The organism is Salinimicrobium profundisediminis (genome assembly GCF_026241755.1).
GTDB classification, from domain to species: Bacteria; Bacteroidota; Bacteroidia; order Flavobacteriales; family Flavobacteriaceae; genus Salinimicrobium; species Salinimicrobium profundisediminis.
In genome coordinates this window covers 57,672-103,849 of sequence record NZ_JAPJDA010000017.1, presented here as the reverse complement: position 1 = coordinate 103,849, position 46,178 = coordinate 57,672, and the positions used below count along the sequence as shown (strand labels likewise).

The following is a 46,178-nucleotide window of genomic DNA, read 5'->3' as shown; positions in this document are numbered from 1 at the left end:
TTTTATATAATTGCATGATCTTTCAAAGTGGCACTGTTTGAACCGAAATAGGTGGCACGGTCACTCCGAAATAGCCAGTATTAAACAGAATTATCTTTCTGTAGGATTTAAAGCGGACTTGACTTCAAAGATGTAGATGGGAATGGAGTTTGACCGCTTCCCGATTTTTCTCGGGAAAGGGCGGACAAGTGGAATGGAAATCGGAAGCTTTGGAGTTGGGTTCAAGACCTTTGTAATGAAGCGCTTTTCCCGGAATGTAGCTTTTCGCGAAATGCAGGGGAATGTGCTAAATGGATAATGACTCGATTAATTCACTTCAATTAGAATTACGCCATAAATCAAATATGTCTACCGAAATTTATCCTTGGGATTTTAACAAACCATCTGTAACATTTCTCCATTTGTCAGGAAAATAAGGTGTATGAAAATAGAAATGTGCCAAATCTTTCAGAAAAGCATATCCTGCTTTATCAGTACGATATTCATAGATAAATTCATCTTTTCTTTTCTTTATCTTTTCCTTAAACTCTTCAAAAGGCAATTCGTCTATTAAATTTTTTGTAAGTCTTGTATCCACTTGATATCCATCTCGCAGAGGTTTCGAAAATAACTGTTCTTCGAGGTCGTTTTCTTTATCCTCAATGAGGTTTTCAGACACTGAATTTTTGCTGTGATGAGGAATAAAAAGTCCCAAAGTGATATCGTGTTTTTTGACGAAAATTCTCAATTGGTTATATTCTTCCTCCAAACCAAAAAGAGCAATATACTCTAATAAAACTGCCAACAAAGGCGAGGTGGAATCCGAATAATAAACTGGTTTAGTTCCTGTAACCGTATATTTAATAACATTTTGAATACTATTGTTGGCATCCGGTAGCATTCCAGATTTATCCTTTCTATATTTTATTGTAGCAAGTATACTTTTAAGATATGCTTTCGCTGCATCAACATCATCTGTCTGTATAAAAAGTTCTATGGTATTGACGATGACCAATGAGTGAATATCCAGCAAAGGTCGCTTAGAAACCGAGTTGTGCTGAACAACATTGTAAACTCCAGTTCTAGCATCTAGTAAGTCGTAGTCTGGGAAACAAGCTTTCTCCATATTTATTAGAATCAACAAATAAGCCAAGTAGTCGAAAGTTCTTTGGGTATAACCCACCTGTTCAGACATACCACCATTTTCTGCGTAAAGTCCATCTTTTGTTTGTACTATGGAAAGAGTCCTATCAAAATACTGTTGCAATACTTCATAGAAAAACAGCATTACCTGATTAAAGTGCTTGAGCACCTTTTTATTATTTTCCAGGTTATTCTTCAAAACCCAGTACCAATATCGTAATACCAAATGAGTAAGGTAGCGTTTTGCAATGTCAAGGTTGTTATATTCTTTAGACTCCGTGTAAATTATGAATGAAATTAGTTTTAAGGATTCAAAAAGTAATTGCCATTTTCTTGGAATTTTAGTTTTATAGCCTTTCCATTCAATCTTTTCAAATAATGAATCGATAAGTTTTATAAAGTCTCGTGAAACCCCATCGGATGTATCCAAATTAACCAAAACTCTATTGAAAAGTTTTGTGGTGGAAGAATCAGTAAGTAGGTATGCCCCGAAAAGGTTTTCAGAGAACATAGCGGTTAAACGTGCAATATCCCAACGTTCAAAAACCGTGTTATCTACAGGTTTACTTATTTTGACCAAAAAGTTTTCGAAGGTTTTTTGCAGGCCGCCTTCAATAACCCCATTGTGCACAATTACAACTTTTAAGGGTAGTTCTTGGAATTTTGGGTACGCCGATACAAATGGCGTATAAGTTGCTTCGGTAATTGATTCCTGTATTCCATCTTTACCGTAAAAGTTCCTCGTAGTGATATTTCTGTCCGCTCCACCCTTTAGTTCAAAATAGAATCGCTTTTTAACTTTATCTTCGTCAATCCCAACAGCCACAATGTCTTTGCCATATTCTTGCAAACCCAAATATTCGGTCGGTTTAGACAAAATCTCAAATCCCATACTTTCCAATAAAAGAGGGAAAATACGATTTAGCTCGTCTTTCTCTGTTAAAGATTCCAGATAGTCCTTAACCACTAGTTGCTTAATATTCATCTCTTATCGTAGGTATTTAAAATATACTCTTGCAGGTCGGGATTTTTGAACAATCTGGCGTCAAGTATAAAACTGGATTCTACTTTCCCTAATGGCATCACTTTATCTTCAAGTTCTTGCTTCCAACTGTTGCCCCTAACTATTATTGTACTCCTCCCCACAGCCGCAAGAATACCATTGGGATTCTCATTAATATCTTGCATCATTTTGGCTCTATTCTCGTGTTCTAGACTATAATACAAATCCATTAAATCCCGTTCATTTTCATAGGGGTTTAGGTCATTTATAGATTTCTTTTTTGATACAATAGATTCATAATTTTTATAGGCTTCCCTTAACGGTCGTACAAATGCTTTATCTTCTTTAGATTCATCTAATAGGTTTTCTATGTCGTCCAGTAAAGACCTATGGTAGGCATCATATATCAGTTCAGAGAGTTTTATCTGAAGAAACTTTACAACTTCCGGATAAGGCGAACGTCTTAATGGAAGAACTATTGGAAGTAATTTGTCAAAAGTATGTGGAAACAAGGTAATAGCTTCAATCGCCTTTGCCTGCTCCTGTTTTGTGTCCAATTTCAGCAAATCTATTGGAAGTGCCCCAAAACTTCCAGTCATTATAATTTCTACCGGAAGCAAACCAAACTTGTCCTCAGGCTTAAAAAGTTCAAGGATATGTTTTTCTGTTTCTTGTATATTATTACTCCAAAAATGGAAAATGGAACTTTCAAATCGGTTGATGGAACCTCTTTGCCATCCAGCTAGGTAAAACATTTTCATTAGGTGAAATAAATGCTCGGGATGCTCATAGTTATAGAAAAAGCTTTCTATAACGGAAATATCCTGCGTATTTTCAAAATAAATGTGGAGCAATTTGTATTTCTCAGCCTCAAAAGACTTAAGATTATAGATTATTCTGTGAAAGGCAATTTTAACAAGTTCCTTATTTTCTTTTTGAAGATAGGTGGTAATTAAATTAAAACAACCCTTCCGCAGTTCTTCACTTACTTTTGGATTGTCGATTAAACCGCAAATAACTTGAGTTTTACTACCAATAGATTCTGGTAAATAATCATTATGGACTAATTCGAATATCGAATTATTTTGCTCGTCTGAAAGGTTTTGTAACGAATTTAAAACGTGATAGCCCTGTTGCGGATGCTTGTTTTGTAGCTCAAATGCCTTTTCAAATACCCCTTCAAATCCATTATTGTGAAGTCCTATTAAAAGGCTAGCTATGAAAAATGTATCATTGGGTTGTTCTGACCTGATGGCAATAGAATAAATATTTTTTGCTAAATCAAAATTGTTGAACGGTAGCTTACGGGCAAATTCATCCACGTAATATCGGTCGTCAAAAGCAAGTGTTCGCTGACATATCTCCCAAATATCTTTTGCTGAATATTTTGAATATGGAAGGAATCTATAAAGGTGCTGTTCAAATAAGAAGAGTTCCTTCTCTCTTTCTCCTTTAGGCTTCAATTTGTCTAAAAAATATCCTTTGACATCAAATCCATCTGAATGCAGTCTATGTAAAATATAACCTTGTAATCCCTTAATCAAACTGCCGTAACCATTGATTACATTTTTGGCAATTCCATTTTCCTCTTTTAATTTTTCCTGAAAATCTTCTACAAAACCAAAAGCTCCCACAATATTCTTAGGCATTTCTCTTTCAAGTTTAACTTCAGCTTCTTTAAGTAGGGCTTCGTTAAATTCAATAGAATTTGGGTTGAGCTTAATAAATTCAGGATTTGATTCCATTTGTAGGACGATTTCTTTTTTCAACAGTAGGCCACAATTAGCTGTTTCCACTTTAGGAAATTCTATTTTTTTTGTGTTTATACACTTTTGGATTAAAGTGTTAATCTGTCTATCAATCTTGACCATCGGATTAAATGTTTACTTAAAAAAGTTCAATCATCTCAAACTCTGAATATAAGCCCGTAAAAGTTGATTTTCATTTTAGCTTAATGATACCAAATGAAATCATTTTTAATGAGTTCATTAAATATACTTAAATGTTGTACCTATGTTGTACCTGAGCATAAAAAAAGCCGAGATTTTCATCTCAGCTCTTTTTCGTACCGAAGGCGGGAATCGAACCCGCACGCCTTATCAGCAATGGATTTTGAATCCATCGTGTCTACCAATTCCACCACTTCGGCCTAACATTTTACGCTCTTTTAAGTTTGGATTTTGAATCCAGCGCGTCTACCAATTCCGCCACCAAGGCTTCATTCTAATTTATATTACTTCTAAGCTTCCTTAGCTTTTCTTTTCCTATGCCAGATTTCCAGTACTTTTCCCGAATTCTGGCCTCTGTTCGAGAACTGCAAATTTCGGAAAAAATTAGCTTAAATGGTCTAAATTTTCTCGTTGTCCTTTCTTTTCCAGAATTATGTTGTTCAAATCTTCTGTTTAAATCTGAAGTCAAACCTACATAAATATAATTCTCTTTAAGACTAGAGAGAGCATAAACATAAAACATTTAAAGAACTTTTCCAGCGCGCCTGCCTGCCGGCAGGTCTACCAATTCCGCCACCAAGGCAAACGGGAGGCAAAAGTAATAATTTTTGGTTTAAGCAAATAGATTTCTGGTAAAAAAGTTGCAGGCAAAAAACTGTATTGGTGAAAATTGAACAGTCAGGTACTCTAAAATGCCATTTTGGGAGCAGGTTTTTTGGTTTTTCAGAAAGAATGCGAGGGAACAACCGCGAAAATATGCTCTTAAAATTGTGACCAGGAATTTTTTTGAAAATAATACGCAACCTTTTAGAAATTGAAGGTCATAAGGGTAAATAACAATTAAAAACACAAAACATGAAAAAATTTCTTTTCTTATTCATTGCAGCTTTATCGTTAACCGCTTGTGAAATTGATGACGACGGTCCCGGAACTGTACAGGTTATTGCTGAAGTAGTTGACACCACGCTTCCCGAGTCTTTTGAAGAAGGCAAACTCTATGATTTCAAGATAACCTATCTACTTCCGGATGCCTGCCATACAGGAATTGGTGTTCAGGCAATGAGAGAAGGGAGCGGAGAAGTTGAAAGAAGGAAAATTTACGTGGCAGGTGTAGCCTCGCGCCCTGCAAATCAAACTACCTGTAACCTCGAAGATGATGATCTTGAGGTAGAAGGTTCCTTTTCCATGAGAATTGAAGGTGATGAACCTTATACTTTTTATCTTTGGACAGGGGTTGATGTAGACGGTAAAAGCGTATATAATGAGGTAGTTGTGCCTGTTGGCGAAGAAGAGCCTACCACTCCCGAGGAATAAATTTGAGCATTAAAGAACCAACATAAATCTCCTGTGGGTCTAAAGGAACTAGTTCGGCTTTGTAAACAACAGGATAGAAAGGCGCAGGAGGAGCTTTACCGTACATACTCGGAACAGCTCTTCGTGCTTTGCCTTAAATATTCCGGGAATTACGAGCAGGCAAAAGACCTGCTGCAGGATTGCTTTGTGAAAATTTTTCAAAAAATTGACCAGTTTAGCGGAAGAGGCAGTTTTGAAGGCTGGATGACGCGACTGGTCATTAACACCGCCATCAAAAAGAGCAAAAAGAACGGGTTTCACCTTAGTATTACAGGCGAAATTTTTGAAGAAGTTGAAGAAGATCTTGATGACCAAAACCTGTCACTGGATTTCCTGATCAAAATAATCCAGGAACTGCCCGAAGCATACCGGCTCGTCTTTAACCTTTATGTAATGGAAGAATATTCTCACAAGGAGATCGCTAAAATGTTGGGGATTTCTGAAGGGACTTCAAAATCCAACCTCGCGCGTGCCCGCTACAAATTGAGAGAGCGTATTAAGCGCCACAACCGGATGAATTTCCTTAAATCAATATGAAAATGGAAAAGGACATCGACAAAATTTACCGGCGTCGCTTTGAGGGGGCAAAAATGCCTCCGCCCCAAGATTCCTGGGGAAATATTCTATCACAGCTCCCGCCAAAAAAGGCAAAAAAAAGGCTGCTTCCTATTTGGGTACAGCTTGGCGGAGTGGCAGCCGCGGTAGCACTCCTTTTTACGCTTTATTCAAAAAGTTCCTTTTTTACTGAAAAAGAAAAAGGCGTGCAGGTTGTTTTTGAGTCCGGGGAATTAAATTTTGAGTCTGAAGATGCTTCAGTAAAATTTCAGGAGGTGATGAAGGAATCTCAAATCCTTTTACAGGCCTTGATCTTACAGCATGAGCTTCAGCAGAAACAACAAATTGCTGCTGAAGTAAAACCTGAAGTTAAGGCTGAATCACACAAAAATACTTCAGGGAACCACGCAATTGTCAGTATAGGGTTGCAGGTTACAGATGAGGCCGGTGTAGCTGAAGTTTTAGAAAATAAAGAAGTTCTTGAGGAGAAAACTTCCGAAGAAATCCCGGGTTCGGGCGCTTCAAAAGAACTTGCTGCGGCGTTGAGCCTGTCTAAAGAGGAAGAGCCTGAAATACCTTCCCAAAATGACAATTTTCAGCAGAAATTTAAACTGAGTACAAGGGTGGCGCCTGTGTATTTTAATAACTTCGGAAACGGGAACGTTGTGAACAAAGGCTTTTCAGAAAAAGAAGCTTCGGGGGAAGTGACCTTTTCTTACGGGGTGAGTGTGGCTTACGCGGTTTCTGAAAATATCAACATTAGGGGCGGGATTAACAAGGTGAGCCTTGAGTACAATACCCGGCAGGTTTCTTTCAATGAGGTTGCCAAAATTTCATCTTATGGCACGAAAATGATGAATGCTGCTACACTTGCTTCACCTTCATACGGCACGCTGCATCAAAAAATGGGCTTTTTGGAGGTTCCTCTTGAGCTTGAGTATTTAGTGCTTGATGACCAGTTTTCACTGGGAATTATAGGCGGCGCAAGTGTGCTTTTTCTTGAAGAAAATGACCTTTTACTGGCACTTCCGGGCGAAGAGGCCGATCTTGGAGGGGCAAACCGAATGAATAAACTTAGCTATACCACAAATTTAGGCCTGGGATTGGGTTATAACCTGTCTAAGCAGCTGCAACTGAGCGTAGAGCCTGTAGTTAAATTTCAAATGAACACGTTTAAAGACAGTGGCGGGCAAAAACCTTACTTTTTAGGTTTGTATTCCGGTTTCAATTATAGATTCTAATCGGGCTTAATAGATTTCTGCTCAAAAACTTCCCTTCAAAAATGCCATTTTTGAAGGGAAGTTTTTTTTCAACCTTTCCCTCTCTAAAACCTTCTTCAATATTTCTCAAAAAGTAAATTTGCTGGTTCTCACCCACGAATTAATTTCTAAATTTGCAAGGCAACAACAAACAACACAACATGCCTGAAGTTTCTACCGCAGTAAAAATCTTTTCCTGTAATCAAAGCCGTGATTTGGCTGAAAAAATAGCCGAATCCTATGGCTCTAAATTGGGGAATGTTATCACTTCCACTTACAGTGATGGCGAATTTCAACCTTCTTTTGAAGAATCTGTAAGAGGATCGAGAGTTTTTATTATCGGGTCTACCCACCCGGGGTCTGATCACCTTATGGAGCTTTTACTTATGCTAGATGCTGCCAAAAGAGCATCTGCAAGGCATATTACAGCAGTTATCCCTTATTACGGCTGGGCCAGGCAGGATAGAAAAGATAAGCCGCGGGTGCCTATTGCGGCAAAACTTATTGCCAAAATGCTCGAAACTGCCGGAGCTACCCGAATTATCACCATGGATCTTCATGCCGATCAAATTCAGGGATTCTTTGAAAAACCTGTAGATCATCTGTTTGCATCTACCGTGTTTTTGCCTTACCTGCGTAGCCTTAACCTTGACAACCTTACTATTGCCTCACCCGATATGGGAGGCTCCAAGAGAGCTTATGCCTATTCCAAAACCATGGAGAGCGATGTAGTGATTTGTTACAAACAAAGGGTAAAGGCCAATGTTATTTCTCACATGGAATTGATTGGGAATGTTGAAGGGCGTAATGTGGTACTCGTAGATGATATGGTAGATACCGCAGGCACATTGAGCAAAGCAGCCGATTTAATGATGGAAAGAGGGGCGCTTAGTGTAAGAGCTATTTGTACACATCCTGTACTTTCTGGAGAAGCCTATGAACGCATTGAGAATTCGAAACTGATGGAACTCATTGTTACTGATTCAATCCCGCTAAAGAAAAAAAGCGATAAGATTCGCGTGGTTACCTGTGCCGATTTGTTTGCAGATGTAATGAATCGTGTACACAACAACAGGTCTATTAGTTCAAAATTCATTATGTAAACGGAAGTTAGATTTTAGAAGGTAGAAGTACGAGCAGCTTTTCTAAGATTTTAAATTCCTGACTCTTAATATTCAACTTTTGCTGCCAGGAATCTTTCGCTATAAATAATTAGGGCCTAAGCTTTTATTAGCTGAAAAAAAAGATTTACTTTTGCAGCCTAAAATTTTTAACAATGAAATCAATTACGATCAACGGATCTAAAAGAGAAAGCGTAGGCAAGAAAGCTACAAAAGCCTTACGTAATGCTGGACAGGTTCCTTGCGTATTATACGGGGGAGACGAGCCATTACATTTTTCAGCAGAAGAGATTGCCTTTAAAGACCTGGTTTACACCCCAGATGTTCACACTGTAGAGATTAAGCTAAAGGGAGGTGAGGTATTTAATGCTGTATTGCAGGATATCCAGTTTCACCCTGTAACCGATGCAATTTTGCATATCGATTTCTACCAGATCTTTGAAGACAAAGAAATTACTATGGAAATTCCTGTACATACTACAGGTGTTGCCCGTGGTGTGAAAAATGGTGGGGTATTGAGATTTAACCTTCGCCGCATGAGAGTAAAAGGTCTTCCAGGAAATCTTCCAGATTTTATCGAAGCCGATATTACTTCACTTAAAATTGGTAACAAATTGTATGTTACTGCTTTACAAAGTGATGAGTTCAAAATCATGCACCCAGATAACACAGTAGTTTGCCAGGTTAGAACTTCTCGAAATGTCATCGCAGATACCGATGATGAAGAAGAAGAAACTGCAGCAGATGAAGTGCCTGCAACCGAAGTTAACGAAACTGAATAAGCTTCAGGTTTTCTTATCAAAATATAAAGCATCCCAGTTCGGGATGCTTTTTTTATTTTTACCAAAAAGTCACGCATGCTATCTTTTTTTGGAAGATTGTTAGCTAAAACACCTAAAGAAGAAATTTCTCCTATGAAAAAATTTCTCATTGTGGGTCTGGGAAATATTGGCCCCAAGTACCACAATACCCGCCATAACATTGGGTTTAAGATACTCGATTTTTTGGCAGAAAAAGAAGGACTTACTTTTGAATCCCAGAAACTGGGGGATGTGGCTACCTATAAATTTAAGGGCCGCACCTTTATACTGCTTAAGCCTTCAACCTTTATGAACCTTAGCGGGAAAGCTGTAAATTACTGGTTGCAGAAAGAAAAGGTGCCCTTAGAGCACTTAATGGTAATTACAGATGATCTCAACCTTACTTTTGGCACTATAAGGGTAAAGACCAAGGGCAGCGATGGCGGCCACAATGGTTTGAAAGATATCCAGGCCCAATTGGGAACAACAAATTACAATCGCTTTCGCTTCGGAATAAGCGATGCATTTTCTCATGGCAGGCAGGTAGATTACGTGCTGGGGGAATGGGATGAAGAAGAAAATAAAAAGTTGCCCGAGAGACTTGAAAAATCAGCTGAAGTGATAAGATCCTTCGGTACGGCGGGCATAAATAATACAATGAATACCTTTAACGGGAAATAGCAGTAGTCTTGAAAGAACACAAAGGAGCACATGCTTTCAACAGCAACCATCATACGGTAGTCACTATAGGTACTTTTGACGGGGTGCATATTGGGCATCAAAAAATTATTCAAAGGCTGGTAAATACAGCAAAGGCCGGCAATCTTGAATCGGCTATCCTCACTTTTTTTCCGCATCCCAGGATGGTACTTCAAAAAGATGCCGATATAAAGCTTATCAATACTATTGAAGAGCGTAAGAATATCCTGGAGCAAAGCGGGATCGACCATCTTATTGTCCATCCGTTCACGCAGCAGTTTTCCAGACTTTCGGCCCGGGAATTTGTGAGAGACGTGCTCGTAAATAAACTCAAAGCCAAAAAGGTGATTATTGGGTATGACCACAGGTTTGGACGCAACAGGACAGCAGATATTAATGACCTGAGAGCCTTTGGGGAAGAATATGACTTTGAGGTAGAAGAAATATCAAAGCAGGATGTTGAAGATGTAGCTGTAAGTTCTACTAAAATAAGGAATGCATTACGGGAAGGTAGGGTAGAGAAGGCCAATCGTTACCTAAGTTATCCATTTTCCCTAGCAGGAACTGTGGTGAGAGGGAAAGGCCTTGGAAAAGAATTTTCTTTTCCTACTGCCAATCTTGAAGTTAAAGAAGACTACAAGCTTATCCCTAAAAATGGGGTTTATGTAGTAAGATCTGTGATTGATGGAGAAATGGTGTACGGGATGATGAGCATTGGCACCAATCCTACTGTAGGCGGTACCGAAAAAACCATTGAAACTAACTTTTTCAACTTTGATAAAGACCTGTATGGGCAACAGCTTTCTATAGAAATGCTTATGCGCATTAGGGATGAAAAGAAATTTGAGTCGGTAGAGGCATTAAAACGGGCCATGAAACAGGACGAAGCTATAAGCTATCAATTTATACGTGATAATTATGCTCAATAAATGGCTTTTTACCCGCATAGATAATTCTGCACTTATTGTTTTTAGGATACTCTTTGGGGTATTGCTTACTATAGAGGCTTTTGGTGCAATCTTTACTGGTTGGGTAAAAAGGGTGTTTATTGAACCCGCTTTCACTTTTAATTTTATAGGTTTCGAATTTCTGCAGCCTTTGCCGGGTAATGGCATGCTCTGGTACTACGCTGTTATGGGCTTGTTTGGCATCTTCGTGATGCTGGGTTTTAAATATCGGTTTAGCATTTTTATGTACACGATAATGTGGGCCGCTGTTTACCTGATGCAGAAATCTTCCTATAACAATCACTACTACCTTTTAATGTTGCTGTGCTTTCTCATGATCCTTCTCCCGGCGCACAGGTACGCCTCGGTTGATGCCTGGAAGAACCCGGGGTTAAAGAAGCTGAGTATGCCACGCTGGGTTTGGGTCTTGCTTGTGGTGCAAATGTTTATCGTTTATACCTATGCCGCCGTGGCCAAAATATACCCCGACTGGTTTGATGCCACGCTTCCGGGAATATTAATGGATGCCCGAAAAGACTACTGGTTGGTAGGAGATTTTCTTCAGCAGCCCTGGGTACACCATACCATCGCCTGGTTCGGATTCTTTTTTGACCTGTTGATCATTCCTTTACTGCTCTGGAAACGCACCCGGATTTTCGCATTTTTGGCTGCCGTATTTTTCCATCTCTTCAACAGCTTTATTTTCCACATTGGGATTTTTCCTTATCTGGCTCTTGCTTTCACTATCTTCTTTTTTTCTACGGAAAATATCAACAGGTATTTTTTGTGGAAAAAGCCACATTATTCCGCAGCTGAAGTAGAAGTTCCCAAAAACCGGGATTTGATCGTAGGTTTTATGGCGATTTGGCTGCTGGTGCAGGCAGTGTTGCCAGTTAGGCACTGGTTCTTCAAAGATGATGTGCTATGGACCGAAGAAGGCCATCGTCTTAGCTGGCGTATGATGTTGAGGTCAAAATCCGGTCAGATCCGCTATAAAGTGGTAGATAAATCAAAGCCTCAGGATACCATCTATATTAAAACTGAAGATTATCTTTCAGCAAAACAACAGCGTGCATTAGGCTCAAAACCCGATATGATTTGGCAATTTGCCCAACGCCTCGAAAAAGAATATGAACTAGAAGGAAAAGAGGTGGAGGTGTATGTAGACAGCAGGGTAAGTGTAAACAGGAGGCGTTACAAGCCCTTTATAGATCCTAAAGTTGATCTCGCAGCCGAAGAATGGAAGCACTTTGAGCATCATGACTGGATATTGCCATTTGTTGATGATAAAGAATAAGGTGCTTTCCTGCGGTGTTGATCAAAATAAAATTTGATCTGTCACGAAAATAACCGGAGCTCACAATGCGAATGCAGTGGCCCCGGTAATATTTCAGCTTTAATTAATATTAAGCTGATACAGCCTCTCTGATCAAGGCAGCTAGTTCTTTCTGAATTTCCAGGCCTTTGTTCGAGTTGTACCATTGCTGAATTTCCTCCTTTATTTTATCTGCTTCGGCGTTCTCAGCTTTTAACCTTTCAAACAATTTTACGCATTCCAGGGGCCGTGGGCCCCAAACGTTAAGATCTTCGTCATGCTCATCTTTAATGATAAGCTTTGGTATAGAGAGCGTGCCGTTGGTGCGGTAATTTTCAATCCTGTGAGGCGCGCTGTCCCTTAGTTCGTACGAGACGCTTACAAGAGGATTTTCACGGCCCGCAAGTTCAAGAAACGGGGTGATGTGTGCCGCGTCTCCACACCAGGGTTCCGTGATAACAATCCACTGCTGGGGCTCATAAATTTGCTGGAGTGCATTTCTCAACTCTTCTGTTATTTCTCCCGTTTTTAACCACCGGTTCATACGAGACCAGTTCAGTTTAGTGTAATTGAGATAATCGGGATTATCGTAAGGCGCATTCTGCTGCTCTAAAGGAGTATTTTTTATAGTTTCAAAATAACTCTGGTATTGCTTAAAGTCCATATTTTCAGGTGTATATTAAGATGATTTCAATTTGATCTACAGGCGATTCCCGGGGACTAAAAGATACTAAAATTAATAGGTTGGGCTGTAAAAGAACAGGGGATGATTTAAACAGAATTACAATTTTTTTCAGTCCTGGCAGGGGCTCCATTAACTTCTGTGGAGACAGCGAACATTTTTGTCATCTCTCTGGCGGGAAGATCAATTGTTTACAGGGCTTTTGTTACTTTTGCTTTTATGGCGGAAGAAATACACTTGCGCAAATCCAAATATTAGATCTATGTTACAGGTAGCCAATATCAGGGCCAACAAGGAGGCATATGTAAAAGCCTTGAAAAAGAGAAATTTTGATGCTGAAGAAGTTTTTGCTGAAGTGCTTGAACTGGACGAGACCCGCCGTTCAACCCAGGCAGAGCTGGATGAGAAGTTAGCCGAATCGAACAGGCTTTCAAAGGAAATAGGAATGCTTTTCAAGACCGGTGAACATCTGAAGGCAAACCAGCTGAAGCAACAAACTTCAGATTTGAAGGAGACTACTAAAGAGCTTTCTGAAAAGCTGGCGGCTACCACCATGGCCCTCAACAAACAGCTGTATAATATTCCCAATATCCCGAATGAACTCGTGCCGGATGGTGCTTCCGAAGAAGATAATGTTGAGGTCTTTAAAGAAGGAGAAGTGCCGCAGCTTGATTCAGATGCTTTGCCGCACTGGGAACTGGCAAAAAAATATGACATCATAGATTTTGAACTTGGTAACAAAATTACCGGCGCCGGATTTCCTGTTTACAAAGGAAAAGGTGCACGCCTGCAACGGGCATTGATCGCGTACTTTTTAGACAAAAACGTGGCGGCAGGATATACCGAGTACCAAATGCCGCTTATGGTAAATGAAGCTTCGGGGTATGGCACAGGTCAGTTGCCCGATAAAGAAGGGCAAATGTACCATGTCACCGAAGATAATCTATACCTTATTCCAACGGCCGAAGTTCCTATTACGAATATGTTTAGGGATAACATGCTTTCAGAAAACGATCTTCCCATTGCCTGTACCGGTTATACGCCGTGCTTTAGAAGGGAAGCAGGTTCTTACGGGGCACACGTGCGCGGTCTTAACCGCCTGCACCAGTTCGATAAAGTGGAGATTGTAAGGATCGAAAAACCTGAGAATTCTTTTGCTGCATTAGATCAAATGGTAGAGCAGATCAAGGATATCCTCAGGGATCTAAAGTTGCCTTACCGCATTCTTAGGTTATGTGGTGGTGATCTTGGGTTTACATCGGTGCTGACTTACGACTTTGAAGTATTTTCAACCGCACAGGATCGCTGGCTGGAGATAAGCTCCTGTTCAAATTTTGAGACTTTCCAGGCCAACCGGTTAAAGTTGAGGTATAAATCGGCCGATGGTTCCAAGCAACTGGCGCACACCCTTAACGGTAGTGCCCTTGCCTTACCTCGTGTATTGGCGGGAATTCTTGAAAACTATCAGACCCCTGCAGGTATAAAAGTGCCCGACGTATTGGTGCCTTATACCGGTTTTGACATGATTGATTAAAAGGAGTGTTCGTAATATTATGAGACCTCACAGGTTTTTGAAACCTGTGAGGTCTTTGCTTTTAATAGAATAAATCCCTCACTTTCAGGTGCTAAAAAAGGCATTTTCTTATCTTTACTCAAAACAGTTGCGGATGCGTTTCCTTTATTTTCTTCTCATCCTTCTTTGCTCCCATTTTTCAGGTTTTGCACAATCTGAGCAGTTGGCGCGCAATTATTTTGACAGGGGCGAATTTGAAAAAGCAGAGAATATCTATGAGAAACTCCTCGATTTGGAGCCGCAAAATGCCTCCTTTTTCTACGGACTCATTGCCACATATCAGCAACTTGAAAAATATTCAGAAGCAGAAAGACTGCTGAAAGAAAAGGTGAACAACACGGCCAATGCGCCTCATTACCTTGTGGAGCTGGGCCACAATCTTGAATTGCAGGGAAAATCATCTCAAGCCCTTAAATTCTATGAAGAAGCTTTAAGAGCTATTGAGTCGAGACCTAACTATGCTTTTCCTATTGCCCGGGCTTTTGAAAAGTACAGCAAACTCGATAAAGCCGTCACAGCTTATGAGCTGGGCATGAAAATGAATCCCAATGCCGAATACAACATCCAGCTCGCACGGCTTTACGGCGAACAGGGTGAGATTGAAAAGATGTTTAGCAATTATATTGATGTACTGGGTAACAACCCCGATTTGCTGCCGGGCGTGAGCCGTATTTACGGGGAGTTCATTACCGATGATCCCGCTAATGTTGCTAACATCACCTTCAGGAAATTACTGCTGAAAAAACTTCAGGAAGACCAAAATATTCTTTTCAACAACATGTTGAGCTGGTTGTTCATTCAGCAAAAAGAGTATCAGAAGGCTTTTCAGCAGGAGAAAGCCATCTATCGCAGGTCAAATGAAGGTTTGGGGGCTATCTTAAGGCTTACGGTGATGGCGAGGGAAGAAGGGCAACTCGAAACAGCTCTTGAAGTACTCGATTTTATTATTGCTGAAGCCCCAAACCAGGACTTAAAACTTCAGGCGTACCAACTGCGGTTAAACATTCTTCAGGAAATACTTCCGAAGAACAATTACTCCGAAATAGATGAGGCTTATAATGCCCTTTTTGACACCTATGGGAGTGGACCGGCAATGTTATCGCTGTTCATAGATTACGCTAATTTTCTTGCATTTAAACAGGCTGAGGTCGCAAAAGCAGAAAAGGTACTCCGGGATTTTCTAGATAGTGACCTGAAGAAGTTTGAAGAAGCCGCCTTAAAAATGGCCCTGGCCGATATTCTCGTGCTCGATGAGAAGTTCAATCAGGCTTTGATCTATTACTCGCAGGTGCAAAACATGGTAGAAAATGATGTCATTGCACAAATGGCAAGGTTTAAAGTGGCAAAAACCAGCTACTATAAAGGAGATTTTGAATGGGCTACCATTCAGCTGGATGTTCTAAAATCGGCTACCTCGCAATTGATTGCTAATGACGCTATGGAACTTAGCCTTTTAATTAGTGAAAACTCCCTGGAAGATTCCACACAGGCTGCACTCAAAAAATATGCCCGGGCCGATTTACTGGCTTTTCAGCAACGGGAAGAAAAGGCCATACAATTGCTAGACACTGTTTTAACCGGCCATAAAGGGGAGGATATAGAAGATGATGCCCTTTTAAAGCAGGCAAAGCTGTATGAACAAACGGCGCAGTACCAAAAAGCCGAAGAAAATTACCTTAAACTTATATCGCATTACCAGAATGGGGTTTTGGGAGATAACGCCCATTACTACCTGGCCGAACTTTACGCCCAAAAGCTGGACCAGCCCGAAAAGGCGCAGGAGTTTTATGAAAAAATTATCTTTAATTACGCCGATAGTATTTACTTTGTAGATGCCCGAAAAAAATTCAGGCAACTTCGGGGAGATGAGATTGAATAAGCCTTTTATTAAGGCTGCAATCCTCCCTTTTTTCTAAAGAAGCTACAGTATATGTATATCTACAATGTCACAATAAATGTTCAGGAAGATGTTCACCAGCAGTGGGTAAAATGGATGAAAGAGGAACACATCCCCGAAATGCTCAACACCGGTAAATTCACAAAAGCGCTTATGACCAGGGTGTTGGTGAACGAAGAAATGGGAGGCATCACTTATTCAGTTCAGTTTACCGCTCAAACCCGAAAAATGCTACAGCGTTATTATGAAGAAGATGCCGAAAGGTTGAGAAGAAAATCTGCAATTTTTGAAGGGAAATTTGTCGTCTTCAGGACCGAGCTCGAGGTAATAAGCGAGCAGTAGAAACCACAGTATCCATGAAAAAGAATTACAGTAAGAAAGGTGGAAACCGCCACAATACCTCTTTGCCCGGCCATCAGGAAGGCGATGTAAAGGCTAAAAAGCACCTGGGGCAGCATTTTTTGACCGATGAAAGTGTGGCCGAAAGAATTGCAGATACCCTTAGTTATAAAGGTTATCCCCATGTGCTGGAGATAGGCCCGGGGATGGGAGTGCTCACAAAATATCTCCTGAAAAAAGACACAGACCTTCACGTAATAGAGATAGACACCGAGAGTGTTGCGTATTTAAATGAACACTATCCTGCTCTTGAAGGTAAGGTGCATGAAAAGGACTTTTTGAGGTACGATATTGGTGAGATCTTTAAGCAGGAGCAGTTTGCCATAATAGGTAATTTCCCGTACAACATCTCTACCCAAATCGTTTTTAAGATGCTCGAACTACGGGATTTTATTCCCGAATTTTCGGGGATGTTCCAAAAAGAAGTAGCACAGCGTATTTGCGAAAAGGAAGGTAACAAGACCTACGGAATACTGTCTGTGCTGGTCCAGGCTTTTTATGAAGCCGAGTACCTCTTTACCGTGCCACCATCAGTGTTTAATCCGCCGCCAAAAGTAGACAGCGGCGTGCTGAAGTTTATCCGGAAAGAAGATTTTTCCCTGCCCGTAGACGAGAAATTGTTTTTTAGAGTGGTAAAGACAGCTTTTCAGCAGCGAAGAAAGACGCTAAGAAACAGTCTTAAGATCTTTGACCTGCCCGAAAATATTAAAGAAGATGCTATCTTTGGGCTACGTCCCGAACAGCTAAGTACAGCCAGGTTTATAGAACTTACACAAAAGATCCAGCCTTATGCAATTTGAGGTAACCGAAGAATATATTGAGCAAATTCAGCTTCTCATTGAAGAGCATCGGGACACCGAGCTCCTGCAGCTGCTTGAAGAGGTTCACCCTGCCGATATTGCCGAGATTATCCACGAACTGGAACTCGATGAGGCTACCTATATCATAAAGCTGCTTGACAGTACCAAAACTTCCGAAGCTCTTATGGAGCTTGAAGAAGACCTGAGGGAACGCATTCTCGATAATCTTTCGGCCAAAGAAATCGCCGAGGAGCTCGAGAATATGGACACCGATGATGCTGCCGACATTATGTCTGAACTTTCGGAAGAACGAAAGCAGGAAGTAATCCAGGAGATCTCCGATGAAGAACACGCCGAGCATATTGTAGAGCTGTTGCGTTATGACGAGAATTCTGCCGGGGGTCTTATGGCTAAGGAGCTTGTTAAGGTAAATGAGAACTGGAGTGTAACCGGCTCTCTCGCCGAAATGAAGGCCCAGGGCGAGAACGTGACCCGTGTGCATTCCATTTATGTAGTGGATGATAAGGGGAAACTAAAGGGGAGATTGTCTCTAAAAGATCTTCTTACGGCTTCCAGCAGGGCAAATATCAGCGACGTTTATATAGATAAAGTAGATTACGTTACAGTTCATACCAAAGGTGAGGAAGTAGCCCGAATCATGCAGAAGTATGACCTCGAGGCCATACCCGTTGTTGATGAGATGGGCCGGCTCGTGGGGCGGGTAACTATTGATGATATTGTAGATTTTATAAGAGACGAAGCCGAAAGGGATTACCAGCTGGCAGCCGGTATTTCTGAAGATGTTGAGGCCGATGATTCCATCCTGCGCCTCACCCGGGCGAGATTGCCCTGGCTCATCCTCGCACTTTTTGGCGGCTTTGTTTCTGTAACCGTTTTGGGCACTTTCGATGCCGCAATGCAAGAGCATGCTGCCCTGTTCTTTTTTGTGCCGCTAATAGCGGCAATGGCAGGTAATGTGGGCGTACAGTCGTCGGCCATTGTGTTACAGGGTTTGGCAAATCAAAGCCTTAGTGGCTCGCTGTTAAACCGCCTTATCAAAGAAATTCTTTTAAGCCTTTTAAACGGTACCGCCCTTGCACTTCTACTTATCGTTGGGGGCATCTTTCTACTGGGTTTCGATTTCTTGTTTGGGCTTACCGTGGGCATTTCTTTGATCTCGGTAATCGTAATTGCTTCCCTCATAGGGACTTTTGTGCCCATTATCCTGGACAAATTCGGTATAGATCCCGCAATGGCCACAGGGCCTTTCATCACTACCAGTAATGACATTTTTGGGATACTTATCTATTTTACCATTGCCAAGATGATCTTAGGATTTTAATTTATACAAGTTGGAATTTGGTGCTTGTAATTTTTAATTATGGGGGCTGCCCCAGCTTCAATTTATTATTTTAGTTCCTCTTAAAAATACCTGTCAAAAATGCCTTTTTATGATACCCATTGATCCAAAAGAAAAACTAAAGAGCTTCAGTAATCACTGGCATCCGCGGCAAATAGGTGTTGTAAATGACATGCAGGTGCTGGTGGCAAAGGTCAAAGACGAGTTTGTGTGGCACCAGCATGATGACGAAGATGAACTCTTCCAAATTATAAAAGGTACTTTATATCTTCAGTTTGAAGATCACACTGAAACCGTTAAGGAAGGGGAGATCATCATTGTTCCCAAAGGAGTGAAACACTGCCCCATGACAAAAAACGGGGAGGAAGTTCATATCATGCTGTTCGAAAAGCTAACAACAAAGCACACCGGCAATGTACAAGACAGCCTCACCCAATCTGACTATCCTAAAATCTGATCTTAATGACCATTCTTCACGCAGATTCTAATCACCCTGTTCTTTTACAACAACTCGAAGCAGCAGGACATCACAATATTGAAGCCTATAACCAAAGTGAGCAGGAGATTCTTGAGAATCAACATCGCTATGATGGCATCGTGATTAGAAGCCGGTTCAAAATTGACAAAGCCTTTCTCGATGCGGCTCCTAATCTCAAATTCATAGCCCGCGTTGGCGCGGGGCTGGAAAGTATAGATGTAGCATATGCAGAAAAGAAAGGCGTGAAACTTTTTTCTGCCCCCGAAGGAAATAGAAATGCCGTGGGTGAACATGCACTTGGAATGTTACTTTCCCTTTTTAATAAACTCAATCAGGCCGACAGGCAGGTACGTGAAGGCTTGTGGTATCGCGAAGCCAACCGCGGAGTGGAATTGGAAGGAAAAACTGTTGGGATCATTGGTTATGGAAATATGGGTAAGTCTTTTGCGAAAAAACTTCAGGGTTTTGATGTAAAGGTGCTCTGTTTTGACATTTTAGAGGGGGTAGGAGATGAATATGTACAGCAGGTGGGCATAGAGGAATTCCGCCGGGAATGTGACGTGGTGAGTCTGCACACACCTTGGACTCCCGAAACTAACAGAATGATCGATACTGCCTTTATTGAAGCTTTTGCAAAGCCATTCTGGCTGCTCAACACCGCCCGCGGAAAAAGTGTCGTGACCGAAGATCTCGTTGCAGCTCTCCATAACAAAAAGATCCTGGGTGCAGGTCTCGATGTACTGGAGTATGAAAAAGGCTCTTTTGAAAGCCTTTTCTCTGAAGCTACAGAAATGCCAAAAGCCCTGCAGGAATTACTGGTGATGCCAAATGTGCTGCTTAGTCCGCATGTTGCCGGATGGACGGTAGAATCTCATAAAAAGCTGGCAGATACTATAGCACATAAGATCATAGATCATTTTAAAGATCAATTGCCAGGATAAGGCCCTACCTTTGCAGGCTGAAAAAAGGCATTTTTTTGAAGGATTATATCTATTTTTTAAAAGGCAACCTCAGGCCGGTAAGTTTTGGCTGGCTGCTCACGCTGCTATCGGGCTTTGGGCAAACATTTCTCATCTCCCTGTATGTGCCCGAGATCATCAGGTCTTTTCAAATCTCGGAAGGTGCTTTTGGAGCGATCTATGCCGGCTGTACCATTGCGGCATCATTCATCATGCTCTCGGTAGGTCATACCGTGGATCACAAACCTGTTAAAAAGGTTACCGCCTTCACGGTTGCCGGCCTCGCACTCTCCAGTATTCTGCTGGGAGTTTCTGAGAGTATTATCCTGCTTATCGTAGCCGTTACCGGACTTCGCCTTGCAGGGCAGGGACTGCTTACGCACATCAGCATGACCATCATGTCCAAGCAGTACGTGAATGACCGCGGAAAGGCCCTGAGCTTTTCCTCCCTTGGTTTTTCTGTGGGAGAAGCGATTTTCCCATTGATCATCGCTTTCCTCATCAGCTGGTTCGACTGGAGGGTGGCGGCCATTGCAAGTGGTGGCGTACTGCTGCTTTATCTCATTCGACTTAAGTTTACCCGGCTTGGGTACTTTGATGAAAAATTGTCCACCAAGGGTAGTCCGTCGCCATTTTCTTTGCTAAAGGATTATAAAACGGTCGTTTTTGACCGGAAATTCGGGGTAATGATGCCCGCCAGCTTTATTCTGAGTTTTGGCGCTACCGCGATCTTCTTCTATCAATACGTATTTGTGGAGAACAAAGGCTGGTCGGTACAGCTGTATGCCACCTTCTTTACCGTCTACGCCATAACCCGTTTCCTTTTTTCCCTTTTTGGAGGAGTGTGGGTGGATAAGTTCACGGCAAGAAAATTATTCCAGTATTACCTTATCCCCATCAATCTGGGTTTGCTGCCTTTTGTCGTTATGGATAGCATCATTGGAGCTTTAATCTTTCTCATCACCGCCGGAGTAAGTATGGGAGTGGCAGGAACAGTAAAAACTGCCCTAATAGCCGAACTCTACGGCACCGAAAAGATGGGAGTGATACGAAGTGTCTTCACTATGTTTTCTGTAATTAGTACCGCCCTGGGACCACTGGTGGTGGGTCTTTTAATGGATGCCGGAGTAAGTTTTGAATATTTGATGGGCGGGATCTTTGTGCTCATGACGGTAATCATTATCAATTCTCAGCGTATAAAATCTTACCAGGATTAATTTTGGTTTAGTTCCTATTGCTAAAAAACACTTACCCTACGGACATTTAAAATCCTTTTTCTTCCTCATTTGTTCTTTTTTTGCTGTGCATTCCTCTCCCTACAGTCGTCGGATGCAATAAAAACGAACCAAAAAAAGGAGACTTTTTTGATAGGTGGTTCTAATTTTGCGGGAGCAAAATTAGAACCGTGCTCCCCCGGCTAAATTTTCTCCAAGGCTTCAAAAATTTTTAACGCCGGGCCAGCACTACACTTACAAAAAAGCGACATTACGAGAAGAATTCTGCAGTAGTTCAACGAGATTAACCAAGATGAACCAGCGGCCTATCGAAAATTTTGCGTAAAAATTGAAATGAGCGAGCCGTAAAATTTTAGGCTGTTTGAGCCTTAGCGAATTATGAAATTTTTCTAATGAGCTCGTGGCGAGTTCCTAAAATTTAGGCTCCGAATTAAAATTTTAGCAACATTTTCGTAAGCCTAGATTTTTTGGTTCTTTTTCATCAATGGAAAAAGAACAGAAGAGATTACCATGTTATCGGGATTACGAATTGAGACTGATAATTGCTAATTGATCATTGTTCATTGAAAGCTTCACGCCAGTGAATCCTCAATTTTCTGTACCCTGCCCACTTCGCCTGTTTCCAGCCGCACTTTAATTCCGTGGGGATGCATGGGGGATTTGGTGAGAATGTCCTGCACTACACCTTCAGTTAGCCTTCCGGTCCTCTGGTCGTGTTTCTGAACAATGCTCACCCTCGTGCCGGTAGAAATATCTTTTCTTGTAGGTTTCATAATGTTTCATTGAAATCGCCAGGAATCTATTTAATAAAGTTGCCTTTCAACCCTACTTCTACCTTCGTACTTCTAAAATCGTACTTCTAATTTCCCTGACTTAATTCTATCATCGCCGATTTTATTGGCTCTTTTCCTTCAATTGCTTCAAAGGTCATATTTTTCACAAGAGGATCTGCAAGGGACATGATGAGCAGAAAAGCCACATCATCCCGTGGTATTTCACCCTGGCCGTCAAGCTTCTGGGCCAGTTCAACTTTTCCTGTCCCCAGGTCATCTGTAAGTGCGCCCGGTCTTAAGATGGTGTAATTGAGTCCGCTGTCGCGTAGGTGTTTGTCTGCTGTTGCTTTCGCATTTAGGTAGTGTTCCAGTTTTGGGTGTTTTGAAGGTTCATCGGCACCCATGGAGCTAAGCATGATGAATTTTTTTACTTTACCGTTTTTCGCGGCATCAATGATCTTTATCGCTCCTTCTTCATCCACTTCTGTGGTCTTCTCAGGGCCTGTGTCCCCGCCAGAACCTGCGGCGAAAATCACCTTGTCAATGCCTTTCATCACCGGGTCGAGGTCGTCCTGCTCCAGGTCGCCATGTACCCACTGCACCTCCATATCTTCAAAAATGCTCTTTTGCTCTTCCTTTCTTATCATGGCTACGGGTTCAAAACTCTGACTGTTATTCAGAATTTCGATGATCCTTTTTCCGGTACTTCCGGTAGCTCCAACTATTAAAATCTTTTCCATTTTTCGTTTTTTGTTTCTCAAACAGCAAGATAAGCATCAAAAAAGCCAATTCCAACCGGCTTCGGGCATTAAGGCTATTCCTTGTTATGCTGCTGTTCCTTTTTTCGCATTTCGGTAACCTTGCGCTCCAGCTCCTGTTGAAATTCTTCCATCACCGGCCGCACGGTACTTTCCGGCAGGTCGGCTATGCGTATATACATGAGTCCGTCAACTGCGTCATTAAACAACGGGTCTACATTAAAAGCCACAACTTTTGCATTTTGCTTGATGTACTTTTTGATAAGTACCGGAAGTCTCAGGCTTCCCGGCTCTACTTCGTCTATGATCTTGTCAAACTTGTTAAGGTCGGCCTGGGTTTCGTCAAAGACAAAATCTTTGTCCGCATCTTTTAATTTCACCCTAAATTCCTTCTTCGACCTAATATACTGCGCTACATAAGGATCATAATAATGCGACCTCATGAATTCGATCACCAGCGATTTTGAGAAATTCGAGAACTTATTGCTTATGCTTACGCCGCCAATCAGGTACTTATGCTTCGGAAATCGCAGAGTGCAGTGTACAATACCTTTCCATAAAAGGAATAACGGCATGGGCCGCTGTTGATATTCCGCAGTAATGAACGCCCGACCCATTTCAATAGATTCGCTCATCATTTTATGCAGTTCGGGTTCAAACCTAAAAAGGTCCTGCAGGTAAAACCCCGAAATTCCGTGTTCTTCATAGATCTCGGCCCCCATTCCCATGCGGTAGGCACCTGCAATCTTGTTAGCCTCGTGATCCCATAAGAACATGTGGTAGTAGTAATCGTCAAACTTGTCAAGATCTGTAGACATGTTTGTGCCTTCCCCAATAGCTCTAAAGGTGATTTCCCGCAACCGGCCTATTTCCTTCAGGATGTTTGGGATGATCTCCTTTTTCGCCAGAAAAACCTCATAATTCTTGCTTTCCAGCAAACGCTTGTCGAGTTTCCGGCAGGTCTCCACTTCAGCCATCATCAAATCCAGTTGGGTCTCTTCCACAATTTTTTTTGGAGGCTTCTGAATTTTAAAATTCTTGGGAATACCTTTCAAAAATGGCTTTTTTTCGAAGGCATTCGCCAGCATGTAAGTCTTTCGGCGTAAAAAGGCAGTAAGGGATTCAACGCTTGAGATCTCCTGTATATCCTGCGGCTGAATGGCATTACCAATCCTCACCTTTATTTTTCGCTTCTTTTGAGATAGCATCTCGCTGGGCAGCTTGGCGGTTCTAAGAATATCACTTATTGATGCAAGCCTGTAAAAGAAAGTGCTGTTCTTCGCATGAAAGTAAATGGGGATCACCGGGACTTTGGCTTTTTGTATAAGCTTCATGGCAGCAGGATCCCACGGCCGGTCTACAATCATCCTGTGGTCTCGATAGGTAGAAACCTCGCCCGCAGGGAAGATTCCCAGTGGCTTCCCGTCCCGCAGGTGCAAAATAGCTTCTTTAATGCCTTTGGTGCTGCTCTGTGCCTCCTTGTGTTCTTCAAAAGGATTTACGGGCATGATGTAAGGCTGTAAAGGATCAATGCGCTGCAACAGGAAATTAGCGATCACTTTAAAATCCTCCCGCTTTGAAAGCAATAGCTTCAGAAGTATCATTCCGTCTATACCTCCCAGGGGATGATTGGAAATGGTAATAAAAGGACCCGATTTTGGAATACGCTTCAGGTCTTCTTCGGGAATCTCAAAGTTGATCTCGAATGCCTTCAGAAGGGAATCAATAAATTGCGGTGCGGTCATATCTTTCCGCTTGTCGTATTCTTTATTGATCACCGAGAGCTTGGTGGTTTTAAGAACTATCCATCCCATAGAAGTTCCCAAAAATCCGAATTTATCTAAATTCATCACTTTGGCAACTTCTTTTGCACTTACAATTCCCATTTAATTTTTATTAAAAGTTAAAAAACTATGGTATGGCTACAAGCTGAACCGTTTCCCGGGTAATTTGCTTAAGAAGCACTTTTTTGTCTTTTTCCAGCCCGGCCACTGCTTTCTCATCAAAATGCCGGATGGTATAAAGCGAGACACCCGTGTTATAATTCACCCTAAAGGTTGCCTTTAAATGGCTTAACAACTTTTCTAAGTTATTAAATTTATTGTCAATACAAACCGAAAAGCTGATGGCAGAATTCTGAATAAGGTCAACTTTGATCTGATATTTATGGAAAAGGCTGAAGATCTCACTGATATTTTTTTCCAGGATAAATGAAAAATCGAGAGAAGATAAAGAGATAAGCACCTGATTCTTTTTGACGATAAAACAGGGTATCTTCGGAAGGATTGGCTGGCCTTTCTTTACTGCGGTTCCGGCGTTTAAGGGATTCAGAAATGACTTCACGTAGAGCGGAATTTCCTTGCGCTGCAATGGCTGAAGTGTTTTTGGATGGATCACCGAAGCCCCGTAAAATGCCAGTTCAATAGCTTCTTCATAAGAGATGTGTTCCAGCAGCTGCGCATTCTCAAACACCCGCGGATCGGCATTGAGCACGCCCGGCACATCTTTCCAGATGGTCACACTTTCGGCATTAAGGCAGTAGGCGAAAATTCCGGCTGTGTAATCACTGCCTTCGCGCCCCAGTGTTGTTGAGAAATTATTGGGATCGGCCCCAATAAAACCCTGGGTGATCGAAAGGTTTTCCCGGCGCACCAGCGAAGTGATTTGTGCCTGGGTTTCTTCCCACTGCACCTGTGCATCGCGGTAAGTATTGTCTGTACGTATACAGTTCCTGGCATCGAGCAGGTCGTTCTTTATTCCGCAGGAAGATAGATATGAGCTCACAATGGTGGTAGAAAGCAACTCCCCGTAGATCACCACCTGGTCATACACAAAATCGTAGTTGGTAGAGCGGTTGTGACGGAGAAAGTTCTCGAGCGCCTCAAATAATTGTCGAACTGCAACAAAAGCAGGATGTTCCCTGTTCTCAAACAGTCCCAGCATAATTTCCCGGTGGAATTCCTTTACAGGCTGAAGCGCATCATTAAAATCCCCTTTTTGAAGGTAATCATTTACAACCACTTCAAGCGCATTGGTCATCTTTCCCATGGCCGAAATTACCACGAGTTTTTCCGCGGTTCCTTCGGTTTCTAATACCTGCAGCACATTTTTTACTCCGCCGGCATCCTTTACAGATGCACCCCCAAATTTGAAAACTTTCATGCGTTAGTCTCTATGTATTTTGTGATTCCGTTTTCATCCATCTGCACGGTATACCAGTCCTTAAATATATTGGCGCCGCTGCGGGCATAAAAATCTATCGCATGCTGGTTCCAGTCCAACACCACCCATTCAACCCGCTTTAGGCCCTGGGCTTTTGCATACTCGATCACCTTTTTGTACAAGGCATTTCCCAGGCCTGTACCGCGTTTTTCTTCACGAACAACAAGGTCTTCGAGATGCAGGGTACGGCCTTTCCAGGTAGAGAAACGGTAGTACACCAAAGCCATTCCTTCAATTGTGCCATCTACTTCGGCTACAAAAACATGAAAGAGCGGATGCTCTCCAAAACCTTCGTTTTCAAGAGTTTCTACTGTGGTGATTACCGCATCGGGTTCTTTTTCAAAGGCTGCAAGTTCCTTGATCAACTCCAGCACTGCCGGCATATCTTCTTTTCTTGCGTCTCGAATAATGGTGTTCATAGTTGCAGTTTGATTGCAAAAGTAGAGATTTGATTTTAAGATTAAATTACGAAAACGTTGTAGTGACTTAAAATTATTTACTTTAGTTTTGTTTGATAAAGCACATTTTCTACTTCAATGGTCAAGAAAAATCAGACGTTAGGCGAATTCATAATTGAAAATCAGGCGGAATTTCCCTTTTCTTCGGGAGAACTTTCAAGATTGATTAACTCCATCAGGCTAGCCGCAAAAGTGGTGAATCACGAGGTGAATAAAGCCGGACTGGTAGATATTACCGGGGCAGCAGGAGAGACCAACGTGCAGGGGGAAGATCAGCAAAAACTGGATGTTTATGCCAACGAGAAATTCATCCAAACCCTTACTAACCGGGAAATTGTCTGCGGAATTGCTTCCGAAGAATCTGAAGATTTCATCACCATTTCAGGCCAGAACAACGATCATAAGAACAAATATGTAGTGTTGATGGATCCATTAGATGGCAGTTCGAATATTGATGTGAATGTTTCCGTAGGAACAATATTTTCCATTTACCGGCGCATTAGCCCAATTGGGACGCCCGTGCAGATGGAAGATTTCTTACAGCCGGGCAATAAACAGGTGGCTGCGGGTTATATCGTTTATGGAACTTCTACCATGCTCGTGTATACCACAGGCCACGGAGTGAATGGCTTTACCCTCAACCCGGCCCTTGGCTCGTGGTATCTTTCTCATCCCGATATGAAATTTCCCGAAAAAGCCAGTATCTATTCGGTGAATGAGGGGAATTACGTACATTTTCCAAAAGGGGTGAAGAACTACATCAAATATTGCCAGGAAGAAAAGGAGGACAGGCCTTACACGTCTAGGTATATAGGTTCGCTGGTGTCCGATTTTCATCGCAATATGATCAAAGGCGGAATTTACTTTTATCCCACTACTTCCCATGCGCCTCAGGGAAAACTGAGGTTGCTTTATGAGTGCAACCCTATGGCTTTTATCGCTGAACAGGCCGGTGGTAAAGCCAGCAACGGCTTTAGCCGGGTTATGGATGTGGAACCTACAGAGTTACACCAAAGGGTTCCTTTCTTCTGCGGAAACAAAGAAATGGTTGAAAAAGTGGAAGAATTCATGGCCAAAAATCCCGAATAACAGCAGCCTCAAAAATGCCATTTTTAAGAGGGCTTTTCCAGAACCAAAAGTCTTGCCTTTAAATTATTTCTCCCTGTTAAGCAGGTAGCGGTAGTCGTCAAAGCTCATCCCGCTAAAGATCTCCATAGAGCGTTTAATGATGTCTTGAGCCGCTTTTTGCGAGAAACCAATACCTATGGCATATTTTTTCAGAAGGCCCACTTCCTGCTCTTCAATATCATGGTCAGAATATATGATTTTAAACAGGTCATAAAGTCGCTCCAGCCGCCCTTCAACCGAGTTGTTGGGGTGAATGGGAAAAGCGTTTGGGTTTTGCAGCACCTTCATGTATTCCTCTTCCGCAATATCCAGTTTGGTCGCAAAACGCTTTAACTGCGCCTCTTCTTTGGCATTAATTGGCCCGTCGGCGGCAGCAAGGTTGACAATAGCGGCAAAATGCCCAAGATTCCTGAGGTGTTCCCCGGTTCCAAAAAGATCTGAAAATGACATAGCACAATATTTTACTCAAATATAGCAATTTACTCTTATTCTTATCATTAGGGGTTTCCCCGCCTAAAAGGGCGGGGGCCACGCCTGCCTGCCGGCAGGCTTTCCGCTCATAGTCCCTCGCCTTTGCAGGCTTCGGGAGCTATCCGCCGCAATTGCTAACCCTTCAAAAATGGCATTTTCAGTTCTAATTTTTTCCTAATGCCACTGCTGCCCTGCACAAAAAATCCTAACTTGAATTCATGCCGCTTAAAAATCAGAAAAAACCGCTGCTTTGTTTTGATAAAAAAGGGATCTACTGCGAACCTGCAGGGGTATATCTCGATCCGTGGAAGCCGGTAGACAAGGCGATCATCACCCACGGCCATGCCGATCATTCCCGGTGGGGGCATAAGCAGTATATCACTCACCACACCAATGTTCCCATTATAAAACACCGGCTTGGAGAAATAGAGGTTTCCGGAAAGGAATACGGGGAGACATTCGTCATTAACAACGTGAAATTTTCACTTTTCCCGGCCGGTCATATCATTGGCTCGTCGCAAGTGAGGGTAGAGCACAAGGGGGAAGTGTGGGTGTTTAGCGGCGATTACAAAACCGAAGACGATGGTCTCGCAGTTCCATATGAGCCGGTGAAGTGCGATGCTTTTATCACCGAATGTACCTTTGGTTTACCAGCTTTTAAGTGGTTGCCGCAGGAGCAGGTGATGAATGATATTAATACCTGGTGGCAACAAAATCAAAGTGAAGGCAAAACTTCGGTGCTGTTCGGTTATTCCCTCGGAAAAGCACAGCGATTGCTGAAGTTTTTGGATCCTTCCATCGGCAAGATATTTACCCACGGCGCCATTGAAAATATGACCGACGTAGTGCGACCCTTCGCTGATCTTCCTGAAACCATCAGGATCACCAGGGAAACAAAGAAAGAAGAAATTAAAGGCAGAATGGTACTGGCGCCGCCCAGCGCCCACGGTAGTACCTGGATAAGAAAGATGGTGCCCTTTGAAACCGGAATGGCCAGTGGCTGGATGGCCTTTAGAGGTGCACGCCGTCGCCGGGCCGTCGACCGCGGGTTCGTACTTTCTGACCATTGTGATTGGCAGGGATTATTGGCTTCAATTAAAGCTACAGGTTGCGAGCGGGTGATCTGCACCCACGGCTATTCCGAGATCTTTAGCCGATTTTTAAATGAACAGGGCTACGACGCCCGCACCGCCGAAACCCAGTATGAAGGAGAATTGGCAGAGATGAATTCAAAATCAGAAGAAAATGATGAAAATTAAGCCGGACCTCACAGGTTTCCAAAAACTGTGAGGTCTCTCAATAGAAAGTGATCAGGAATCGGTGGTCAGTAATCAGAAATTAGATGAAATAAAAATAACTTAAGAACACTAAAATTCCCTCCCCTGTTAAGGGAGGGCCAGGGAGGGGTCATGGAAGAATTCGCAGCACTAATAAGGGAACTTGACAGCACCAACAAAACCACGGTGAAGGTGGCGGCCTTAACGCGCTATTTTCAGCGGGTGCCGAATAAAGATAAGGTGTGGGCAATCGCTATTCTCTCGCACCGCCGTCCGCCACGACCAGTCAATACTACTTTGCTGCGAACATTTGCTGCCGAGCTGGCTAATATTCCGCTGTGGCTCTTTGAAGAATCCTACCACATCGTGGGAGATTTAGCTGAAACTATAGCGCTTGTAATTCCGCCGGCAGAAGAATCCAGCGAAAAAAGCCTGACACAATACCTTCAGGAAATAATCGACCTTAAAGCAGCCACTGAATCAGATAAGAAAGCATACCTGCACGAGAACTGGGCGGCATTGAATTATTACGAGCGTTTCGTTTTCACAAAGCTCATTACCGGAAGTTTCCGGATTGGCGTGAGTCAGAAGCTCATGACTCGTGCCCTCTCAAAAGCTACAGAAATAGATGAAGATGTGCTGGCATATAAGCTGATGGGCGATTGGGATCCTCAAAAAATTACTTTTCAAAAGCTCATTTTAGAGGAGAATGAAGAAGATTTTCTTTCCAAGCCATATCCCTTTTATCTCGCTTACGCTATTGAAGGAGCTCCCGAAGATCTTGGTGTTCCCGCCGATTGGTCAGCTGAACATAAATGGGACGGAATAAGGTCGCAGGTGGTGATTCGAAACCGGGAGATCTTTGTGTGGAGCCGGGGAGAGGAGCTGGTAACCGATAAATACCCTGAGTTTTCTGCCTTTTTGGAAGTCATCCCTGACGGAACAGTAATAGACGGGGAGATCCTGCCGTTTCCGGAAGGAAATATCGGCACTTTTAATGATCTGCAAACCCGCATCGGCCGAAAAACAGTTTCAAAGGCGCTGCTGAAAAAGACTCCGGTGATCCTGAAGGCATACGACCTGCTGGAGTGGGAGGGAAAAGACATCCGGGATTTGCCATTTTTGGAACGCAGGCAGATCCTCGAGAAACTTTATTCCACTGTGCAAACTGAAGCACTGCCTTTTCATCTTTCCGAAACCATATCCTTTAAGAAATGGGAAGAAGCAACCACTGAGCGGGAGCGGGCCCGGGAGGTAAAAAGCGAAGGCTTAATGTTGAAGCGTTGGGATTCGCCCTACCTCGTCGGAAGGAAAAAAGGTGACTGGTGGAAATGGAAGGTAGCACCTTTAACCGTTGATGCCGTGCTCACCTATGCCATGCGCGGTCACGGCCGCCGTTCGAATCTCTTTACCGATTACACTTTCGCCTTGTGGCAGGATGATGAGCTGGTGACCTTCGCAAAAGCCTACTCCGGACTCACAGATGCCGAATTTCGGCAGGTGGATGCCTGGATAAAGAAGAACACGCTCGAACGTTTTGGACCCGTTCGCTCGGTTACACCTCAGCTCGTTTTTGAAATAGCTTTCGAGGGAATCGCAGAATCCAGCCGCCATAAAAGCGGGGTAGCAACAAGATTCCCGAGAATTTTAAGATGGAGACAGGACAAAAAAATAGAAGAAGCAAATACAATAGAAGAACTGAAGCAGTTGATCCCCAAGTGAGATTGTGCTGCGACGGACCACCCCGTCTCCGCTACTGCGGATCCACCCCTCCTTGAAAAAAGGAGGGGTGGTTTTGCGCTTCTGCTTGCAGAAGCTATAAATTACTGGGTTTAAAAAGAATATAATTTGAAGTAGAATTTTAAATAGTAGCACAAACAGCTCCTTCCCTTGTTAAGGGAAGGTGGATCCGGCGAATAGCCGGATACGGAAGGGTCCGTGCTGGAAACGGGAGCTTCTAATTACAACAAGGCTTATTATGAAAAAGAAAATCCACAACCGTAAACCCCTCGAGCCCTACCGAAAAAAGCTCCGCCACCACGGAACCACAGCCGAGGCTTACCTGTGGACGCATCTGCAACAAAAGAAGCTGGAGGGAAGGAAGTTCAGGCGGCAGCACAGCATCCTAAATTTCATCGTGGATTTCTACTGCGCAGAAGAAAGATTGGTGATAGAACTCGACGGGCAGTACCACATGAATCCCACGGTTTAGGAAAAAGACGCTTTAAGAACTAAAAAGCTGGAGGAATTAAATATGAAAGTGATAAGATTTGAGAATAAAACAGTATTTGATAATTTGGATTGGGTGTTGGAGGAAATAAAGAGGCATTTCGGTAGCGGACCACCCCGTCTCCGCTCTCGCGGATCCACCCCTCCTTAAAAAAAGGAGGGGAGCCTTTAGGAACAGCTTTGCTGTTCTGCGTGAGAAATTGGGGTTAGAAAATTTTGAAGTGTAGTAGAATCAAAAATAGTAGCACAAACAGCTCCTTCCCTTACTAAGGGAAGGTGGATCCGCCGCAAGGCGGAGACGGAAGGGTCCCATGGGAACACAAATCACTCTTTGAACCCCAAACACCAATAACACCACAAAACAACAGAGACGCAAAGCTCCAACCGGAGCAAAAATCATGAATAAGAGAGAACTCATAAAACTTGCCAACGACTGGTTCAAATTCCAGTCCTGGAAATCCTTTGCCTTTCAAAAGGAATCCTGGAATGCCTTTTTGGATGGGAAGCATGGGCTATTAAATGCCCCCACCGGAAGTGGAAAAACCTATGCGCTGTGGATTCCGATTGTGTTGGACTACATAAGGCAAAATCCAGATTACAAAACCAAACACAAACCCGGACTCAAAGCTATCTGGATTACTCCGCTGCGAGCGCTATCGGTGGAGATAGAGCAGGCGGCAAATCGGTTTGCTCAGGATCTGGGAAGTCAGCTTACAGTGGGGATACGTACAGGAGATACATCTCAAAAATTACGTGCCGCCCAAAAGAAACAAATGCCCGATCTCCTTATCACCACGCCCGAAAGTCTGCAGCTGTTGTTATCCTCAAAGGGCTATGAAAAAACATTCAAAGATCTAAATGCGATTGTCATTGATGAATGGCACGAGCTATTAGGTACAAAACGCGGAGTGCAAATAGAACTGGCGCTTTCCAGGTTAAAAACTGTGTCACCAAAAATGAAGATCTGGGGGATTTCGGCTACCATCGGAAACCTGCAGGAGGCACGCGAAGTATTATTAGGCCCGGAATCAGAAGCTTTTGAGAATTCTGTGCTGATACGGGCAGATATTAAGAAGAAGATCACTGTAAGATCTATCATTCCGGAGAAGATGGAGACCTTTCCCTGGCGGGGGCATCTCGGATTACATCTAATTGATGAGGTGGTGCCTATTATCCGGAAATCGAGAACTACGCTCCTCTTTACCAATACCCGCTCCCAATGTGAGATTTGGTTTCAGCGGATACTTCAGAAGTATCCTGAATTTGCCGGGGAGCTGGCCATGCACCATGGGAGCATCAACAAAGAAACCCGGCTTTGGGTGGAGCAGGCGATTCGTGATGAGCGGCTAAAGGCGGTGGTAGCGACTTCAAGTCTTGACCTCGGAGTGGATTTCGCCCCGGTGGAGACCATTATCCAGATCGGAGGGCCAAAGGGAGTGGCAAGATTTCTTCAGCGGGCGGGACGAAGCGGACACCAGCCGGGGAAGGAGAGTGTCATCTACTTTTTGCCCACGCACGCAATGGAACTTATTGAAGCTTCAGCTTTGCAAAAGGCGGTGAAGAATACGGTAGTTGAAGATCGGATCCCTTATTTGAATTCATTCGACGTTTTAGTTCAGTATTTAACCACTTTGGCAGTGTCTGACGGATTTTTTCCGAAGGATATATGGCCCGAAGTCAAATCAACATTCTGCTATCAGGCACTTTCCGAAGAACAGTGGGAATGGCTGCTCAACTTCATCACTCAGGGGAGTCAGACGCTGCAGGCTTATGACGAATACAAAAAGGTGGAGATCGAGGAGGATGGACTGTTCAAGGTGAACAATAGAGCAATTGCTATGCGGCATCGCCTGCAGATTGGAACGATCGTGAGCGATGCGGTGCTGGCGGTGAAGTATCTTGGCGGCGGCTACATTGGTACCATTGAGGAATGGTTTATTTCCAAGCTGAATCCAGGGGATGTCTTTACTTTTGCCGGAAAGAACCTGGAATTGTACCAGATCAAAAACATGCAGGTGATTGTGAAGAAGTCGAAAGTAAAGAATTCCCGCTTCCCCAGTTGGGCAGGTGGTCGCATGAGCTTTTCGGCACAGATGAGTGAACTGCTGCGCGAGGAAATGTTTGTTGCTTCAGAATTAGAAGCCGATTCTGATGTCACCCCGAGCACTTCGGCTGCGCTCGGCACAGGCTCCGTCGAGAGCTCTCTCGAACTTCAGGCCCTCACCAACATCTTCAAAAGGCAAAAAAAGGAATCCATTATTCCCAAAAAGGACGAGTTCCTCATTGAAACCTTTAAGACCCGGGAAGGCTATCACGCTATTTTTTACCCTTTTGAAGGCAGGTTTGTTCACGAAGCCATGGCCAGTCTGCTCGCCTACAGGATAAGTCTGCTGTCGCCCATTACTTTTTCTCTGGCCTTCAATGACTACGGCTTTGAGCTGTTGTCTGACCAGCAAATCGACATGCAGCAGGTTTTTGATAACAACCTCTTTTCTCCAGAATACCTCATGGATGATCTTCAGAAGAGTTTGAATTCAACCGAAATGGCCCGGAGGAAATTCCGTGATATTGCAGTCATCGCCGGAATGGTTTTTACCGGCTTTCCGAATAAGATGATCAAAACAAAGCATTTACAATCCAATTCGCAATTGTTGTTCAGTGTTTTTAGGGATTATGAGCCGGACAATTTATTGTTTCAGCAGGCGTTTAGGGAGACATTCGAACATCAGTTGGAGGAAGGAAGATTAAGATTGGCTATGGAACGAATTTCGGAACAGAAATTGGTTTGGAAACAATGCGAAAAACCCACACCTTTCTCCTTCCCGATCATCACCGACAGGATGCGGGAAAAATTATCTTCAGAAAAACTGGAGGACAGAATTAAAAAAATGATGGCGCAATGGGGCGACCTGTAGCTTCAAAAATGACAAAAACACTTAGTCTTTATAATCAGAATTTCACTTTACATCCGTCCGGAGCCATGTTCTGGGAGGAGGAAGACCTGTTGGTGATAAGCGATGTGCACCTGGGAAAGGTGTCGCATTTCCGGAAGTTTGGTAGTGCAGTACCCCAAAATGCAATTGTAGGGAATTTTCAAAAAATGAATGAAGTAATTGCTTTTTTTGAACCCTCAAAAATAGCATTTTTGGGAGATCTTTTTCACAGCTCCCTGAATAAGGAATGGCTGTTATTTGAGCACTGGCTCGAAAATATTTCTGCTGAAGTTATTCTGGTGGAAGGAAACCACGATATCATTTCACCACTTAAGTATGAGGCCCTGGGAGTTTTTGTCACCCCTGAAATTGTGCTGAAAAACTTCCTCTTCACCCATCATCCCGAAGAAAGACACGGGTTCTTTAACTTTTCGGGACACATTCACCCAGGGGTTAAAATAAGAGGTCGCGGCAGGCAGCAGCTTAAACTGTCCTGCTTCTTTAAATCTAAAGATCAATTGATCCTTCCCGCCTTCGGCGAATTCACCGGTAAGCACATCCTTATTCCGCAGGGAGATGATGAGGTGTATGTGGTGACAAAGGAGGAAGTGATCTGTTTGAATGATTAAGGTTTAAGGAATAAGGATTAGTAGAATATAATGTAAGCCGATTTCTTTTCCCCGCCCTAAAGGGAGGAAACCGGCTTTGCAATTAACTAATTGTGGTAGGCTGAGAAGATGCTTTTTTGCCACCCTTTAGTTCCGATAGCTTCGGGAGGGGTAAAGCAAAAAAGAGAAAAGCCAATTTTTTCCCCAACCCTAAAGGGAGAAATTGGCTTTTCAATCCAATTAAAATTTCAAAGGCTTCTTTGGCGCCCAGCCTGATAGCTTCAGGAGAAATAAAGCAAAAAAGAGAATACAACAGGATATTTCTTATCTTGTAATAAATTACCTGAAAATGCTGAACAAGGAAAAAGTAAAAGCGCAGATTGAGAATCTTCCTAATGAATTTTCTATAGATGATCTTGTGGAGAGGTTGATCTTCATGGAAAAAGTTGAAAAGGGAATTCTCCAGTCGGAGCAGGGTGAGGTGATTCCAGATGCCGAGTTGGAAAAGGAGATGGAAAAATGGTTCAAATAAATTGGACTGTTCAGGCAAGGGAGGATCTGCAGAGTATTGCAAAGTATATCGCAAGAGATTCGCTGAAATATGCACGACTTCAAATAATTAGAATCAGACTCAGAACAAAAATTTTAACTTCGCATATCTATTCTGGGAAAATTGTTGAGGAAATCAACAGAGAAGATATCCGTGAGTTAATTGAAGGAAATTACCGGATTATTTATCGAATAGTAGATCAGGAACCTGTGGATATTTTAACAGTTCACCACTCCGCGCGAGATTTAGGAAAACGGAAGTTGTAAAGTTTTTCAAAGAAAAAATTATGAAGAGTTCTGCTTAGATCTGCGAAATCTGCGGGAAATGAAAAGAGTCATTATTAGTTTCTCTTTTAGTCTAAGCTCTGGAATCTAACAGCACAGCGGTCTTACTTCTATTTTTTAACTTCTGTTTAAACTTCACCTTCTTTAGCCTTTGCGCATTAAGCTTTATCTTTGCAAAAAATAAATTTTTTGAGTAAAAATTCTATTGCCCAAAGCTTTGCACAGTCGGCTCAACAGCTTGAACTGGGGAAAGCGCTTGCCCTGCCGCGAACTCAGGTGCAGTTAAAAGGCCTCGTAGGCTCTGCACTTTCTTTTGTTATTGCCAATGCTTTTGAAGAAGCTGATAAGCCTTTTTTGCTCATTTTCAATGACAAGGAAGAAGCTGCCTATTACCTGAATGACCTCGAGCAGCTGCTGGGTGACAAAAATGTGCTTTTTTACCCCGGAAGTTACCGCAGGCCTTACCAGCTGGAAGAAACCGATAATGCCAACGTGCTGCTTCGGGCAGAGGTGCTTAACAGGATCAATTCCCGGAAAAAACCTGCGCTGATAATTAGCTATCCAGATGCCCTTTTTGAGAAGGTAGTCACCCGAAAGGAGCTGGAAAAGAACACACTCAAGATCAAGGTTGGCGACGAATTGTCTATCGACTTTGTGAACGAAGTGATGTTCGAGTACAAGTTCAAAAGAGTGGATTTTGTTACAGAGCCTGGTGAGTTTTCGGTGCGTGGGGGGATATTGGATGTGTTTTCTTTCAGTAATGACGAGCCTTACAGGATAGAATTCTTTGGCGATGAGGTAGAGAGCATCAGGACCTTTGATGTAGAGACGCAGTTGTCTACAGATCAGGTGAAGAAGATCACGGTGATCCCGAATGTGGAGCACAAAAGGCTTCAGGAGGTGCGGGAGAGTTTTTTGAAGTACATTTCAGATCAAACGGTAATCTTCAGCCAGGAACCGGAATTGTTGTTTTCCCAGATAGATAAGCTCTTCAGCAAAGCCGAAGAAGCTTTTAAAAATCTTTCCGAAGAAATTAAACATAATGAGCCGGAAGAATTGTTCTGTAATTCGGCACTTTTGAAGGAGCAGATGCAGGAGTATTCGCTGGTAGTGACCAATTCCCATCAACCAGAGGATATTGCTAAAACAATTACCTTCAACACCAAACCCCAGCCATCGTTCAACAAGAATTTTGAACTGCTTATTCAGAATTTTAGGGAGAACAGCGAAGACGGTTTTACCAATTATATTTTTTGCGTAAGTGAACAGCAGGCGAAGCGGTTTCATGATATTTTTGATGATGTTGACCAGGAGGTGAAATATAAAACTGTGGTACTTTCAATGTACCAGGGTTTTGTTGCTGAAGATCAAAAAATGGTGTGCTACACAGATCACCAGATCTTTGAGCGCTATCACAAGTTCCACCTGAAAAATGGATACGCCAAGAAACAGGCGATCACTTTAAAGGAGCTTACCAATCTTGAAGTCGGCGATTATGTGACGCATATTGATCACGGAATTGGGAAATTCGGCGGACTCCAAAAAATCGACGTGGAAGGTAAGAAACAGGAGGCGATCAAGCTGATCTACGGCGAACGCGACGTGCTGTACCTAAGTATTCACTCGCTGCACAAGATCTCAAAATACAACGGCAAGGACGGCAAACCTCCGAAGATATATAAACTGGGCAGCAACGCCTGGAAAAATTTGAAGCAAAAGACCAAAGCCCGGGTCAAGAATATTGCTTTTAACTTAATTGAGCTGTATGCCAAGCGCAGGCTGCAAAAAGGCTTCGCCTATGGTCCTGATTCTTATTTGCAGCATGAGTTGGAGGCGTCATTCCTTTACGAAGACACCCCCGATCAAAGTACAGCCACTGCCGATGTCAAAGCCGATATGGAGAACGAACGGCCTATGGATCGCCTGGTGTGCGGGGATGTTGGCTTCGGAAAAACTGAAGTTGCGATAAGAGCCGCATTCAAGGCAGTTGATAACGGGAAACAGGTGGCAGTGCTGGTGCCTACTACCATTCTGGCTTTTCAGCATTACAAAACTTTTACAGAACGCCTGAAGGATTTTCCTGTCACCGTAGATTACCTTAACCGCTTTAGAACAGCCAAAGAGAGAAGAACTACGCTTGAAGAACTGGAGAACGGGAAAGTTGATATCGTAATTGGGACCCATCAACTGGTGAATAAAGCAGTGAAGTTTAAAGATCTCGGGCTGCTTATTGTAGATGAAGAACAGAAGTTTGGGGTGGCGGTAAAAGATAAACTGAAAACCATCAAGGAAAATGTAGACACGCTCACTCTTACGGCAACGCCAATTCCGCGAACGTTACAGTTTAGTTTAATGGCTGCGAGGGATCTTTCTACAATTACCACTCCGCCGCCAAACAGGTATCCTATTGAGTCGCATGTGATAAGATTTTCTGAAGAGAATATTCGCGATGCGGTTTCTTATGAGATACAACGAGGTGGGCAGGTATTCTTTATTCACAATCGTTTAGAGAACATCAAGGAAGTGGCCGGGATGATCCAAAGGCTGGTGCCCGATGCGAAGATAGGAATAGGACATGGACAAATGGAAGGGAAGAAGCTGGAGCAACTTATGCTGAAGTTCATGAATGGCGAATTTGACGTGCTCGTTTCCACGACCATTGTGGAAAGCGGACTCGATGTACCGAATGCCAACACCATTTTTATCAACAACGCCAATAACTTCGGACTCTCCGATCTGCACCAGATGCGCGGAAGGGTAGGCCGAAGCAACAAAAAAGCATTCTGCTATTTCATTACACCGCCGTATTCGGCCATGACCGATGATGCGAGGAAACGAATTACAGCTTTGGAACAGTTCAGTGAGCTGGGCAGCGGATTCAATATTGCGATGAAGGATCTGGAAATTCGTGGTGCAGGTGACCTTTTAGGAGGGGAACAAAGCGGATTTATCAACGAAATTGGATTTGATACTTATCAGAAGATCCTCAACGAAGCCATAGAAGAGCTGAAGGAAAATGAGTTCAGGGATCTTTACCAGGAGCAGGAGAAAGAGGATAAGGAATACGTGAAAGACACGCAGATCGATACCGATTTTGAATTGCTGTTCCCCGATGATTATATCAACAACATTTCTGAAAGGCTTAATCTTTACACCCAGCTCAACAACCTCAAGACGGAAGAAGAGCTTCAGAAATTTGAAGCCGAGCTGGTAGACCGGTTTGGGGAACTGCCAACTCAGGCCGAAGATCTCCTGAACAGCGTCCGCATCAAATGGATCGCTTCAAAAATAGGAGTCGAGAAAATAATAATGAAGCAGGGCAGGCTGATAGGCTATTTCATTGCCGACCAGCAGTCGCGTTTCTATCAAAGTAAAGCTTTTACAAGAGTGCTGCAATACGTGCAAACGCATCCGCAGAGCTGTACCATGAAAGAAAAGAAAACCCGTAGCGGGTTGAGGTTGTTGCTCACCTTTGAGAAAGTGACTTCGGTGGATCGAGCTTTAAAGGTACTGCAGCCGCTGGACGTGAAGGCGGAGGTTGAAGCCCCCTAGCCCCCGAAGGGGGAAATTTAATGCAAGAAAAATAATACCTCTCAAAAATGTCATTTTTGAGAGGTACTCTCTGCTTTGGGTCAGTATTATTCTATCTCGGTCAATGGATAAACTCGAATATAAATTGGAGGTTCATAATTATAATCCACCAGATATATTATGAATTTTTGAAGATGAGAAGCAAGTCTGTAATCTTGTAGCTTATTTACTTTTTTTTCCTCCTTAAAAAATTCGGAACCTGTAATATACTGGTGAACACTTCCAATTTTTTCCGGGGCTGCAATGTCACTTCTTCTTTCCATTATTTTAAACAGAAATGTTTCTGAAGATCCTTCATCATTTAAAGCATCTTTAATATAAAGCAAGTTCTCATTGTATTTTCCTTTTTGAAAGTTACTTTCATTTAAATTAAAAAATAAAGTATCCTTTACTTTTTCAGAGGATTTTAAATTCTGAAGAGAAGGCTCATTTTGGTGTTCCTTACTATATATATCAGTGGTTTCAGATTGTGAAATAATTCTTTCGGATTTCGATTCCCGGCCCAAAGTGGACTTAAAAAATGCCCTTTTTGGCAGGTAATAAATACTACCGGGAGCCTCCCGAATTTCGAAAAGCAGTGTCTTTTTCTTAGGATCGAAAAGTAGCTTTACTTTCTCTTTTTTACCACTATAGCCACTTCTAATTGTTCCTTCAAACTTATTTTCAGCAGTCCTTTTAATTTTAATAGATACAGTATCGTTTTGGTCAACGCAATCAATCTTGTCGCTATTTTCAAATACTGCACAATGATGACCGGTGAATCCAGATCCTTCTGCTTTTAAAATGATTTCCATCCGGGGGTCCGTAATTTTCAGTTTGCCAGTACCAGCTTCCCGAAATATCCTGAGCTATTCCGCTAAAAGGGATTAAGAGAATAAGAAGGAGTAGGTATTTCATTGGGAAAAGATAACAGAAAAAATATTACCTCTCAAAAATGGCATTTTTGAGAGGTAATATGGGAGCAGACCTCACAGGTTTTCAAAACCTGTGAGGTCTTATAAATTATAAAAAACTACTCTTTATAAGCTTCGGCATAAGGAGACCAGATCTCATAGATAGGGTCGCCTTTAGAGCTTTTACCGCTGTGATGCCATTCCCCGTCTTTCACTTTGTAATCAAAATCAAGCCTGGCGCCAACACGGCTGTCATCTCTCGAGAAAAATTCAATATTCTCTGTGTACTTACCGTCTTCAGCTGTGTACGTACCGCCTCCTGTGCCGGGGAAATCTCCCGTTTCGGAATTAAATGCCACCCATTGAAAGCGGTCGCCGCCAAGGATCTTTATGGTTCTCCTGGCGCCGGGCGTACTGCGGTTAAGTTCTCCGTCGCGTTGCCGGCCTGTGATCACCCAGTTTCCGGAGAGATCGTTGGTGTCGTCTGATATTTTTCTCCAGGTGTAGGTAGTGCCATCTTCGGCCGTAAGGTTGAGCAGGTTCTTCTGAATTTCAACCGGTTCATACTGTCGGGTTTCTCCTAAAGTCGTGATATCTTCAGTATTGAAATCGTAAGTTTCGGTGTAGAGTTCGTCTAAGGTATATTCCCCGCCCGCGGCGCTAATGAATTTATCTGTACCGGCTTCTTTGGTGCCCTGTGCAAAATAATTGTCCATATAGATCCTTACCGTCTCCAGGTCATTAACAGGCTGATGATCTACTTCTACAAGAAGCCATGAACCCTCCAGGTTTTGGGCAGTTGCCATACTGAGAAACATCAGCATGGGCAGGAATAGTAAATTTTTCATGTTCAGAGAATTAGCTTCTCTAAAATACTGAATTTTTCAGAAATTATTCCTCTTCGTCTGTATAGGTATCGTATTCAGGATAAAGGAAATTGTTATAAGGAAAACGGGTGATGTGAATCTCTCTAACTGCCTCATAAACCTTTTTCCTGAACTCTTCCATGTTCTCCTTGTTGAGGGCCGAAATGAACAGCACATTATCACCAAGACGGTTCATCCAGGTGTTTTCCCATTCTGCCAAAGTGTAGTGGGAGCTTGTTTTTTCGGTCATTAGGTCATCTTCCTCGATCTTTTCGGCTTCATAAGCATCAATCTTATTAAAGACCATCAAAGTCGGTTTTTCACCACTTTTGATCTCGGCCATAATCTGGTTAACCGAAGCAATATGATCCTCGAACTGCGGATGGGAAATATCTACCACATGCAGCAAAAGATCGGCTTCACGCACCTCATCAAGCGTAGATTTGAACGATTCTACCAACTGTGTCGGTAATTTTCTAATGAACCCAACAGTATCTGTCAGTAAAAAAGGCAGATTACGAATTACCACTTTTCGAACCGTAGTATCAAGGGTGGCAAAAAGCTTGTTTTCAGCAAAGACCTTACTCTTGCTAATCACATTCATCAATGTAGATTTTCCAACGTTGGTGTAACCTACCAAAGCCACTCTCACTAGTTGGCCACGATTTCCACGCTGCACTTCCATTTGTTTGTCAATCGTCTCCAGCTTTTTCTTGAGAAGGGCGATCTTGTCACGTACAATTCGGCGGTCAGTTTCAATCTCGGTTTCCCCGGGACCTCTCATTCCAATACCCCCACGCTGGCGTTCCAGGTGAGTCCACATCCCGGCAAGTCTTGGAAGAAGATATTGGTACTGCGCAAGCTCTACCTGTGTGCGGGCGTAGCTTGTTGTGGCTCTCTGGGCAAAAATGTCAAGAATAAGGTTCGTTCTGTCCAGCACCTTGCAGTTAAGTATCTTTTCGATATTCTTTTGCTGCGCAGGAGAGAGTTCATCGTCAAAAATGGCAGTTCCTATCTCATTTTCGGAAACAAAGAGACGCACTTCTTCCATCTTCCCCGTACCTATAAAGGTTTTTGGGTTGGGCATGTCCATTTTCTGCGTAAAACGCTTTTTGACCTCGCCTCCCGCAGTGTAAGTCAGGAATGCAAGTTCGTCAAGGTATTCTTCGAGTTTTTCTTCGTTCTGCTCGCGGGTGACGATCCCAATGAGCACAACTTTTTCGTATTCTAAATCGTTTTTTTCTAACATACAAGCTGAGCTATGGAAACAAAGTTACACAAATGATTTTTACAAGCCGAAGCCGCGAACTGCGAGAGCTCTTAAACATTAGCTAAATTTAAAGCTGAAAAGTTTCTTCTGAAAATGCCTTTTTTAGAAGGTATAGGTGAATCCCGCTCCAAAAACTTCCCTTACCTGAAATGCACCTACAATATTATCATCGTAAATTGCCTGAAAGATCAAGTTAGCCGAAAGATATTTGTTGATTCCCATGTCGAGGTTGAGCAGGTAATCAATATCAATATTTTCGGGCTGGTCGAGATAATTGGAGTACAGGCTAAGATTATGCTCCATGGTAACATTGGTCATCACCTCATATTTGAAATATGAACTTACCGAAGCCCCCAGTTCAAAGCGGCTACTTTTGTTGGTATCAACCCCGTAATAGGAGCCGTCAACATATCCGGGAGTTGAAGTAAAATCTGGGTCTACAAAGATAAACCTTGCTGTGGCAGGTGCCAGATTAAACCAGAAATCCTCACTTTTTTTCCACATCATACCCGGCCCAAACTGAAGGTAGGCGGGAGAAATGAAATGCGTGGTTTCACGGCGGACAGGCAGTCCGGTTTCCTGATCCTGGGAATACACATAACCTTTGCTGAACTGCGTTCTAAAATTGGTGAAAAAGGAGTAATACCAGTTGGAGTTTTCCATTTGTTTCCCCAAAATACTGTTGATCTCGAGGCGGTCGCTGGTTTTACGGGTAAACTCGTCATCCTTCAGTTTTGTGAGACCGTAATTGGCAAGGAATTTATTGTCCCATGTCAAATTCCCTTTTCTATAATTCAGGCTGTAATCAAGCACCAGGTTTCCGGCCATACTTGAAGTTCCGCCGCCGGTCCATTCCGCATTAAAAGCCGACTGGTTAAAGAGCAGCTGGAATTTTCCTTCGGAAGACCAACCATCAGGCGGAGTGTCATTTTCGTCGCTATTTTCGTCCTGGGCGTTTGCCGCAAATCCGAATAAAATAAAAGTATAAAGTAAAAATTTCTTCATGTACTACTTTTTAAACAGCGGTACAGATGAACAGGCTTCGCCATACATGATGCTCTTTGCTACCGGCTGAAGTTTATTAATAAGTTGCAGATATGCATTTTGAGGGACAGGGCGGCGCGAGCAGCCTTTTATAATTACCGGCAGACCCTCATATTTAGAAACATCAAGGTTTTGCAGGATTTCGGTATAAAGTACTGTTTCGAGCATTGACAGGTCTCCCGTAACCACTTTTTTGGCATAGGGGGCAAGGTAGGTGCTGAGCAGCATATAAGCCCAGCCCGGAATAATGGCATCACTGGAGCAGGTAAGGGCCACGTACTTATTGCTGTACTGCGACCAGTTGTGTGCTATTGCAGTAGCTCTAAAATCTTTTTCCCTAAGCACAAAGCCTTCCAGAAGCCAGTCTTTTATGTCGAAGATTACCCGCTCGCCTTCAGGATAAAGCTCCTCCAGGTCAACAGTTACAAGTTTGCTGTTTGCTACGCGGTTTATAATTTCTTCAGCCATAAAAATTTAAATAGTTCTGTTTATTAAAGCATTCCCAGTTCAAGCTTTGCTTCCTCGCTCATGAGATCCTGGTTCCATGGCGGGTCAAAAGTGATCTCTACTTCACAGTCTTTTACCTCGTCCATAGATTTCACTTTTTCTTCTACTTCCATAGGAAGAGATTCGGCTACAGGGCAGTTGGGAGTGGTAAGGGTCATAAGGATCTTGATCTCGTTGTCTTCATTGACCATTACGTCATAGATCAACCCCAGTTCATATATATCTACCGGAATTTCGGGATCGTAAATGGTTTTCAAAACCCTTACGATCTTTTCTCCTAAAACTTCGGAATTTTGTGCGTGTTCCATCTTAATTTAATTGGGTTTGATATGCTACTGCATACATTTTTAACTGCTTTATCATGCTTACAAGACCATTGGCCCGGGTAGGGGACAAATGTTCTTTTAAGCCAATCTCATCGATAAAAGCAGTATCAGCTTCTATAATATCTTTGGGATGCTGATTAGAATAGGCGCGAATAAGAATGGCAATAATGCCTTTGGTAATAATAGCATCACTATCGGCTGTAAAAACAAGCCTATCTCCTTCCAGTTCGGCATGAACCCATACTTTACTCTGGCAGCCCTTAATAAGGTTGTCTTCTGTCTTGTACTTTTCTTCGATGAGCGGCAGAGACTTTCCAAGCTCTATCATGTGTTCGTAGCGTTGCATCCAGTCATCAAACATCTCGAATTCATCTACAATCTCGTCCTGTATTTCTTTTATGTTGCTCACTACTGTTCTATTTTAATTAAAGTCATTAAAGGTACATCATTGTTGGAATAAATAACAAATTCATTGCCAGTATGATCCAGTTTTGAGACCTTCTCGAAGGAAGACAAAATTTGTCTTTCTACCTCCATTTTCCCCTTGCAGTACTTCCTTGTATTCATAGGGGTGGAAAATTCCAGATTGCTCCCCTGTTGATTGTAATGCGCTGAAAAATCATTACAACCCGTATTTCCCGAAAGTTTACTTGCCATAGGATTAAAATTGAAAACAATATCGCGGGGCAGAGATTCGTGTCCCTGAATTGAGATCACCCGGTAATTGCCATCCAGAATTTCTTCTGTAACAGTGTCTATGGTATTAGCACATGAAAGGGAAATTACAGAAAGTATTAAAAGCAGTATTTTCCTCATTTACCTTAATTTAAGACAGCATTTGTTTTGCTTTTTTTACTGCTTCAACAAATGTATCTATTTCTTCTTTAGTGTTATAAAAAGAGAATGAAGCTCTTACTGTACCGGGTATTTTGAAGAAATCCATCACCGGTTGAGCGCAATGATGCCCTGTTCTTACGGCAATTCCCAATTTGTCTATAATGGTGCCAATGTCGTAAGGGTGAATTTCTCCAATGTTAAAAGAGATGACCGCTGTTTTGTCTGAAGAAGTTCCGTAAATCTTCAAATCATCTATTTCCAGCAGCTTTTGGGTGGCATATTCCAGTAGTTCATGTTCATAGGCAGCAATCTTTTCAAAACCTATATTGTTCATATAGTCAAGAGCCGCTCCAAAGGCTATACCGCCGCAAATATCGGGCGTTCCGGCTTCAAATTTGTGTGGCAAATCGGCATAGGTGGTTTTTTCAAAGGTCACCGTGGCAATCATTTCGCCTCCTCCCTGGTAAGGTGGAAGTTTTTTAAGCCATTCCTCTTTTCCGTAGAGCATACCTACTCCCGTGGGGCCGCACATTTTATGAGCAGAAACTGCGTAAAAATCCACATCCAGCTTTTGTACATCTGCTTTGATGTGAGGTGCCGCCTGTGCGCCATCTAAAAGAACTGCTGCACCTACAGCATGAGCCTTC

At 42.7% G+C, this 46,178-nt stretch carries 43 protein-coding genes, 1 tRNA gene and 1 pseudogene (1 of these 45 only partly in view); 25 read left to right on the top strand and 20 right to left on the bottom strand.

What is annotated here, in order from left to right; all coding sequences use genetic code 11:
* Positions 1–358 precede the first annotated feature (358 nt).
* The 4 genes from OQ279_RS11625 to OQ279_RS11610 form a co-directional block, all read right to left on the bottom strand.
* Positions 359–2,107, bottom strand: a complete 1,749-nt coding sequence (locus OQ279_RS11625; RefSeq protein ID WP_266070091.1) for a hypothetical protein — start codon at positions 2,105–2,107, stop codon at positions 359–361.
* Positions 2,104–3,996, bottom strand: coding sequence for a hypothetical protein (locus tag OQ279_RS11620; RefSeq protein WP_168025950.1), 1,893 nt, complete (start codon positions 3,994–3,996; stop codon positions 2,104–2,106). Before OQ279_RS11620 ends, OQ279_RS11625 begins: the two co-directional genes overlap by 4 nt.
* A 195-nt stretch (positions 3,997–4,191) precedes the next feature.
* A tRNA-Leu gene (locus OQ279_RS11615) sits at positions 4,192–4,274 on the bottom strand.
* A gap of 74 nt (positions 4,275–4,348) precedes the next feature.
* Positions 4,349–4,597 carry a GIY-YIG nuclease family protein gene (locus OQ279_RS11610; protein WP_266070090.1) on the bottom strand — a complete coding sequence of 83 codons (249 nt, stop codon included), beginning with the start codon at positions 4,595–4,597 and terminating at the stop codon, positions 4,349–4,351.
* Between the two features lie 332 nt (positions 4,598–4,929).
* Between OQ279_RS11610 and OQ279_RS11605 the strand changes: the two genes are divergently transcribed.
* The 8 genes from OQ279_RS11605 to OQ279_RS11570 all read left to right on the top strand — a co-directional run bounded on the left by OQ279_RS11605 (position 4,930) and on the right by OQ279_RS11570 (position 12,105).
* Entirely contained in the window at positions 4,930–5,388 is a 459-nt protein-coding gene (locus tag OQ279_RS11605; protein ID WP_266070089.1) for a hypothetical protein, read from the top strand.
* Positions 5,389–5,421: 33 nt separating this feature from the next.
* The gene (locus OQ279_RS11600) at positions 5,422–5,964 is read left to right on the top strand and encodes an RNA polymerase sigma factor (protein WP_266070088.1); all 543 of its coding nucleotides are present in this window, start codon (positions 5,422–5,424) and stop codon (positions 5,962–5,964) included.
* 2 nt (positions 5,965–5,966) lie between these two features.
* Complete coding sequence (locus OQ279_RS11595; protein ID WP_266070087.1) at positions 5,967–7,223, top strand: porin family protein; 1,257 nt, start codon at positions 5,967–5,969, stop codon at positions 7,221–7,223.
* Positions 7,224–7,402: 179 nt separating this feature from the next.
* Positions 7,403–8,344, top strand: coding sequence for a ribose-phosphate pyrophosphokinase (locus OQ279_RS11590; protein ID WP_266070086.1), 942 nt, complete (start codon positions 7,403–7,405; stop codon positions 8,342–8,344).
* A gap of 173 nt (positions 8,345–8,517) precedes the next feature.
* Positions 8,518–9,144 (top strand): 50S ribosomal protein L25/general stress protein Ctc, encoded by a 627-nt coding sequence (locus OQ279_RS11585; protein WP_266070085.1) that lies wholly within the window; start codon positions 8,518–8,520, stop codon positions 9,142–9,144.
* 75 nt (positions 9,145–9,219) lie between these two features.
* On the top strand, positions 9,220–9,843 hold the full coding sequence (gene pth, locus OQ279_RS11580; protein ID WP_266070083.1) for an aminoacyl-tRNA hydrolase: 624 nt from the start codon (positions 9,220–9,222) through the stop codon (positions 9,841–9,843).
* An 8-nt stretch (positions 9,844–9,851) separates the two neighbouring features.
* Positions 9,852–10,790 carry a bifunctional riboflavin kinase/FAD synthetase gene (locus OQ279_RS11575; protein ID WP_266070082.1) on the top strand — a complete coding sequence of 313 codons (939 nt, stop codon included), beginning with the start codon at positions 9,852–9,854 and terminating at the stop codon, positions 10,788–10,790.
* Positions 10,780–12,105 (top strand): HTTM domain-containing protein, encoded by a 1,326-nt coding sequence (locus tag OQ279_RS11570; protein ID WP_266070081.1) that lies wholly within the window; start codon positions 10,780–10,782, stop codon positions 12,103–12,105. Before OQ279_RS11575 ends, OQ279_RS11570 begins: the two co-directional genes overlap by 11 nt.
* Positions 12,106–12,214: 109 nt before the next feature.
* Here OQ279_RS11570 and OQ279_RS11565 read toward each other — a convergent pair whose 3' ends face one another.
* Positions 12,215–12,787: a thioredoxin family protein gene (locus OQ279_RS11565; RefSeq protein ID WP_266070079.1), complete on the bottom strand. Its 573-nt coding sequence runs from the start codon at positions 12,785–12,787 to the stop codon at positions 12,215–12,217.
* A 280-nt stretch (positions 12,788–13,067) separates the two neighbouring features.
* Here OQ279_RS11565 and serS point away from each other — a divergent pair, with 280 nt between their 5' ends.
* From serS to OQ279_RS11525, 8 genes are all read left to right on the top strand, one after another.
* Positions 13,068–14,339, top strand: a complete 1,272-nt coding sequence (gene serS / locus OQ279_RS11560; RefSeq protein WP_266070078.1) for a serine--tRNA ligase — start codon at positions 13,068–13,070, stop codon at positions 14,337–14,339.
* Between the two features lie 133 nt (positions 14,340–14,472).
* Entirely contained in the window at positions 14,473–16,257 is a 1,785-nt protein-coding gene (locus tag OQ279_RS11555; protein WP_266070077.1) for a tetratricopeptide repeat protein, read from the top strand.
* A 51-nt stretch (positions 16,258–16,308) separates the two neighbouring features.
* A complete protein-coding gene (locus OQ279_RS11550; RefSeq protein WP_266070075.1) occupies positions 16,309–16,617 on the top strand; it encodes a DUF4286 family protein in 309 nt (102 codons plus the stop codon).
* 14 nt (positions 16,618–16,631) lie between these two features.
* Positions 16,632–17,474, top strand: a complete 843-nt coding sequence (gene rsmA / locus OQ279_RS11545) for a 16S rRNA (adenine(1518)-N(6)/adenine(1519)-N(6))-dimethyltransferase RsmA (RefSeq protein WP_266070074.1) — start codon at positions 16,632–16,634, stop codon at positions 17,472–17,474.
* Complete coding sequence (mgtE, locus tag OQ279_RS11540; RefSeq protein WP_266070073.1) at positions 17,464–18,816, top strand: magnesium transporter; 1,353 nt, start codon at positions 17,464–17,466, stop codon at positions 18,814–18,816. The genes rsmA and mgtE overlap by 11 nt, the downstream gene beginning before the upstream one ends.
* Before the next feature lie 109 nt (positions 18,817–18,925).
* Positions 18,926–19,291, top strand: a complete 366-nt coding sequence (locus OQ279_RS11535; RefSeq protein ID WP_266070072.1) for a cupin domain-containing protein — start codon at positions 18,926–18,928, stop codon at positions 19,289–19,291.
* 5 nt (positions 19,292–19,296) lie between these two features.
* Positions 19,297–20,253 (top strand): 2-hydroxyacid dehydrogenase, encoded by a 957-nt coding sequence (locus OQ279_RS11530; protein ID WP_266070071.1) that lies wholly within the window; start codon positions 19,297–19,299, stop codon positions 20,251–20,253.
* A gap of 35 nt (positions 20,254–20,288) precedes the next feature.
* Entirely contained in the window at positions 20,289–21,488 is a 1,200-nt protein-coding gene (locus OQ279_RS11525) for an MFS transporter (RefSeq protein WP_266070070.1), read from the top strand.
* Positions 21,489–22,078: 590 nt separating this feature from the next.
* Here the strand turns inward: OQ279_RS11525 and OQ279_RS11520 are convergent.
* From OQ279_RS11520 to OQ279_RS11500, 5 genes are all read right to left on the bottom strand, one after another.
* On the bottom strand, positions 22,079–22,279 hold the full coding sequence (locus tag OQ279_RS11520) for a YwbE family protein (protein WP_266070069.1): 201 nt from the start codon (positions 22,277–22,279) through the stop codon (positions 22,079–22,081).
* A gap of 86 nt (positions 22,280–22,365) precedes the next feature.
* Positions 22,366–23,019, bottom strand: coding sequence for an SDR family oxidoreductase (locus tag OQ279_RS11515; RefSeq protein ID WP_266070068.1), 654 nt, complete (start codon positions 23,017–23,019; stop codon positions 22,366–22,368).
* 74 nt (positions 23,020–23,093) lie between these two features.
* Positions 23,094–24,923 (bottom strand): bifunctional lysophospholipid acyltransferase family protein/GNAT family N-acetyltransferase, encoded by a 1,830-nt coding sequence (locus OQ279_RS11510; RefSeq protein WP_266070067.1) that lies wholly within the window; start codon positions 24,921–24,923, stop codon positions 23,094–23,096.
* Positions 24,924–24,948: 25 nt separating this feature from the next.
* On the bottom strand, positions 24,949–26,199 hold the full coding sequence (locus tag OQ279_RS11505; RefSeq protein ID WP_266070066.1) for an aspartate kinase: 1,251 nt from the start codon (positions 26,197–26,199) through the stop codon (positions 24,949–24,951).
* Entirely contained in the window at positions 26,196–26,678 is a 483-nt protein-coding gene (locus OQ279_RS11500) for a GNAT family N-acetyltransferase (protein WP_266070065.1), read from the bottom strand. The genes OQ279_RS11505 and OQ279_RS11500 overlap by 4 nt, the downstream gene beginning before the upstream one ends.
* A gap of 117 nt (positions 26,679–26,795) precedes the next feature.
* Here OQ279_RS11500 and fbp point away from each other — a divergent pair, with 117 nt between their 5' ends.
* Complete coding sequence (gene fbp, locus OQ279_RS11495) at positions 26,796–27,806, top strand: class 1 fructose-bisphosphatase (protein WP_266070064.1); 1,011 nt, start codon at positions 26,796–26,798, stop codon at positions 27,804–27,806.
* 63 nt (positions 27,807–27,869) lie between these two features.
* On the opposite strand, the gene OQ279_RS11490 is transcribed toward fbp, so the two are convergent.
* Complete coding sequence (locus OQ279_RS11490; protein ID WP_266070063.1) at positions 27,870–28,295, bottom strand: tellurite resistance TerB family protein; 426 nt, start codon at positions 28,293–28,295, stop codon at positions 27,870–27,872.
* A gap of 239 nt (positions 28,296–28,534) precedes the next feature.
* On the opposite strand from OQ279_RS11490, the gene OQ279_RS11485 reads away from it, so the two are divergent.
* From OQ279_RS11485 to mfd, 8 genes and pseudogenes are all read left to right on the top strand, one after another.
* Positions 28,535–29,575 carry a ligase-associated DNA damage response exonuclease gene (locus OQ279_RS11485; protein WP_266070062.1) on the top strand — a complete coding sequence of 347 codons (1,041 nt, stop codon included), beginning with the start codon at positions 28,535–28,537 and terminating at the stop codon, positions 29,573–29,575.
* Between the two features lie 150 nt (positions 29,576–29,725).
* The gene (locus OQ279_RS11480; RefSeq protein WP_266070061.1) at positions 29,726–31,315 is read left to right on the top strand and encodes an ATP-dependent DNA ligase; all 1,590 of its coding nucleotides are present in this window, start codon (positions 29,726–29,728) and stop codon (positions 31,313–31,315) included.
* Between the two features lie 256 nt (positions 31,316–31,571).
* Positions 31,572–31,973, top strand: a pseudogene (locus OQ279_RS11475) (endonuclease domain-containing protein).
* Between the two features lie 247 nt (positions 31,974–32,220).
* Positions 32,221–34,737 (top strand): ligase-associated DNA damage response DEXH box helicase, encoded by a 2,517-nt coding sequence (locus tag OQ279_RS11470; protein ID WP_266070060.1) that lies wholly within the window; start codon positions 32,221–32,223, stop codon positions 34,735–34,737.
* 8 nt (positions 34,738–34,745) lie between these two features.
* Positions 34,746–35,384, top strand: coding sequence for a ligase-associated DNA damage response endonuclease PdeM (gene pdeM / locus OQ279_RS11465; protein WP_266070059.1), 639 nt, complete (start codon positions 34,746–34,748; stop codon positions 35,382–35,384).
* Between the two features lie 328 nt (positions 35,385–35,712).
* Positions 35,713–35,895, top strand: a complete 183-nt coding sequence (locus tag OQ279_RS11460) for a hypothetical protein (RefSeq protein WP_266070058.1) — start codon at positions 35,713–35,715, stop codon at positions 35,893–35,895.
* Positions 35,883–36,179, top strand: a complete 297-nt coding sequence (locus tag OQ279_RS11455; RefSeq protein WP_266070057.1) for a type II toxin-antitoxin system RelE/ParE family toxin — start codon at positions 35,883–35,885, stop codon at positions 36,177–36,179. The genes OQ279_RS11460 and OQ279_RS11455 overlap by 13 nt, the downstream gene beginning before the upstream one ends.
* A 207-nt stretch (positions 36,180–36,386) precedes the next feature.
* On the top strand, positions 36,387–39,749 hold the full coding sequence (gene mfd / locus OQ279_RS11450) for a transcription-repair coupling factor (RefSeq protein WP_266070056.1): 3,363 nt from the start codon (positions 36,387–36,389) through the stop codon (positions 39,747–39,749).
* An 86-nt stretch (positions 39,750–39,835) separates the two neighbouring features.
* On the opposite strand, the gene OQ279_RS11445 is transcribed toward mfd, so the two are convergent.
* From OQ279_RS11445 to OQ279_RS11405, 9 genes are all read right to left on the bottom strand, one after another.
* A complete protein-coding gene (locus OQ279_RS11445) occupies positions 39,836–40,582 on the bottom strand; it encodes a hypothetical protein (RefSeq protein WP_266070055.1) in 747 nt (248 codons plus the stop codon).
* A gap of 218 nt (positions 40,583–40,800) precedes the next feature.
* Complete coding sequence (locus OQ279_RS11440) at positions 40,801–41,529, bottom strand: hypothetical protein (RefSeq protein ID WP_266070054.1); 729 nt, start codon at positions 41,527–41,529, stop codon at positions 40,801–40,803.
* Between the two features lie 43 nt (positions 41,530–41,572).
* Complete coding sequence (hflX, locus tag OQ279_RS11435) at positions 41,573–42,796, bottom strand: GTPase HflX (RefSeq protein ID WP_266070053.1); 1,224 nt, start codon at positions 42,794–42,796, stop codon at positions 41,573–41,575.
* A 123-nt stretch (positions 42,797–42,919) separates the two neighbouring features.
* A complete protein-coding gene (locus OQ279_RS11430) occupies positions 42,920–43,822 on the bottom strand; it encodes a DUF3078 domain-containing protein (protein WP_266070052.1) in 903 nt (300 codons plus the stop codon).
* Positions 43,823–43,825: 3 nt separating this feature from the next.
* The gene (locus OQ279_RS11425) at positions 43,826–44,329 is read right to left on the bottom strand and encodes a DUF2480 family protein (protein ID WP_266070051.1); all 504 of its coding nucleotides are present in this window, start codon (positions 44,327–44,329) and stop codon (positions 43,826–43,828) included.
* A 23-nt stretch (positions 44,330–44,352) separates the two neighbouring features.
* Complete coding sequence (locus OQ279_RS11420) at positions 44,353–44,676, bottom strand: SUF system Fe-S cluster assembly protein (RefSeq protein ID WP_266070050.1); 324 nt, start codon at positions 44,674–44,676, stop codon at positions 44,353–44,355.
* Position 44,677: 1 nt separating this feature from the next.
* Positions 44,678–45,103: a SufE family protein gene (locus OQ279_RS11415; protein WP_345599514.1), complete on the bottom strand. Its 426-nt coding sequence runs from the start codon at positions 45,101–45,103 to the stop codon at positions 44,678–44,680.
* Complete coding sequence (locus tag OQ279_RS11410) at positions 45,103–45,510, bottom strand: META domain-containing protein (protein ID WP_266070049.1); 408 nt, start codon at positions 45,508–45,510, stop codon at positions 45,103–45,105. The genes OQ279_RS11415 and OQ279_RS11410 overlap by 1 nt, the downstream gene beginning before the upstream one ends.
* Positions 45,511–45,520: 10 nt before the next feature.
* Positions 45,521–46,178, bottom strand: partial view of an aminotransferase class V-fold PLP-dependent enzyme gene (locus OQ279_RS11405; protein WP_266070048.1) — the 3' portion only. It continues 581 nt past the right edge of the window; only the last 658 of its 1,239 coding nucleotides appear in the window; the start codon falls outside the window, past its right edge; its stop codon occupies positions 45,521–45,523.

Excerpts from the sequence above, each read along its gene's own strand:
- OQ279_RS11625 (WP_266070091.1), bottom strand. The coding sequence starts at position 2,107 with ATGAATATTAAGCAACTAGTGGTTAAGGACTATCTGGAATCTTTAACA.
- OQ279_RS11620 (WP_168025950.1), bottom strand. The coding sequence starts at position 3,996 with ATGGTCAAGATTGATAGACAGATTAACACTTTAATCCAAAAGTGTATA.
- OQ279_RS11610 (WP_266070090.1), bottom strand. The coding sequence starts at position 4,597 with ATGTTTTATGTTTATGCTCTCTCTAGTCTTAAAGAGAATTATATTTAT.
- OQ279_RS11605 (WP_266070089.1), top strand. The coding sequence starts at position 4,930 with ATGAAAAAATTTCTTTTCTTATTCATTGCAGCTTTATCGTTAACCGCT.
- OQ279_RS11595 (WP_266070087.1), top strand. The coding sequence starts at position 5,967 with ATGGAAAAGGACATCGACAAAATTTACCGGCGTCGCTTTGAGGGGGCA.
- OQ279_RS11590 (WP_266070086.1), top strand. The coding sequence starts at position 7,403 with ATGCCTGAAGTTTCTACCGCAGTAAAAATCTTTTCCTGTAATCAAAGC.
- OQ279_RS11585 (WP_266070085.1), top strand. The coding sequence starts at position 8,518 with ATGAAATCAATTACGATCAACGGATCTAAAAGAGAAAGCGTAGGCAAG.
- pth (WP_266070083.1), top strand. The coding sequence starts at position 9,220 with ATGCTATCTTTTTTTGGAAGATTGTTAGCTAAAACACCTAAAGAAGAA.
- OQ279_RS11570 (WP_266070081.1), top strand. The coding sequence starts at position 10,780 with ATGCTCAATAAATGGCTTTTTACCCGCATAGATAATTCTGCACTTATT.
- OQ279_RS11565 (WP_266070079.1), bottom strand. The coding sequence starts at position 12,787 with ATGGACTTTAAGCAATACCAGAGTTATTTTGAAACTATAAAAAATACT.
- serS (WP_266070078.1), top strand. The coding sequence starts at position 13,068 with ATGTTACAGGTAGCCAATATCAGGGCCAACAAGGAGGCATATGTAAAA.
- OQ279_RS11555 (WP_266070077.1), top strand. The coding sequence starts at position 14,473 with ATGCGTTTCCTTTATTTTCTTCTCATCCTTCTTTGCTCCCATTTTTCA.
- OQ279_RS11550 (WP_266070075.1), top strand. The coding sequence starts at position 16,309 with ATGTATATCTACAATGTCACAATAAATGTTCAGGAAGATGTTCACCAG.
- rsmA (WP_266070074.1), top strand. The coding sequence starts at position 16,632 with ATGAAAAAGAATTACAGTAAGAAAGGTGGAAACCGCCACAATACCTCT.
- mgtE (WP_266070073.1), top strand. The coding sequence starts at position 17,464 with ATGCAATTTGAGGTAACCGAAGAATATATTGAGCAAATTCAGCTTCTC.
- OQ279_RS11535 (WP_266070072.1), top strand. The coding sequence starts at position 18,926 with ATGATACCCATTGATCCAAAAGAAAAACTAAAGAGCTTCAGTAATCAC.
- OQ279_RS11530 (WP_266070071.1), top strand. The coding sequence starts at position 19,297 with ATGACCATTCTTCACGCAGATTCTAATCACCCTGTTCTTTTACAACAA.
- OQ279_RS11520 (WP_266070069.1), bottom strand. The coding sequence starts at position 22,279 with ATGAAACCTACAAGAAAAGATATTTCTACCGGCACGAGGGTGAGCATT.
- OQ279_RS11515 (WP_266070068.1), bottom strand. The coding sequence starts at position 23,019 with ATGGAAAAGATTTTAATAGTTGGAGCTACCGGAAGTACCGGAAAAAGG.
- OQ279_RS11510 (WP_266070067.1), bottom strand. The coding sequence starts at position 24,923 with ATGGGAATTGTAAGTGCAAAAGAAGTTGCCAAAGTGATGAATTTAGAT.
- OQ279_RS11505 (WP_266070066.1), bottom strand. The coding sequence starts at position 26,199 with ATGAAAGTTTTCAAATTTGGGGGTGCATCTGTAAAGGATGCCGGCGGA.
- OQ279_RS11500 (WP_266070065.1), bottom strand. The coding sequence starts at position 26,678 with ATGAACACCATTATTCGAGACGCAAGAAAAGAAGATATGCCGGCAGTG.
- fbp (WP_266070064.1), top strand. The coding sequence starts at position 26,796 with ATGGTCAAGAAAAATCAGACGTTAGGCGAATTCATAATTGAAAATCAG.
- OQ279_RS11490 (WP_266070063.1), bottom strand. The coding sequence starts at position 28,295 with ATGTCATTTTCAGATCTTTTTGGAACCGGGGAACACCTCAGGAATCTT.
- OQ279_RS11485 (WP_266070062.1), top strand. The coding sequence starts at position 28,535 with ATGCCGCTTAAAAATCAGAAAAAACCGCTGCTTTGTTTTGATAAAAAA.
- OQ279_RS11480 (WP_266070061.1), top strand. The coding sequence starts at position 29,726 with ATGGAAGAATTCGCAGCACTAATAAGGGAACTTGACAGCACCAACAAA.
- OQ279_RS11470 (WP_266070060.1), top strand. The coding sequence starts at position 32,221 with ATGAATAAGAGAGAACTCATAAAACTTGCCAACGACTGGTTCAAATTC.
- pdeM (WP_266070059.1), top strand. The coding sequence starts at position 34,746 with ATGACAAAAACACTTAGTCTTTATAATCAGAATTTCACTTTACATCCG.
- OQ279_RS11460 (WP_266070058.1), top strand. The coding sequence starts at position 35,713 with ATGCTGAACAAGGAAAAAGTAAAAGCGCAGATTGAGAATCTTCCTAAT.
- OQ279_RS11455 (WP_266070057.1), top strand. The coding sequence starts at position 35,883 with ATGGTTCAAATAAATTGGACTGTTCAGGCAAGGGAGGATCTGCAGAGT.
- OQ279_RS11445 (WP_266070055.1), bottom strand. The coding sequence starts at position 40,582 with ATGGAAATCATTTTAAAAGCAGAAGGATCTGGATTCACCGGTCATCAT.
- OQ279_RS11440 (WP_266070054.1), bottom strand. The coding sequence starts at position 41,529 with ATGAAAAATTTACTATTCCTGCCCATGCTGATGTTTCTCAGTATGGCA.
- hflX (WP_266070053.1), bottom strand. The coding sequence starts at position 42,796 with ATGTTAGAAAAAAACGATTTAGAATACGAAAAAGTTGTGCTCATTGGG.
- OQ279_RS11430 (WP_266070052.1), bottom strand. The coding sequence starts at position 43,822 with ATGAAGAAATTTTTACTTTATACTTTTATTTTATTCGGATTTGCGGCA.
- OQ279_RS11425 (WP_266070051.1), bottom strand. The coding sequence starts at position 44,329 with ATGGCTGAAGAAATTATAAACCGCGTAGCAAACAGCAAACTTGTAACT.
- OQ279_RS11420 (WP_266070050.1), bottom strand. The coding sequence starts at position 44,676 with ATGGAACACGCACAAAATTCCGAAGTTTTAGGAGAAAAGATCGTAAGG.
- OQ279_RS11410 (WP_266070049.1), bottom strand. The coding sequence starts at position 45,510 with ATGAGGAAAATACTGCTTTTAATACTTTCTGTAATTTCCCTTTCATGT.